This is a genomic window from Erysipelothrix tonsillarum DSM 14972 (genome assembly GCF_000373785.1).
In the GTDB taxonomy this organism is placed as follows: domain Bacteria; phylum Bacillota_I; class Bacilli_A; order Erysipelotrichales; family Erysipelotrichaceae; genus Erysipelothrix; species Erysipelothrix tonsillarum.
In genome coordinates this window covers 25,916-83,586 of record NZ_KB892379.1, presented here as the reverse complement: position 1 = coordinate 83,586, position 57,671 = coordinate 25,916, and the positions used below count along the sequence as shown (strand labels likewise).

Below are 57,671 nucleotides of genomic sequence, written 5' to 3'. Positions count from 1 at the left end.
CGGAATCTTACTCAATCCAACTTCCGTTAATGCAGCGGACATACCACAAACCCCAATCCACAGACGTGAGCACAATCAGGACTGCCCCAAGGATTGCCCTCACCTTGATCGTGAAACCACTGACCGATTCGACTGCGTGCAAAATCCCGAAGAATGTTCTCGTAGACACGAAGGAACATGCAATAACCAACCCAAGCATCAAAACAGTGACCATCGCGGACAAAAACATCAAAATCGCAAGCATCACTAAAAAAAACCTATCAAAGATAGGTTTTTCACTTCATTAAAAGGGCTTTTTTTCGTAAAAATCCGACTAATTCATTAATTAAACTTACCTTGCTGATCTCATCAAGTTCACGAACATTAAAGCCAAGTTCATGATGTGTACCACATAGGTTCAAGACATGATACAACGCTAGATGTAAACTCCATTCATCAAAGTCTTGCATATGATCTGGTTTACGACACAGAAGACATTCAATCGATATATTTAATTCTTCACATATCTTTACAAGGTTTGAAATATCTGGATTCGAAACCCCCACTTCCCACTTCGCCACAGCTTGTTGAGAATAATTTACACGTTCCGCTAGCTCTCGTTGTGTTAATTTTCGATTTAAACGAATCTTTTTTAAATTATAGTCTAACATTGAGATCACCCCTCATGTTGATTATAATCGACAAGAAATGAAAAAAATATATCATTAACCCTTTATATTCTTAAGTAATCTTAATCTTTACCTTTAATTCCATGAAGGGTCCTATTGCTCCCATTCATAATTTGGTATGATAATGCTACGAGGTACCTTATGAAAACAATAAACTATAAAGATAAAACACTCTTCTTTGTTTCCACTGCACATGTTTCTAAACAATCCGTCCTTGATGTCAAAGAAACAATTGAAAGGGTACAACCCGACGCGGTTTGTATTGAATTAGACGATAATCGCGCGCGTAACCTTATGGAATCGGATAAGTATAAAGAAGTGGATATCAAGCAAATAATTAAAAGTAAACGGGTGGGGGCATTCATTGCGACCCTCGTGCTCTCGTCCTACCAAAAAAAATTAGCGGATGACCTTGATACATCCGTAGGTCAAGAAATGAAACAAGCCATCGAAAGCGCGAGAGCAGTTGATGCTTCGGTTCATTACATTGATCGCGATGTTCAAATAACCTTCAAACGAATCTGGGGCAATCTTAGTTTCTTTAAAAAAATTTCATTGCTTACTACACTAATCTTTAGTGTCTTCGAAGATGATAATGTTTCTGCCGATGATGTGGAAAACTTAAAAGAAAGCGATTTATTATATGAGTCGGTACGTGAGTTGGATGAAAAACTGCCCGCTATTTCCAAAAGCCTTCTTCATGAGCGTAATTACTTTATGGCCGAAAAAATCAAGCATTTATCAGCACAACGGATTGTCATTGTAATTGGTGCCGCTCATACTGATGGTATTATCGACGCACTTGAAGAGGAACATTCCATTTATGAATTAAATCAACTACCACCAAAGAAGCGTTTCAATATTTCAGGATGGATTGTTCCTGGTATCTTGGTAGCCCTTCTGATTATTCTGACACTCAAAAGTCCTCAGATGGCTTTAAACGATTTAATAATTTGGTTTGGTTTAAGCGGCGGTCTCGCTACGCTTGGAGCGATCCTTTGTTTAGCACACCCCCTCACAATCCTTACCACCGCGCTAACGGCATGGATTGGTACATTATCTCCTGTATTAGGAGTTGGTATGTTTGCAGGCCTGATGGAGGCTTATCAACGCCCTCCGACCTTCGAAGACTTTGACGCGTTGTCCGAACATGCGACTAAGCCGAAAATGTGGTATAAAAATAAAGTGCTTCGCATTCTACTCATCTTTATTGCTACGTCTTTACTCAGCTCTATTGGTACATTTATCGCTGGCGGTAATATGATTGGTTCGCTCTTTAAATAAAGAAAAAGTGTGGCTTGGAATTAGCCACACTTTTTTATTGGATGTATTTTTATTATTGGATATATTGTTTGATCTGTTCAATATTCATATCTGTCAGACCCAAATCGTCCATATCAGGCCCAAGTAACCAACAATCTTTTTCCAAGATTGAAGTACCCAAGGTAACTAGACTCGACATCGTTGCCGTTTCTACTCCAATATGACGCGCTAATTTTGCCCATGTCGCAAGACCAAAGGGGATATCTTCCGCATAATATCGTCCCTTCACATCTGCGGGACCTTTAATGGATGCAAAACTTGGATTTCCAGATATAACTTGTTTTAAATCGTCGGATGCCTTTGGACCACCAACACCCTTATTTACAGATTCCGCATGATAACCAAACGCTTCCAAAACTTGAATTCGCTCTTGATCCAATGCTTCTGTTGTACGAACAACACTAGCCGTAAACCCTTCTGTATAGAAATAAAATTCCCCTTGTGCTACTTCAATACGGCCTGCATTAAGGACACAACCGGGTACGTGAATGACCGGGTTCAAACTATTGAGACCACACGCAATAACACTTTCCACCGAAACTAATCCTTCATACAAATGCGAGAGAAGTGTACACGTCTCATCTGTTTTTGAGGCAGGGAGTACACCAACCTTGAGAGGATTAAAACGACTCATAATCATGACATGACCTGGCTCGATAATCCGCGTTGCATACGGAAGTGTATGAGCTTCCGCAAAAACTACATGAGCCGTATTGCCTACATCTTGCATTGCTTTTTTGAAAATCAAACTGCCAAATGTTCCAGGAACAATAAAAACTACTTGCCCTTCCGTTAAACATGGTGCTAATCGATACGCATAATCTTTATGCGCAAAAGCCGGTACCGCCACAAGAATGACTTCCGCATCCGCAATGCCCGCTTGTAAGTCCGTTGTAATGGCAGTAAGATGTGCTTCACCCTCCACAACTCCGCTTACCTTGATGCACTGTGTATCAAAGACAGTTTGCATATTATGTTTAAACCGTATATCTTCAATCATCGTTACAGAAAATCCTTTAAGCGTTAAATCCGCTGCCGCTGCGTGGGCACCGTTACCTCCACCAATTACTGCAATATGTTTCATCATCAATCCCACCTTTCAATCCTATTATAAATCGATTCGCGGACCAAATGTATTTATGTAATAGGAAGCATCGTTTATGTAACGACGCTTCAAATTCTAAAGAATCTGACTCGTACATCGTGTGATTTGCCACCCAATAAAAGGGAGAGAAAACTAAATCTTTGGCCCGCATTATTTCTGATTCTACTGCAACCCTCATCAAATATAACAATATAATATGCGCTATTCACGAAATGTTCTGCGGCACTCTATAATAATTTCGCAATTCTCTCTATAACTTATTTACATCATTAAATGTTATACTTGCGTTAAAGCGAGGTGTCACAATGTCAACTTTATACGATGCATTAACACAAAAAGATACATTGACTGATTTAGAGAGCTCTATTGCGGATTATATTATGAATAATTCTGAACTCGTTCAATCCATTTCAATCCAACAACTCGCACTGAACACCCATACGTCTCCCGCTTCAATAACCCGATTTTGTAAGAAGCTCGGTGTATCCGGATTCAAAGAATTTCGATATCGATTCCAACAGACAATTAATATGCACTTGTTAACTGATAAAACTACGGACTCTAGTTTGTTTACAAATCAAAATTCCGAGTTAGACATGATTGATAAAATTGGGACGCTGCAGCGGAATGCAATTGCTATGACACAAATAAGTTTGCAACCTTCCACAATAAAAGAAGCCGTATCACTCATCATCAATGCCGATAATATTCTAGGGATTGGGATAAGTGATAGTTTTATTCGGCTCTCCGATTTCACAAATAATATGCTTAAAATTAATTATTATATCAAAACCGCCATGCTACAACCCGAGCAGACATTTTTATGTGCACAAGCGACAAAGAACGATGTCGTTATTGTGATTTCTTACAGCGGAACTACGGCCGAAGTATTGAATGATGCTCGGATTCTTATGACAAATCACGTGCCAATTATCGCTATCACCGCACATGAAAAAAGCCCCTTAGCACGGTACGCCCACGTTGTGATTAAAATCCCTGAATTTGAAAATGAGGATCTTATAATGCGATCTCTTTACTCCAAAGTTGTCATTGAATACACCCTTGACGTCATCTACTCAACCATTTATCAAAAAAATGCCGATAAAAACGGTAAACACATCAACAAGACCCGAAAACAATATTTAAATAAGTAATTGATACATTATTTCGTGATTTTAATTAATATAACAACATAACACGAAAATATATATCGCAATCCTTTAAAGCACTTTACCCAAGTGCTTTTTTTATTTACGATGGACACACGAAAGGGCTTACAACATACTATGAAAAAGAATCTAGAAGATATTTGTTTTGATATCGAGCCTAATACTATGAATTATCACGCAACCTCACCAGAGATTGTTATGACGTCATCGTTTTATTTCGATAGTTTTAAATCTTATTCCCGTGCGAGTCATGATGAACTCAATTCATTCATGTATACACGCGGAAGTAATCCGACCACCCTACAACTCGAGCACAAACTCGCTCAATTAGAAGGTGGCGAACGATGTAAAGTTTTTGCTTCCGGCATGGGGGCGATTAGCGCAACACTGTTTCATTTACTAAGTTCTAATGATCATGTTGTGATATTAAATACAATTTATTCGACAACCCTCTCTTTTCTTAAATTCTTAGAACAGTATGGTGTTTCTTATACGCTTGTGAATTCTTTAGATGCGCATGCCATTGAACGCGCTATACAAAAAAATACACGAGTAATTTATACAGAGAGTCCTTCGACGCAGAAATTTGAGATTGTGGATTTAGAGGTTATATCAAAAATCGCTAAAAATCATCATATTATTTCAGTCATCGATAACACTTGGGCTACGCCCCTATTTCAACGCCCTTTAGAATCAGGTTTTGATTTAGTGGTTGCATCTTGTTCGAAGTATATTGGAGGACACTCAGATATTGTTTGCGGAGCTTTAATTGGTAGTAAAGACCTCGTCGAAGCCATTGAAAAAAGTGGTTTTGTCTATCTCGGTGCTACTTGTAGTCCTTTTACGTCTTTTTTAGCACTAAGAGGACTTCGAACTTTACCACTAAGAATGAAGAAACACAGTGAGAATGTTGTTTATCTTATAGATGCTTTGAAAAAAGACCCAAGGATTCAGACAATATATCACCCTTATTCACAACAACATAAACTGGCAAAGCAAACTCTTGAGGGGTATGGGAGTTTACTTGCAATAACTTTAGTGGATAAAGACATTGAAAAACTTGAATGCTTTGTGAATGCTCTTAACGAGTATTTACTTGGTGTAAGCTGGGGAGGTTATGAAAGTATGGTTCTTCCAGTCTACAAAGGTGACAATCAAGATAGTATCGAAAAAAGAGGTTTAGATATTACACATACACGATTATTTATAGGATTGAAAAATCCACAAATTCTTGTGGATGATGTCATTCAAGCGCTTGATTGCGCCTATGGAAAATAGAATATTAAGGAGAATATTATGGATAAAATCAATGACTTTTTAGATAGAAAGATTATGCCCTATGCGGGTAAACTGTCGGGTCAAAAGCATTTTAATGCAGTCTTTTCCGGTATGTCGATGGCAATGCCACTGATCATTATCGGATCGATTTCACTTGTACTTGGTAACCTACCTTTCCCAAATTGGGGTGAAACCCTTCATAACTTTGGTCAAATTGATGAAGTACTTGGGAAAATTACCAAAGGTAGTTTTGGAATTATGGCCCTTATTGTATCATTTGGTGTCGCTTATAATCTTGCAAAGACCTATAAGTTACCTGATGTTTCCGTCGGCGTCTTATCGCTATCCTCATTTATTATCATTACGCCACATATTTTGGATATTGAAGGTGCTGCGGGTATCGATTATGGAAAACTCGGTAGTGGTGGTCTCTTTACAGCCATTGTTTTAGCCCTTGTTTCCGTCGAAATTTATCGAATTTTCGCCAAACGCGATTGGACTATTAAAATGCCGGAAACAGTTCCAACCGGCGTAAGCAACGCATTTTCGTCAATCCTTCCAGGGTTCGCAATTATTTTTGGTTGGGCACTGTTAGATCGTCTTGTTCAAGTAATTGGCTTTGGTGGACTTCACGATGTTGTGACCACCCTAATTGGTATTCCGCTTACCCGAATTGGTGGTGGACTCGGAGGTACAATTATTGCCGTAGCACTTACTTCGATTATTTGGTTCCTTGGAATTCATGGTACGGACCTTGTAGGTGCAGTAATGTATCCAATCTGGTATGCAATGATGGATGCTAATCGTGCTGCATTTGAAGCCGGACAAGCAATACCAAATATTGTTAGTTATCCATTCTTAACAAATTTTGTTTGGATTGGTGGCGGTGGTGCAACATTGGCCTTAGCGCTTCTATTAGTGTTTAGAGGGAAGAGTCAACAGTCAAAAGCAATTGGAAAGTTAAGCATCGTGCCTTCTCTCTTCAATATTAATGAACCACTGATGTTCGGTGTACCAATTGTATTAAACCCTATTATGATTTTCCCGTTTATCTTTGTTCCTATTATTAATATTTTAGTGGTATATGCAGTAATGAAAGCGGGTCTTGTAGGAATCCCTGTGGGAATCAATCCTTCATGGACAATGCCAATTGGATTCAGTGGTGCTATTGCGACAAACTGGGATTTACGTGCCGTTGTATTGCAATTCTTAGTTCTAGCGCTTGATATTGTTCTCTATTATCCTTTCTTTAAATCTTTAGACAATAAACAACTTAAAGAAGAGACAGCACTTGAAAACAGTAAGCAAGCTAGCATTTTATCCGATTAATCAATTTGTTTAAGCAAATAGTTTCGCAGTAACTGCTATTGTTGTAGTTTCTGTAAAGAATAAAAAACCTCCTGTACATGGATCATCAAACAATGATTCAAGATACAGGAGGTTTTTTTGTAACTTAATAAAATATAGAATTATGTACAAAAGAGAAGGATTTAAACCCTATTCTTTATCATATCTTTACACTGAGATATATTCCTTGTCCACTTATGATATACGATTCATTCGCATCAAAGAATACGCTATCCCCTTTACCAATATATTCATCCTTTTTATCATTAATTTGAAGCTTTCCTTCAAGTACAATGATAATTTCAAAACTATCACTTGACCCTCGGATTTTAAATGTGCCATCTTGAATGACTTTACACACCTTAAATTTTTCATGATTTTCAAGGGCAATGATGGTTTTACCATCTTTAATTTCGCTTGGATAACGTTTAAAATCAAGCGATAAATGCTTTGGAAAATGTGTAACGGCTATCGCTTGATCTAGGTGTAAATCACGTTCCTTCCCATTCTCCAATCGTTGATAATCATAGATGCGATACGTTACATTTGAATTTTGTTGAATCTCACAGACCACAATACCAGGCCCTAATGCATGAACCGTACCGGATTCTACCAATACTACATCACCTTTTTGAACCGATACTTTATTTAGATAAGAAAGAATGGTACCATCTTCAGCTATTGAACGATACATCTCATCTGAAACAGGTTCCTGAAACCCATAATATATATATGCTTGTGGTTCCGCTTCGAGAATATACCACATTTCCGTTTTACCATACTGTCCTTCATGCTCTAATGCATATTCATCATTGGGATGAACTTGAATCGACAACGGCTTCGCAGCATCAATAAATTTAATCAATAATGGAAATTCTTCATACGATTCGCCATGGGCACCCATGACATGGCGTCCGTTGACTTCAAGATACGATTTAAATGATTTGTGTGTACCTTTAATAAACGATAAGCCATCTGGATGGGTTGATACTTCCCAACTTTCCGCAATCGTATCAAATTCTGATACTTTACCATATTCTTTTAATTTTTCCCCACCCCAAAGATAATGTTTCAATGATGGTTCTAATTTAATCATCTTTTTACCTCAATTATTTCATTTGTTCTTTGATAAATGACTCAAACCAATAACTGCTTTCTTTTCGCGTACGTTCTTGGGTCTTGAGGTCCAAACTAATGAACCCGTATCGGTTTTTATATGCGTTCAGCCATGACCAACAATCAACAAAGGTCCAAGCATGATATCCAAAACAATTCGCACCTTCATCAATTGCTTTTTGAAGCCACTTAAGATGTTCTTGTATAAATTCAATACGGTATTGATCCTCAATCTTCCCATCAGCATTTTTGAAACGTTGTTCATCCTGAACACCGATTCCATTTTCAGATACATACCATGGAATCTCGTGATAATCTTCTTGAAGTCGCTTTGCAATATCATAAAGTGCTTCAGGGAAAATTTCCCATCCACGATAAGGATTAATCCGGCGCCCTTCCATTTCATATGGAATATAGAGGTCCTCCGGCGTTAGTGCTGGTTTATGAGTTTGAACCTTCGGTGCTTGTACACGCTTAGGTTGATAATAATTAACACCTAAAAACGAAGCTGTATAAGTTTTAATCATCGCTAACTCATCTTCCGTCGTTTCGCATAACAACTCATTTTCACGGAGCACTTCAACAAGTTCCTGTTTAAACGTACCCATAACCATCGCGTCCAAAAAACTATAGACGTTTAATAAATCTGCGATGCGAGCTGCTTCGAGATCTTCTGGAGCATTACTTTTAGCGTATATAGGCGTGATATTTAAAATCACCCCTACTTCGATATCTGCTTTCACGGCTTTCATCGCTTTAATCGCGGCTGAATGTGCAAGCATCGTATGATATGCAGCAAGTGTTGCTTTCTTAAAATCTACGATTGCAGGATAGTGAAAACCATACATATAACTGCATTCCACATGTACGATGGGTTCATTAAATGTAGTCCAACAATCTATAAGATCACCAAACTCTTGAACACATACGCGCGCATAATACTCAAAATGATCTACAATTTCTTTATTCGCCCACCCCCCTTTATTCATCATCCACCAAGGCATATCAAAGTGGAAAAGATTAATAATAGGTTTAATATCATGATCGATTAGGGTTTGGAAGTAATCACGATAGTATTCAACGGCTTGCATATTAAGATGTTTTCCATCTGGTAAAAGACGGGTCCATGAAATTGAAGTTCTGTAAGAATTTAAGCCCATATCTTTCATTAACTGAATATCTTCTTTGTAATGTTCGTACACTGAAGATGCTCTGTTTGGACCAACTTCATCATAAAAACGTTCGGGGTCTTGTTCATGCCATTGATCCCAGGTGCTTGGGGATTTTCCATCCCCTCGGTAAACACCTTCGGTTTGTGGTGCCGATGATGCGGCTCCCCACAAAAATGTTTTTGGAAAGTTATACTGTTTCATTGTTCCTTCCTTTCAAATTAAAGGGTAAAAATTTAAATTTTTACCCTTTTGTTATTATTTAGATATTTGCATGTTTGTCTGCAAGTTTAACGAATGGTAAATAGATTAAGACCGCAACCGCGACATTGACTGCAGCAAGAATTGCTCCAGCGACACTTTGCGTTGCAAGGAATCCACCAATTACAGGTGGGGTTACCCATGGTAAGACAAAGGTACATGCCGGTACGAGTCCAATGGATGTTGTCACATAAGCAATAATTGTGAGGACAACAGGTGCAAGGATATATGGAATGAACAGAATTGGATTTAAAACAATTGGTAATCCAAAGGTCATTGGCTCATTAATATTAAATAATCCTGGTGCCACACTGAACTCGGCAACTTTACGGAATTGTTGATTCTTACGAACCACTAAGAAGATTGCGATAATCAGTGCAATCGTGGCTCCTGTACCACCTAAGTTAACGAAAGCATCAAAGAATGGTTTGCTAACGATATAAGGTGCACTATTACCCGCTTGAATCGCTTTAATGTTTGCGTCAATAGCTGTGACATTAATCGATTGCATAAAGGGTTCAATCATATTCGCTCCATGCAATCCGAAGAACCAAAGGAGTGGTGGAATCACAGCGATAATAATTGCTGATGGTAATGAGTTTGTTAAGTTCATAAATGGTTCTTGGAATGCTTCATAGAATGCAAGAACAACATTTTCGATTCCTATACGAATGAGCAATGTATTTGCTAATGAGAAGATAAATACAGTGATCATCATTGGGAGCATATTTGTAAATGAATCTGCTACCCCTGGAGGAACACCTTCTGGCATCGTGATACGAAGCCATTTTTTCCCACTTAGAAAACGCAGTAATTCAACAGATAGAAGGGAAATAAGAAGCGCAAAGATTAAACCCATTGCATCTGCTCCTGTAAGTCCTCCGATAGCACAGAAGGATGCCATTGAAGTAGCACCTCCAATGAGTCCATTCATGTTGTATGCATTCGACAGATTGTATGCCACTAGGAATGACATAAATAGTGAAATGATAGCAAATGAACCCGACCAGATATTGCCACCCAAATTTTTCCAAATAGGTTGATCACCATTCATAAATGGGAACACTTTATCCATAAATGATTGGAATGCTGGGATTGGCATATTGTTAATTGCGACCGCAAATGCACCAATAATCATCAAAGGCATAATTACAATAAATGCATCACGTATTGCTAGAAGATGTTTTTGATTCCCTAATTTTGATGCGATGGGAACCAGTTTGGTCTCTAGTTTTTCAATAAATTTATCCATACTTCTTCTCCTTAATCTTTAGTTGTTATGTTTTTCTTTTTTTGTTTTGATGAGGTACATTGTTGTACCTACAAGAATCAAGATACCACCTACTAATGCAATATTATTCGGTGTTACACCCGTTCCTGGTAAGTCTTTACCATCTTTAGGTTGATCAACACCTGGGGTTTCTGACCCCGGTTTTGTTCCACCCGGTTTTGTTCCGCCTGGAGTTTCACCACCTGGGGTTTCGCCACCTGGAGTTTCGCCACCTGGAGTTTCACCACCTGGAGTTTCACCGCCTGGAGTTTCACCACCTGGAGTTTCACCACCTGGAGTTTCACCGCCTGGTTCTGTTGATTTTTTAAGCTTGTATGTAAATTTGATTTCATGACGTTCGTCATCGAAGAATCCACTAACAACATCATTTCCACGTGCAACGCTAACATATTCGTAACCATCGATTTCGATAGGTTCTACCGAATAGCGTGAGGTATCATCGCGATTCAATTCAAGTGGTTCATGAATTTCTTTACCCGATTCATCATGGTAGTGTACTGAAACACTTTCATATGTTGGGGTTTCTGCATTGAGGTTTTCAAATGCATGGATTAATTGATAGATTGAGCTTGAATAATTGCCTGGGTTTGCAGGTGCTGCAACGAGATCTTTTAAGGCATCAATCTTTTCACTGTTGTACACCGCTAAGTCCATTGTAGCGAGTTCATCACTGATTGCAGTTGCAACAAGATCGTAGTCATTTTCGTTGTAGATTAATTCAATTTGACTGAATCCTTCTTGTTTTACCGTACCAATTTGGTAACCTAGACGTTCGAATTCAGCATAATTTTTCGTATTGGTTGATGAACCCCACATCATATCTGCGAAGATGTTTAGACGTGGATAAAGTGTTTGTGTCAAGATATATTCTGGTACATATCCATGCGCATCATCCCAAATAGGGAACATTTGACCAAGTGATAAATTGGTTTCAGAAACTTGTTCTTGTCCATATCCTGTTGAATATGTGAAACGATTCCATTGGCTATAGAACCATTCCGGCAATGGTCGATCAAGCTTGTCATTTTCCGGCCATAGGTCGTGATAGAGGTTCGCTGCAGATCCCATTGTTTGATACCCTTTATTTAGGGTGTCTGAAGCCGAAATCGAGTTATAGAATGTCCCAGCCCAGAAGTCAATTACGATGCGATCATCAAGTGTAACTGCTGATGTGCCAACATCTTTAATGTTATCGTTCCACACAAGAACTCGTTTACCCTCTTCTAAGAATGGCGCTGCCATTTCATTAAAGTAAATTTTTAAAGCGTCGTATTCATTTGCAGAAGGATCGCCACTTTCAGCAACAGCCCATGCTGTGAGCTTGCCCTCTGGATCTTCATAACCTGCTGTTTGGAAATATTCATCACCACCGATGTGTACGGTGTCAGCTTCGAAGAGTTCGAATGCTTCTTTATAAAGTGAAAGCATGTATTCACGAACTTCAGGTAGTGCAAAGTTTAAAGTTCTTGAGCCCGATTTAAGTGCCCATGAATCATCAAAGTAAACACCATCTTGTTCGGAGTGACCTGGGAAGTCTACTTCTGGAATAATTTCAATATCAAATTGACGTGCATAATTAACTAAATGTTTAACTTCTTCACGTGTCCAGTAGCCACCCGCTGTATCAATAAATTGTGGTGCTACTTCAGATTCATAACGAAGTCCTTCATTATCTTTAAGTCGTAATTGAAGTTTATTTAGTTTTTGATACGCCATTTGTTCGATTTGATTTTCAAGCCATCCAATCGAATAGTAACGACGTCCCGTATCTACTTGTAACCCACGAATTTCTTGGTCGGTATAGTCGTTTACGGTACCGTTTGGTAGAAAGTCTTGTTGAGTAAATGCTTGGAGTAATGTCATAAGACCGTTTTGAATCCCGCTGGTCGACTCTGCATTTAAGGAAATCAATTGATTCTCGATGTCCATTTCATATGCTTCATGACGTGTTCCTTCATGGTCTGCTGGATAATTGAATTTCAAGTCTGAATTTTCGATTGCAATTCCTGATTTTCCTTTTTCCGATATATCAAAAATTTCATATTTTTCAACCAATCCTTTTTCAACAAGCTTTTCGCCGAAATATTCAGCTTTATCATAGTTTGCTTCATCAACAAAGATAGCTTGTAAGGTCTTATCAAGATTGAATTGACCTTGATCACTTGCTGTAAATTCTTGAATTGCTGGAATTGTTTGTGGGAATTCCGCAGTATCTTTTGGTGTATATTGAACAGTACTTGTTACAGATGATGGAACTTCCTCAAGTTTTTCAACTTTCACATCATCAATATAGAATACGCCTGCTCCTTGTTCTGTATTCGTCCAGTTTGTAAGCGCAAAGGCATACAGTTCTTTTGAACGTGGTCCAGTTACAATATCAATTTTAGCTTCTTGCCAGTTTGATGTTTGGAACCAATGGTTGCGTGATTCTGATTTGAGTTGTCCACGACGGAAAGGTACTCGTGACCCTTCAATGTCGAGAACACCAATACGCATATTAACGCCGGTCTCGTTATACAAACTCATGGATACACGATATTTTGTGTTTGGTTGTACATTACGAATAATTATATTCGCTGACCCTTTTCCTCCGTTAAAGAACCAAAGTGGGTAGTCTTTGTCTTCAGTTGGTTTTTCGCTACCAACTTTAATCGCATGACTTCCTGTTTTGACTTTTCCTGTCGTCGCATCTACGCGTTGTGCTTTGTAGAGTTGAATATCATCTGGATTGATTTCTTCCTCGAAATCTCCGTTGGTGAGTACAGGTTCTGTATCTGCCGCACTAATTGGCGTTGTATATGTACTGAAACTTGTAACCAGTACAGCCATAATGAGCAGTAAAGATATAAATCTTTTTTTGTTTTTCATCCAATAAATCTCCCTTCATACTCAAAGTTTACACCTGTATCTAAACAAAACCTTTGATTCAACCGCTTTTAAATGCAAGCGCTTTCTAAATTTGCGATATGTTGCATTGCGCGCAAAAAGACTGAAATTTTTGCTGAATATGAAAGCGCTATTTTGTGATTTGCATTTGTTGAAAATGTAATATATTATTTACCTATGTTCTAAGGAGGTATTTATGGCAGGTTTTATTTTTAAGTTACAAAATATTATGACTTCTCCGATGACTTCAAAATATACAGATGTTCAAATTGCTCAATGTTTATTGCAAAATATAAATAATGTATCTGATAATATTACAATCAACGAGCTTTCTACCATTTGTTATACTTCTGCAGCCAGTTTAAGCCGTTTTGCAAATCGATTGGGTTATAAGCATTTTAATGATATGAAACAAGACTACCTTGGCATTAAGAATGAATTTAATGATTTACAGATCGACAACGCTTTTCTCAATACCCATATGTTGGACAGTTATTCCGAAATAATTGCTAAATCAATTCGATCAATTGATGAATTTGAACTGAAGAATCACATTGACGTACTTTGTAAACTAATCTTCGAATACAAAAATGTCTATCTCTTCGCCACACACATCCTCGGCGAGATTGCATCGATCATTCAACGCGCAGTGCTCTCAAGCGGAAAATACATTCAATATATTTCTGACAAGCATCAACAAATTCAAGTTGCTCAGACTTTTAATGACAATGATTTGTGCATCCTCATTTCTATGGAAGGTACCCTTATCATGGAAAAAGACATTACCATTCCGATTCTCTCTTCCAATGCACGTTCTATTTTGATTACCCACAACAGTAATATGAAGTTCTCGTCCGCTTTTGATTATGTCATTCCTATTGGAAATCATGATCCGGATTTCACAGCGAAATATAAACTGCTTTTATTTGCCGATTTCTTTATTAATCGTTATTTCGTCTTGGTACGTGAAAAAAACGCCACTGTTTGAGGCGTTTTTGATTTATAAATTAAATTTTAAAAATAAGAAAAAAAAAAACACTTCTATACAAGCATCATTGTGAAATGAAACTTAGAATGGAGGTGTTTTTGTTTCTATTTAAATTGATGTTTTTGGTTTCAATAAGAATAAGAATGAGATTATGAAGATCACACCTGCTACTAAGAAAGTTGCGGCGGGTAAAAGTGTGTAAACAAGGCTTGTAAGCAATGCTCCAAAAATTTTACCTAACATCAACAGTGAATTATAAAGCCCCGCTAACTGGTTTCCTTCCTCAACACTTTTTTTATTGGAAATCACTGAATTCTGAAGAATCGGGATCATCACCGTGTACATCCCAAACCATGCGAGTGAGAAGCCAACAAAAGGCGTGGCACTTTGACTGAAGCTCACAATAATCGCTAACGTTCCCATAGCGATAAATACGGTTTTCAATAGACCAATTTCGATGCCTTGTTTTTTACGCGCACGACGTCGAATTAGAATCACATTAAGCACAACAGCAAACAACCCTGTCACAGCTTTAATCAAACCGTTTTGACTCGGCACAAAGTTAAAGATATCTTTAATGTAATAATTAAAACTTTGATCAAACAGTGTTGTTCCTACTGATGACGTAAACGTCACAATTAACAGAATGAGAACCATATCCTTCATTAAATAACGAGATGATTTCAAAACCTTTAATGGATTTGCCTCAGAAATCATGGACCACTCTAACTTTTCTTCAAGTGTTTCTTCACGCCCTAAGATAGCATAGAATAAGACCCCGAGCACGATTTGTAATACTGCTTGAATCACAAAGGTTAAACGAACCGAAACATCGCCTAAATAACCACCAATAAAGAACCCTAATGCAGCTCCAACGCTGACGATGATTGAAGAAATTGTAATGTAATGGGATTGTCGGTCTTCGGGTGCTTCATTAACCACATAACTCATAAGTCCCACTTGAAATCCCCCGGCAAAAATACCGCTGAGTAATCGCGCAAAATAAATACTATAGCGATTAAGTGCAAATCCAAATAATAACTGAGCAATTGCATAACCAATCGATGAGATCATAAGAATTCGCGATTTTTTCATGCCATTCGCGATATTAGACCAAACAAGGGCAAAAATGAAATTCGTTAAACACATTGCCGCAAATGAGAGACCAAAGACATGCGGTGGTAGGTCCAATGATTTCATAAGTGTCGGTGTAACAGGATGCCCCAAATTCATCCCAATCGTTAAGAGTAAGTTCAACACCACAAAAATACCCATTTTATGTTTTTGTATAAATAACTTCACAACAAACCTCCACTAAAGTTTCTCCGCTCATTATATCATAGCCATCTACCTTTGCGCATGATCTCACTTTTCAACACTGTCCTTATCCAACCGACTTTTAAAATTAAGCATGTCCGTTGACAAAGGACAAACACGAACTGCACACTATGTATAATAACGTAAACTATGATTGTGAGGTGATTTTGATGGATTTAACACAAAGACAGAATAATATTCTTTTGTTGATTATCAACGCCCATGAAGCGATCACTAGCGATGATATTGCTACCGAACTGAACATTTCAAGTAAAACAGTTCAACGGGAAGTTCAAGCAATTGATACCATCCTTCGTGAAAACAACATGGCAATCACCTCGTTACGCGGTAAAGGTTATCTTATCGAGGACTCATTAAAAAATGAAATGTGGAAAACTTATTTCTATAATGATGAGTTTGACAATAACGTATTGCCGAATGTAAGACAATCTAGAGTTGAATGGATTATTCGTAAGATTGCTAATGGAACCTTAAATGGAAACCATTTTACACTTGAAACCTTAGCGGATAATTTATTTGTAAGTTTATCAACCCTTAAACGAGATCTGGTCAGTGTCCGACGCATTCTTAGAGATTATCATATTAATCTTGAGAATGATTATAAACGCGGGCTTATTTTAGCCGGTGATGAAAACAGCATACGCCGTCTTATTAATGATTACCTCGTCTTGGAAAAGGCAACCATTGATATGAATCGTATCATCGGACAAAACAGCCCACGGATGGAAATTATTGAACGTGTTATCGTGACATGCATTCAAAAATACCAACTACATCTGACAGACATAGGTTTTAAAAATTTATCCATTCACATTGAGATTGCTTTGACACGTATTGAACAAGGTAAGCTTGGTTCCAGTAATAATATCAACACGATTAATACAAACTCTAAAGCTTATTTATGTGCTGAAGCGCTCGCATTAATGTTGGAAGAGGCCTTAATGATTAAAATTCCCTCAAGTGAAATTGTAAATATTTATATTCACCTCAGTTCTCAAAAGAAACTCCATACAGATGTTGATAATGTGAATTCTGATACACATCGCAACTTACAAATTTTAGATGAAGCTCTAGATGACATATATAGGATTTATGGTAGTGATTTCCGTCATGATGAAGTTTTAAAAGAAGGTTTGCTAACCCATTTGGAAAGTGCCTTGAAGCGTATCGAACTTAAACTTTCAATTCGTAATGAATTACTGGATGAAATTGAAAAAAATTATCCGTTTGAAATTCAAATAGCGAAAGTTCTTGCATTCCACTTTTTAAAGTCTTGCTCAGTGGAATTTAATTTAGATGAGATTGGTTTCCTCGCCTTACATTTCTGTGGTGCACGTGAACGTGCACGCCAAGATGAAAAGGGTGAAACAACACGCGCAATTGTTGTTTGCACTACGGGTGTTGGAACCGCTATGCTGCTGAAAGCAAAACTCGAAACTAAATTCGGCGACGCGCTTGAAATAAAAAAAGTAAGTGCACTTTATCAACTTGATAAACAGGATATGGATGATGTCGACCTTCTCATTTCTACAGTTCATATTGATCGTAACTTTGGGGTTCCGACCGTTGTCGTATCCGCTATCGTTACCGATCGAGATATTGCCCATATCCAACGCTATATCAAAGGGGTTCCAACCGATACCCATTCGGTCGCAGATTTATTCGACGAAAAATTATTTTTAGTGAATCCTGATACGCAAACGCCTCAAGCTTTGCTTGAGTTAATGAGCCAAAAAGCCCTCACACTTGGTTACATAGATAAAACGTGTCAAGAATCAATTATAGAGCGTGAAGCGCTTGGTTCAACTGAAGTTGGTAACCTCGTTTGTATCCCTCACAATATCGAAGGTTCTGTATACCAACCATCCATTGTGGTGTGCATCTTAGATGAGCCCATCCCTTGGCAGTATGATCGTGTTCAACTTATTCTCATGATTCTCATCGATCAAGACCATCGCATGCATTACTCCGATTTATTTGCTGAACTCTATACGGAAATTGACCATCAATATAAAGTGTCGAACATTATTAAAAATAAGAATATTTCTTATATAAAATCACTCTTTAATGAGTAGGAAAGGTATTTTATGAAAACAATTATTGTAGCATGTGGATCAGGAATCGCAACGAGTACTGTTGCAACATCAAAACTTAAGGCAGGTCTTGAAGCGAAAGGGCTTCTTGATCAAGTTAAATTTATTCAAACTTCACTTGCAGAACTCCCCTCAATCGTATCCAACCAAGATGTTATTGTAACAACTGCGCAAGGTGGCGACGGTTACGGCATCCCTGTAGTTTCAGGTTTATCCCTTTTAACGGGTATGGGTGCCCAAGCAACAATCGATAATGTAATCGAAATTCTTGGCTTATAGAAAACGTGGTGAAGACAGTGTTTAATGAAGATTTAATATTTTTAGATTTAAAAGTATCATCACAAGATGAACTCTTTAATGTAATGAATCATCATCTTTTAGAGCTTGGTTATGTTAATGAAGCATACTTAGACGCGCTAAAAGAACGAGAGGCAACCTATCCTACGGGGCTTGCAGCTCCTGTATGCAGTGTCGCAATTCCTCATGTTGATTCACGATATATCCATAAACCCGGTATTGCTTTTGTACGGGTTGCTCAACCCATTGCTTATAAAGAAATGGTGAGTGATAACGACCTTGAAGTTAAACTCTTTTTCTTCTTACTTGTTAAGAACAAAGATGAACAAGTTCAAATTTTGAGTAAACTCATGGGTACCTTTGCGGATGATGATTTTTTAAATCAATTATTACAAGGAAAAACAAACAAAGAAATCTTAGATATTTTAGCTAAAGGAGTAGCATAATTATGTCAATTTTAAATTTTATTGTTGACCTCGGTCCTGCTGTTATGATGCCAATCATCTTTACCCTTTTCGCCTTAGCTTTGGGTGTTAAGTTTGGTAAGGCGTTTAAATCAGGATTAATGGTCGGTATTGGTTTTATTGGGTTAAATATTGTTATTGAATTGTTAACAAAGAACTTGGAACCCGCTGCAAAGCAAATGGTTGCGAATTTCGGTCTTAATCTTACGGTTCTTGATGTGGGATGGCCCGCTGCCAGTGCGATTGCCTTTGGATCTGCTGTTGGAGTATTAATCATTCCTGTTGGAATCTTAGTTAACATTATTATGTTATCAACAAAGACAACAAAAACAGTCAACGTTGATATTTGGAACTTCTGGCACTTTGCCTTTACAGGTTCACTCGTATTTATGATTACAAACGATTTGCTTGTCAGTCTACTAATGGCTGCATTTAATATGGTTATTATTATGGTTATTGGAGACCGTACTGCACCGCTTGTTGAGAAACAACTCGGATTACCCGGTATTTCAATTCCCCATGCATTTACGGCATCATTCGCACCGATTGCTTATGTTTTAAATGCTATTATTGATAAAGTTCCAGGTGTTAATAAAATCAAACTTGATGAAAAGTCTTTCCAAAAGAAATTCGGAATGTTTGGTGACCCTGCTATTTTAGGAACATTGGTAGGGATTCTTTTAGGTCTTGTTGCCGGTTATGATTTCAAAGGCATTACAAACCTTGCAATCGTTATGGCTGCAGTTCTTGTCCTAACACCAAAAATGTCCGCAATTCTTATGGAAGGTCTTATGCCAATTAGTGAAGCCGTTCAAGCTAAAATTCAAAAGAAATATGGAGAAAATTCCAATCTTCTAATTGGACTTGACTCAGCTGTTGGGGTTGGTAACCCAGTTACCCTTACGATTTCTCTTGTAATGGTTCCGATTACAATCATCCTTGCATTTATTATTCCAGGTAACCAATTCTTGCCATTCGCAAGTCTTGCTGGTTTACCATTTATGTTTGTATTAATTGCACCACTATGTGGCGGAGACTTCTTCCGTACTCTAATCGTCGGAATCTTTACGGTATCAATCGGTCTTTTAATTGGTACAAATATTGCCCCAATCTTTACTGAAGCTGCGAAAGCCGCAAACTTTGCAATCCCTGGTGGTTCTGCATTGATTTCAAGTATTGATTATGGAAGTTCATGGTTACCCTTTATGATGGTTAAACTGGTTGAATACAAATGGGTCGGTGTTGCGATTGCAGGAGCAATCTCGGCTGTACTTATGGTATGGAACCGTAAACTCATCCTTAAAGAACAAGTAATTAAAGACCAAGCTTAAATAATTCTAAATCGTTTATCATTTTAAGCGGATTATGAAATAAAATTAAAAGGATACAATCTGTTGTTTACAGATTGTATCCTTTTTTATGCTTCTACGCGACATCCCCAACCGTCGAAATGCCCACCATATTGATTGGTTAATGTCACAATACTTTGCGAGATACCATTCATTACGGGTAACGTAGGAATCAGATTTGCGATCATATGGACTTGTACCATTTCATCTTCCCGCTGTTCAACCCGAATTGTATGTGCGAATTCGGTAAAATGTTGTGTAAATTGCTCTGCTTGGGTTTCTGTTTCGAAAACCATGTAGAAGTCAACGTCACGTTCTTTTTCAAAACGCTCACCTTCATGCTCCAAATTCATACATACATTTTGATTATAAATTACACTCACTTCAAATTCATCCGGGTACAACACGTTTTTATAGATTTCAAATGCATCATTTTCACGAACTATGACACCAAAGAGTTCATCTGGAAATTGTTCTCTCAATTGCTTTTCAAAGTCGAAAGGTGTTTTTGATACAAAGAAATAATCACAGACACCGTTTCCGGTAATAACACCAATTTGATAAATATCAAAATGACTTAAATAACTCACCACCGCATCTTCAAACTCATTGATGACACTGAATGATGTCTCCAAAGGAAAACCGTTGTCTCGCGCTGCGTATGGCTTTCTCAGGACGTATAAATGCGGGAATTCCGCTTCCAAATCGAGTGCGTTAAGATCAACCCGCACACTGTGTGGTTTTTCATCCATCGTAACGGGATAAAATTGAAAATTAGCTTCATATTGACTGTCCATAACTATAACCTACCTTTATGTATCTATAATACGACAGGATTTGCAATTTTACCACTTTATCACAATCTTTATCACACATAAAAAAAACTCTACGATTTCTCGTAGAGTAATAGAATTATTTTTTATCCCAAAGTTTCTCTGGATAGGTTCCATCTTCTTGGAATTTTGCGAATTGCGCAAGAACCATCGGTTTATCTTCCTGATATGTTACACCAAACCAACGATCAGGTGTGTCCAAGATTTTAACAGAGAGCTTCCCTTCATTAATAAGTGCTCCTACATCATTTGGTAAAAGCGCTTCTGATTTCATTGGGTTTTTTGCTACATCTTCTTTTAAGAATGTTTCAAATTTTGATTCCATTAAATTAAAGATAGCAGGTGTAAAGCCCCAAAAGTTCATCGAAACTTGAGTTCCATCTGCAATTAATGTTTCATCTGGTCCACCAACAACCCCTTTGTCGGTACGTTTGATACCATCTGTTTCAACAATATCTGTTAGGAATCCATTTACATTTTCGCAAACACCACGCGTAACCGTACCATTATCTGTAATCGTATTGTCCACAATGTATCCCATCATTGCAGCTTGATCATCTTTTACTTCTTCATTTAAGAAACGCGCCATCTCAATAAACGCTGCTTTCCCATAGTAGTCATCCGCATTAATAATCATAAAGGGTCCATCAACTTGGTGACGTGCAGCAAGAAGAGCGTGCGTTGTTCCCCATGGTTTTTCACGACCTTCAACACCTTCAAACCATTCTGGTACATCACTGGTACTTTGGAAAGCATACTCTACATTAATAAAGGGACGAATTTTCCCAACAAGTTCTTCCTCAAAAATCGCTTCGTGTTCCTCACGAATAATTAATACAAGTTTCTTGAATCCTGCTTGAATTGCATCATAAATTGAAAAATCAATGATTGCCTCTCCATTTTTACCAAATTTATCGATTTGTTTTAATCCACCGTAACGGCTCCCCATTCCAGCAGCTAATATTACTAAAGTTAAGTCCTTCATACTTACCTCCTATTTTTTAACATTGTACCACAGTTATACCGCTTTCATCAGTAAAAGTTACTTCTAAAAATTAGTAAACCATTACTAAATAAGCAAGAAACTTAACTAAATTTTACTTCTACTCGGTTTCTTTAAAATAGTATTTGATTTTTTGTTTAACATTGAGTATTATAGTAATGCAACGCCGCCATAGTTCAATGGTAAAATAGAGCAATGGTAATGCTCAGTTCCGAGTTCGATTCTCGGTGGCGGCACCATATAAAAATTATCCCACATCAATGTGGGTTTTTTTATGTCCAATTATAATTCGTTTGTTTTTAGACTATCTGAGTTGCTTTGGGGTTCACAAATCAGCGTAAAGTCAATACTTGCGTTAATTAACTGTCCGCAACTTTTAAATCTTGTTATGTTAATCTGTCTTTTCTTTGGATGATTATTTGCATGCAGACAGGTAAAAAAAACCATGTGTTAAAATAACGCATGGTTTTAGACAATCTATATTCAGTATTAAAAATAAGCAAGATATCCTAAGCTACGATTGTACTTTGGTGACAAAATAGGCACCGTTAAGCTTAAGATATTCCCCCTCTTTAACATGTATTGTGTATGTATCCGTGAAATTGTTGTTTTCAATAACGTCATCAATCGCATGTTCTGATGAACTACTGATTTCATAATAACCACTTAAATCGGTTTTAATTTTATAGGTACCGGCATCAAGATGCTCACCGATCTTATACATGCCGTCTGCATCCGTTTTAATTTCAGGAGCTTCCGCATACGGGTAAAGTATGGCTTTCGATAGATCAATTGTTTCATTTTCATGAACGGTTACGATTGAATTACCTCTAAAATTATCGTTGCTTCGAATTCGATTCGATTGCTCCGCACGAATTTCAAAATAACCTTCCGTATCTGTAAAAAGAATGTACTCTCCAGCTTCTAAGTCTTTTCCTACAATATAGCTCCCAGCCTCTAGTGGTTGGTCATCAGGTAGGGGTGCTTGTTCAAATGTTTTTAAGTAATATAGACATGCGCATGCAACAAGCAAGACAAAAAGACTGAGAATGATTCTTTTCTTTATTTTTTTATTCTCTTTCATGAACATCTCCTTCCAAACAGTTCTAAGCATACTTCTTTTCGTCTCTAAATTCTCCCCTTTTCTTGTCCATTTACTTGTAAATAAAAATGACTCACAATCAAGTGAGTCATTTCTATCTTTAATGTGAACCCCTTAAGGTAAATCCATCGAGATACCAATCGGCATATACTGTATTTCGATCATTCATTTTAAAAATCGCATAAGGTTGATGGCCAACCTCTATAAGGCGGTTTTTTGAATAAAGATATTCTGCTTCGTTATCACAGAACAGATATTCATAGTCGACATTTCGATCAATTGCATCAAAAATTTGAGTCATCAATTGTGTTGCGGCTTCCAAACTCTCGGTGTTTTTTTCCGTAATAAGGTGTTCTTCTACGATATCAAATTTTACAACAAGAGCATCCGTTTCATTCGTGATACTCATGCGTGCTTCAATCGTTTTTCCATCATGTGTAAATTCTAAATCTGCAAATGAGGTGCGATATGCAAGTTTTTCAATAGTATTATAAATGTTCCCATCAACTTCTTCTGTCACCCAATCATGGTAGTCACCATCTTTGGGATGTGTTATTTCCATTTTTGTTTTGTAGCTATCGACAAGATCCATGATGTTCTCAATTTGTTCAATTGTTTTATCTGAGGTTTCAAGTACAATACCAAGTCCTATCATCGTATTCATCGTATCCTCCTCCTTTAAAGTAAAACCAATATACAATAAGTATCAGTTGATGTAAAGAAGAGCACTATCTTAATTTTCTATAAACATTCACTGATACCGGTAAAGTCTCATGATAAACTTAGATAAAGGAGGGGAAATATGAATATAAAAAATCAACCAGCTTTTATACATTTAACGGAGACGTTACACCTGGTGAAATTTGATGTATTATCCGAAGACGCACGCTCATGGATGGAGAATGAAGATTTAATGTTCGCACTCCGCGGTGACCGCATGATTTTCTCGGACCAGGAGGTCGATGCTTACTATACTGATTTATCAGAAAACGGCGAACTTTATTATATTGAAATCCTTAATGGTGATGAGTTTAATCAGTGTGGCACAATTGCTCTGCTCAATAACCAGATTAAAATTATTGTTGATCCAAAATACCAGAATCAACATATTGGCACTCGATCCGTTGAAGGAATACTCTTTAGAGCAACAGTCTTAGGTATTGATAAAGTGTATGCTCAGGTACGAAATCATAATACGTATTCATTGCGGCTATTCCAAAATCTTGGATTTAAAGTTATCGATGAAGCCGACCAAATAATTACTTTATGCTGTGAAACTTAGCCATCTTAATGGCTTTTTTTTATTTTCTATTGACTTACTGACACCAGTGTCATAGAATACATTTAGAAAAATGACATGTATGTCATTAAGTGAGGTGAAATATGACTCGTGTAACCAATGAAGCTATGCGAAAAGCAAAGTATGAACTCATATTAGAGAAGGCACGCCTTGTGTTTTGTCGTAAAGGCTATGCCGGAGTTACAATGAAAGACATTATTGAGGAATGCGGAATTAGTCGAGGTGGCATTTACTTATACTTCAGCTCGGTGGAAGAAATATTTAAAGATGTCGTATTATCAAGAGAACGTCGTAAATTCGAAGGGATTCGCGATTCGGTTCATCAAAACATCGATTTTCTTGAACTCCTTGATGCATATTTTTTGACGCAAAAACAACGGCTGCTTAATATGAATGAAAGCTTGTTACGTGCTATGTATGAATATCATTTCACCCATAAATCAGAAGCAGACTTTGCTTTCCGTGAAGCACAAGTTGATAATATTCGCAAAACCCTAGAGGAAATGTTGACCTTGGGGGTAAAGCAAGAGTATGTTGTTAATCAAGATTTAGACATCTTGAGAGACCACATGATGTTTATGATTGAAGGACTGAGTGTTTATTCACTCTTGGGGGGACTTACCGAATCAAATGTAGATGATCAATTTCATCAATTACGTTCAATGATTCTAGCAAAGGATGTCTCAAATGAAAAAAATATTTAATGTCTGTATTACTTCTGGTGGAACTTCGGAACCCATTGATACAGTCCGGCGGATTACAAATACTTCTACGGGAAAACTCGGAAGTAAAATTGCGGATGCCTTTATCGAATCAGGCGCAACGGTTTATTATGTATATGCTCGTGGTGCGCAACTTCCTACTCATGCATGTCGTCAATTTGAAGTTGATACTGTTGCATCGGTATCAACCGTGTTAAATGAATTGTTTGATACGGTTCAATTTGATGTCATGATTCATGCTATGGCAATAAGTGATTATGAAGTTGATACCATTACATCGATTGACACTATGACAAAACACGTCTATGCCTTGATGCAAAAGCATCCCGATGCATCCCCTGAGATGATTCGCCAAGCATTGACCGCTTCAAATGAAGCCGTTAATGGTAAGTTAACCTCTTCAAATAAAAACTTAGTGTTGACCCTTAAACAAACACCCAAACTGATTAACCAACTAAAGGTAAAACAGCCACAGCTATACCTCGTTGGGTTTAAATTGTTATCGAATACAACATTAGAATCTTTAAAAGAAGCTGCATTTGCGCAAATAGATAAGGCAGGAAGTGATCTCGTTATTGCGAATCGCCTTGAAGATATTCACCACAACGAACACATTGCGTACTTTATTGATCGAACGGGCATGATTCATCAAGCTCATTCAAAAGAGGGAATTGCAACAGCCCTCGTGCAAACACTTTACAAAAACAGTAAGGAGTCCTTATGAAAACAATCCTATTAGGCGTTAGTGGAAGTATCTCTGCCTATAAATCAGCAGATCTTGCAAACGAACTCACGAAGCGAGGATATGATGTCCATGTTTTAATGACATCTGCTTCACAAGCGTTTATCACCCCTCTGACCTTACAATCACTGACTAAAAATGCTGTTCATACCGATATCCTCCAGGAAGAAAACCCACAAAAAATAATGCACATCGATTTAGTCAAGTCTGCAGATTTATTACTCATTGCACCTGCAACGGCAAATATTATTGCGAAAATTGCCCATGGCATTGCAGACGACATGGTATCAACCACAACACTAGCCGTCCATGACATTCCCCGCATTATCGCACCCGCTATGAATACATACATGTATGAGAATGAAGCAACGCAAGCAAATCTTGCTTGTTTGAAACAACGAGGATGGATGGAAATCGAACCTCGGAGTGCATTGCTCGCATGTGGTGATTTAGGTAAAGGCGCTTTGGCTCAAGTCGAAGATATTGTCGATTATGTTTCAAACCTGCTTGAAGGAGTCTCCGCATGATATGTGTAATCAATATAGGAAATACAAATACCGCTTTTGGTTTTGGAGGCCAACAATTGGAGGATCAATTCACCATTCCGACACATGCCTATTTAACAAGAGAGTCGTTTATTAGATTCTTTAAAGACCAAAATACACATTTGAAAATCGATCATTGTGTTATTGCATCTGTTAGGCCCGATAAAGTTGATCTGGTTAAGTCCGCGATGGACTCGATTTTCGGAATTAAATCCAAGATTTTAAATCATCACGATGATTTTTCATTAGATTTATCACTTTATCCGCTTGAGAAACTCGGTATGGACCGCATAATCGCATTATACGGGGCAAAAGAACTCTACGGACCCAATATTGCGGTATTCGACTTAGGGACCGCTACAACCGTTAATGTGCTCTCTAACAATCAATTCAAAGGTGGCGCAATTATGCCAGGAGTACGATTGGGTCTAAGTGTTCTCGGAGAGAAGACCGGACTCTTACCAACAATCAACCTTAATGACACACCACATTATTTAGGACTTAATACAGAGCAAAGTATTTTATCGGGTGCTTTATTTGGCACGGCTGCAATCTTGAAAAACTATCGCATCTTAATTGAACACGATTATCCCGAGTTAACTTATGTTGTTACAGGAGGAAATTCCAAAGCAATTCTTCCTTTATGTGATGGATATTGGAATTTTGAACCCGACTTATTACTACAAGGTCTTCTGACATGGTGGGACCAAAAAGGAAACCAATATGAAAACTAATAAAAAAACTTTAAATTATACATTATTTACGCTCTTTGCTTCTATTATTGTTCTACTGTCCATGACACCTTTAGGATTTATTCATTTAGGGTTCATTAAGGCAACAATTGTCCATATACCAGTTATTATCGGTTCGATTTTACTTGGACCGTTAGCGGGAGCTGGTTTGGGTTTAATCTTTGGCATCAATTCTATCATTAATAATACAATGAGTCCTTCATTGCTTTCTTTTGCTTTTTCACCTTTAGTACCAGTTATTGGAACGACATCGGGAAGCCCGCTCGCACTTGTTATTGCGTTGGTGCCCCGTATCATCGTGGGAATTGTTCCCTACTATATTGTCGAAAGTAAACTTATCAAAAATGACACGTTTCGTTTTGGCGTTGCAGGGTTTGTCGGATCAATGACCAATACCTTGCTCGTGATGGGGCTCATTACCCTCCTCTTCAAAGATGCCTATGGCGTTGCACGTGGAATTGAGAGCGTTGCAGTGACCAAAGCAATTCTGAGCGTCATTGTCGTCAACGGTATTCCCGAAGCAATTGTATCAACCATTATCACCGTTCCTTTGACAAGGGCGCTTCTTAAAGTAAAACGATCATAAAAAAAATCTCGTTTAAAACGAGATTTTTTAGTCAATGTAGAGTTTGGTATATTTGTCTAGGAGCATCTTCGGTAGTGTAAAACCATACATTTCTTTGATTTTAAATCCTACATCAACATGTTCGACATCTTTTCCGATTGGCAAATACAATAAGTTATAAATAACGCCATAGGCTTCCCATGTATAATCCGTTACAATCGAGTCATTTTGTTCGTAGAAACCGATACGCTTAGTACGTACAATCCGATCTTCTTCTGTTTCTGCTTTATCGGGTCTCTCACTTTCAATTAGCAAACCATCAACATCCAAGGTCTCTCTAATTTTTTGAAGAAACAACGTTCCAATCCCTTGTCCACGTCTGGCTTCAGTTACTGCATAATAATCCAGCAAGGCAACACGACCTTCTTCATCTGTAATAAAGTTAGCATATGCTAACAAGACGTCTTTTTCAACCATGACCAGAACAGAATATCGTCCATCACGAAACATACGTTTAATGCTATGTAACGATCTCAATTCATCGTCTGGAAAATCATTAATCATAAAATTGTTGTAGATGGGGATGAATGCCTCATAATCTATTTCTTTGATTTCGTAATCCACAATAACACCTTCTACTTTCATTTATTCGTATCTATATCATGCCACATTGGTTATATTTTGCAACACACCTAAAAAAAAATAACGCTTTCCCAACGTTAGTTTTTTTTAATAAAAGATGCCCCACGCACCTCTTATTACTTCAATTGAAAGGCATGATAGTCTCGCTATCAATAGTTATTACACCATTACAATACCTTAACTTGTTGAAATTTAGGTTAAATTTGGAATAAAACCTTTTATTATTGCTATAAAACAACAAAAAAAAACGAATTTCTTCGTTTTTTACCATTGATTATGAATCAATTCTTGATTTACTTGAGAAATTGGAAGTCCCATGACTGAGTAGAAATCTCCCACAATCCCCTTCACAAATACAGAACCGAAACCTTGAATACTATAACTTCCAGCTTTATCTAAAGGTTCTTTAGTTGCAACATAAGCATCGATTTCCGCTTCTGTTAGTTCAAAGAATTCAACTTCAGTTTTAACTGAAAATACACGTTTACATTCTGATGAAACAAGACATACACCAGTAATGACATCATGCTTAGATCCAGACAATTTCATTAATGTTTCTTTTGCTTCTTTTTCGTTTTTGGGTTTCCCGAGAACTTCACCGTTGAACACAACCACGGTATCCGAACCCAGTACAACACAATCTTGATAGTTGTCAAAAACACTTAATGCTTTTTCTTCAGATATTCTTTCAATTTGCTCTTCCACTGTTAGTGATGAATCAAGGGTCTCATCACTGTTTGGAGAAACAACATTAAAAGCCACGCCAAGTTTCGTTACTAATTCTCTTCTTCTTGGTGATTGACTCGCTAAAACTAATTTCTTATGCATACAAATCCTCTTTTCACTTATATTATAAACTATTTGTTTCGGATGTACACATGTTTAACATTACTATTTGGTATCCGTCGTTCATCAATATCAAAACTACCAAGTGCTTTAATGAGTGGTGTCAATTGATAATAGCCATAATTACGCGGATCAAAATCCGGTTGTTTTTTCATAATAAGGTTTCCTAAGTCTCCCATAAATACATACCCATTATCGTCTGCAAGATCATTAACGGATGCAGCAATGAGCTGATTCAGTTTATTTTTCTTGTCTGCAGAAAGTTTTGTTTTTGAATCAACACTTTCCGTTTCAACAAGATCGATAATTTCGATATAAATAAACTTATCACAGGATGCGATAAAGGCACTTGGTGTCTTTTGTTCACCAATACCGATGACATACTTGCCCGCTTCTCTTAAACGGACTGCAAGTCGTGTAAAATCGCTGTCCGATGACACTATACAGAATGATTCGACATTTCCTTCGTATAAAATATCCATTGCATCAATAATCATTGCGGAATCGGATGAATTTTTCCCTGTTGTATACGAATACTGTTGGATTGGAGTGATTGCATGTTCTAATAAATGACTCTTCCATCCTGATGCTGTTTGTTTTGTCCAGTCTCCATAGATACGTTTAACAGTCGGTGTTCCATATCGCGCTACTTCGCGTAATACACCTCCTATGTTCGCATAGGGTACATTCTCCGCATCAATTAATACTGCTATACGTGAATCCATTTTTTGTTTCATTTAATTTCCTACCTTTCTAATTTCAAAAATTACGCCTTCATTTACGTTTGAGGCACTTACGGTATAACCATAATTTGTTGCTACTTTATTTACAATGGATAATCCAAGGCCAAATTGACCGCCTTCACCCTTCTCATACGCATTAAAGATTTGTTCCGTTCGATCTTCATTTATCGTAGATCCATCGTTATAAACAGATAGATAATTATCTTTAAGCGTGATCACAATTTCGGTTTTAGCATACCTTAATGCATTATCCAAGAGGTTTTCCACAACAACACGCCATGGTTCCTCTGTTCCAAAGAAGATGTTTTGCTCATCAGCATTCAATACTAATTCTATTTCTGGTTTGATTTGGCTGGAAGACACAATAACGGCTTCAATGGTTTCTCTTAACTCAATCTTACTGTTCTTATCAATTTGTTCATGAGTCATGTAATCCATCCGGTTTAGCATTAATAAATTGTATACTTTTTTCTCAAGTCGATCAGCATGTTGGATAATCACATCCACCGATTTTTCAAGCGTTTCATACGGATAGACTCCATCTTTGATTGCTTCACTATACGATTTGATCGTCGCAATCGGAGTTTTAAGGTCGTGCGAAATATTTTGAATCATTTCTTCTTTGACAAGCTCTTGTCGTTTAAGTTCTTCATTCATTTCCACAAGAACGTCGGCCAATTCTCCAATTTCATCATGACGCTCAATATTCAGTTCTGCATCTTCGTTACGCTTAATTTTTTCAATATACGCTCTTATTTGATTCAAAGGATGGATAATGTAGCTGACCCAAACAAGCAATAGTAAGAAAACCACACCAATAATAATCAAAATCATATTGATGACATTATTTAATAATAATGATTTAAATTCATTTTGATAATTCCTTGAAATTAAGGTTGCGATGCTTGCTTGTTTATCCGGTATATTAGTAATCGTATAAAGACTACTATCTTTAAATCGGTAATTAATGCTTTGTTCGAGTTCTACTGCATCCATCTGGATTTTAACTTGTTTAAGTAAATCAACATTGATTAAACTTAAACCATTTGATTTGATGCTACCGTCCTTATTCCGAATAACATGGATAATATTCGGATCATTAGCCCCATAAAGGTCAACGTCATCTAAACCACGTTTATAGTTATAAATAACATTTTGTTGCGTACGATGAATCAAATCATACATTTGCTTGTCTACAAATTTATCAATGTTTAACGATAACGCTCCAAAAAAGAATACTAAAAAGAAAGCAAAGGTAAAAACAACAATTGCAATTAATTGTTGTGTTAACGATAGCTTTCTAATAAACTCCCGAATATTCTTCATCATCCAAGACGATATCCGAATCCGTATATTGTTTGTATATTAAGACCAGGCATTTTTTTTCGAAGACGTCTCAAGGTGTCATCTACGACACGATCAGACCCAAAATAATTTGTTTCCCAAACATGAACAAGTATTTGTTCGCGAGTGAAGGCTACGCCCCTATTTTTCACAAAAAGCATAAGTAAATCAAATTCTTTTGTTGTAAGTTCTAACTCATAACCATCTTTGCTTGCTTTACGCTGTTTTTCGTCAATCACATAGCCATCAACTTCTGTTTGAAGGTCTTGGTTATATGAACGCTTAATAATATTATTTACGCGTAATACAAGTTCTTTCGGTGAGAAAGGTTTTGTGATATAGTCATCACTCCCTTTTTCAAGCCCAATAATTCGATCAAACTCTTTATCACGAGCTGACATAAAGATTACAGGTGTCGATGGTGAGTGCATTTTTATTCGTTCTATCAAGTCAAAACCACTCTTATCATCAAGCATAATGTCCAAAATCCAAAGATGAACATCATCATCTTGGACATGGGCATTTGCTTCATCATATGTGTAATAAGAGCGGACTTCATAACCAGCGTTTTCTAAATAACTCTTAACAAGTTCATTTAAATCTTTTTCATCTTCTACAATACTGATCACATATTTCATATTATCACCCTTACTCAATGTTATTGATTACATTAATCATATCATTGACATAGCGTTCACACAAATCATCTGTTTGTGCTTCAACCATGACGCGGACAAGCGGTTCTGTTCCAGACGGTCTTAAAAGTAAGCGACCTTCTTCACCAAGTTCAAGATGAATGCGAGCCTCAGCTTCTTTTACAGACGCGTGATCCATAACAGCTTGCTTATCATTAACACGAACATTTTTAAGTAGTTGTGGGAAGCGTATGCATTCCGAACCAAGTTCTGCTAATGTTTTTCCAGCTTTTGAAGCAACTTCCGCAATTACAAGTGCAGTCAGAACACCATCACCTGTTGTTGCATAATCTTTAAGAATAATGTGGCCTGATTGTTCTCCACCTAGCTTGTAGTCATTATCATTCATTGAAGCGTAAACATGTTTATCTCCAACGTCTGTTGTAATAACATTTAGACCCGCTTTATGACAAGATTTAAGGAATCCTAAATTTGCCATTACGGTTGAGACGATTGTATCTTCTTTTAGTTCATTCTTAGCTTTTAAGAATCCACCTAAGATATACAAGATTTCATCCCCATCTACCATTTCGCCTTTATGGTTTACCGCTAGACAACGGTCAGCATCCCCATCGAATGCGAATCCCATATCCGCTTTGAGCTCCACAACTTTAGCTTGTAAGGCTTCTGGGTGTGTTGAGCCGCATTCAGTATTGATGTTAATACCATCAGGTTTATTATTCATTACAGTAACATTCGCGCCCAAATCCTTAAAGAGTCGCTCTGCAGAAGAAACAGCCGAGCCATTTGCCGTGTCGAGGACGATGTTCAATCCATCAAAGCGTACATCAATAAGGGATTCAAGGTATTGGATATATGTTTCTAATCCTTGTGGAAAAGCCACCACATTTCCAATTTCATTACTTGAAGCGACATCAATGGTAATTTCACCATCGATGTAGGCTTCAATTTTTTGTTCTAAATCTGCAGAAATTTTCATTCCTGTTGATGCAAAACATTTTAAACCATTGTCATAGTAAGGATTGTGGCTTGCAGAAATCATAACTCCTCCGCTGAAGCCTTCATTTTTCACTGCAAATGCAAGTGCCGGAGTGGCACAAACACCGAGGAGATACACATCAGCTCCCATAGATGTCGCACCTGCTGCTATCGCACTTGCAAACATCGAGGATGACAATCTTGTATCTTGCCCTACTACAAGCTTCTCACCTTTAAATGAGTAGCCTAAGTACTGTCCAACTTTGATTGCAATGTCTAAACTGAGTTCATCGTTCGCTTTGCCACGAAGGCCGTCTGTTCCAAAATACTTACCCATAAATACTTACCTCTTATTTTCTAAAACTAAATACTGCTGTTTCTTTCGAAGATTTAACTGTGTAAAGTGATGATGTTGGATCATTATACTCTACATATAATTTAACTTCTTGGTTGTCGCCTGGTTCAATATCTCGCATATCAATATATACTTTTACATTCTCAGGTTTGAATTTTTCAATATTTTCTTTAGTACCAAATACCTCTAATGACGTTGTTGTTGCTGTTTTTTGATCACCTGTAGTACCTGGTGAAATTTTTAATTGATTTACATTGTGAACAAAGAGAATTGGAATATCATCAAATTTCTTCGTTTCACCTTCCCCAAGTTTAATATCGAAATTAACTTTAGAAACAGTACCATGTCGGACTCCTGATGGGAGACTGATATTATGTACTAACTTCGTATCTTTTGTTAGGCCACTTGCTTGAATCGGCACTTTAATTTCTTCGATACTATCAAGAACAGATTGTTGAGCATAGATTGTCATCGCTTCATTATCCATCGATAGTGAAGCAATTGCCTTACCTTCTGGAATATCGCCTTGGAATACAGGTTTGATAGGTACCGTCTTATTTGGTGAGGTTACATCTACTTTTGCCTTAACAGTCTTCGGTAATACATCCACTGTAGTTAATCGTTCCCCTTGTTGGTTATAAGCTGCGATTTCAGCGTCAGTTGTAAACTGTTCAGTCTGTCCACTAACATCAATAAGCGCTTTAACAAAGGCAACTTGTGACATTGTTTCTTTAGATGCTTTAATTGTTACGTCTTGTGTTTCTAATTCTGGAGTACCCAATACATATTGACTACCTAATTTATTTTGGTTTACAAACTCTGTACTTAACGTCATACGTTTTGCTTCTTTAATTCGAATCGTTACATTTGCAGAAGCTGGTGTAATTGTCGTTCTTATACGAGCTGATGTAATATTTGTTTTGTAATTCACTTGGTGTGTACCTTCAGCAAGACCGCTAAGGTCTAATTCAACCTTTAAGTCGTTTTGTGGGTTAACCATCGAAATATCACTATAGTCACCAAATACGATCACATCAACTTTTTCATCAAAGTCCACGACTTCATACATTTCAGAGTTGTATTTAACAACTACCGGAACATCTGGAATCTGACGTGCTTGATTTACAGGTGATGGCGTAGAAGCCGACACATTAAATGCAAAATAGATTAAGAGTGCAACCGCAAAAGCAACTAATTTAGCATGACGCGGATTAAATAAAATACGATCAAACCATGCACTTAACCAACGTAAAACACGAAGGAACGCATCACCAATAGCTTCTGTGTGCTTTGTAATCTTTTCAGAACGCTCTGCGATAATCTGCGCGAGCTCAAGTTTATCCTCGGAATCAAATTTTTTATTTTTTTTATCTTTCTTTGGACTCATTTGGCTCACCTCCTTCATCGTTTACATCATTTGATGAAGTAGTATCATCCGCTTCAACTACTTCAGTGTCAGCTTTTGAATCAACATGTTCTTCCGCAACTGAACGCTCTTGATTTTCATTTCGTTCGGTCTTTGTTTCTTCTACAGAAGAAGAATCTGCATCGGTGTCTTTAGGTTTCTTCTTGAAAATACCCATAAGTTTCGAAAAATCACGTTTTTCTTCCTTTACATCCGCTGTCTCTGTTGATTTTAGATTTAAATCAGAGCTATCTACTTTTTCAATTTTGATTGGATCAACATTTAATTTCGATAAATTAAACTTCCGTTGTTTTCGATGAGCTCCAAGACTTTGACTCACTTCTTTTTCACTATTTTGAATGAGCAGATTTAAGTATTCACGCAAACTTGCTGCATCCATTTCACGAAGTTTTCCACCTTCAGCAATTGAGATTGTTCCTGTTTCTTCGGAAACAACAATCGTTACTGAATCAGTAACTTCACTCAAACCAATTGCTGCACGGTGTCGTGCACCGTATCGTGTTGGTAAATCTTGAGCGGTTGGTGGGAAATAAGCAGACGCACATGCAATGCGATCTCCTTGAATGATTACAGCCCCATCATGCAATGGTGTGGATGTAACGAATATGGAACATAATAGCTCTGATGTAACTGATGAGTTAATAGGCGTTCCAGTTTTGATATAATCTGCTAATGAATGACCTTGTTCTAATGTAATAAGAGCACCTGTCTTACGTTCCGCAAGGACTGTAGCTGCATCGACAAGTTCATCAACAAGTTTTTCCTTCTCATTTCCTGAGAGTGAATGGAGCGCAGAAAAAACAGAAGTTTTCCCAAGTCGTTCCAACATTGCGCGGATTTCCGGTACAAAAATAATTACAACGACCAAGAATCCATATTGAATCAATAAATCAAGTAGAGCCTTTAACGTAGTGAGACTTAGTTTATGTGCAACAAAACGCATCGCAATAATTAATACGATCCCTTTAAAAATTTGCACAGTTCGAGAGTTGTTTCTAACAATTCTCAAAATGTAATAAACCAAAATCCAAATAATTGAAAAGTCTACGATAGCCTTTAAACTATTGATAATTGATTGAAATGTTATTAAGGCAAATGGCATAAGAACCTCCTTATTCTCACTAATTATATCACGCTATCGGTGAATATTCATGACTGTCTATAAGAATATCATATTTTGTGTTTTTATTAAATATATTCATAAGATTGTCACATAACTTCACATCAGTATTGACTCGTAAACAGTTCATAATAGAAGCCTTTTTGATTCATAAGATCTTCATGTTTACCTTGTTCTACCAATTTACCCGCTTTCATCACGAGAATTACGTCTGAATCCGTAACCGTTGAAAGCCTGTGGGCTACGAAGAAGGTCGTATGAGAACGCATAATTTTAGTGAAAATGTTTTGAATGTGACGCTCTGTCACCACATCGACACTGCTTGTCGCTTCATCCAATATAATGATCGGTGAATCGACCAAGAGTGCACGGGCGATGGTAATGAGTTGCTTCTGCCCAAGAGACATATTTTTCGAACCTAATTCTACCCATGAATCGTATCCATGGTCAAGCGATGAAATATAGCGATGACAGCCTGCTTGCTTAGCAGCTTCGATGATTTGGTCTTCTGATGCACTAGGATTACCATAAGCGATATTGTCGCGAATGGTTCCTTCAAATAACCATGGGTCTTGAAGTACAATTGACATCGTTTGTCGAACGCTAGAACGGGATATATCATCAATGTCAATATTATCGATACGAATCGAGCCTTTATCTACATCATAATAACGCATCAGTAAATTCAATAACGTTGATTTACCCGCACCTGTTGGACCTACAATTGCAACCTTACTGAGAGGGTCTATTTCCAAATTGAGCCCTTCGATCACGGGATGAACACCATCATAGGAAAAACTAATCTCATTAAATGTAATGGTTTCCCCTGCGAGTTTCTTTTGAACTGCGCTATTTCGCTCATCTGGATTTTTAAGCAGGGATTGAATTCGAGTATAACTTGCCTTTGCGGCAATTACTTGGGAAATAATTGCACTGAATTCATTAAATGGTTTGGAAAACATCATCGAGTAACTTAAGAAACTCGTCATCAAGCCGATAGATAAATTCCCATTCAAAACACCATATGCTCCGGTTAAGCCCAGAAGCACATATGAAATATTATTCATCACGCGCGTCGTAGGGTTTGTTAATGCAGACATAAACTGGGCTTTTTCTCCCACCGTGTTTAAAGCCTCATTAATTTCCTTGAATTCTTGAATCGCTTTCTCACTATAATTGCTCGATAGTAATAGGTGATAATTATCTACATATTCTGCTGTCTTACCACTCAATTGTCCTGCAAGTTCTTGCTGACGCGTGAAATATACAAGTGATTTTCGAGATATTGTTTTTGACGTGAAATAAACAACTGGAACCATCACAAACACAACAAGACTCATTAGCACATTTATATTCAACATATAGACAGTTGCAATGAGCACCACAAAAACACCGCCAAGCAGTTGTGTTAGAAAGAGATATAATCCGTCTATAACCAATTCACTGTCCATCACAAATAAGTTTTGAATGTCACCATGAGCTTTGCTATCCATAAATGAAATTGGCAAGGTTGTTAGTTTAAGCATCATCTCATTTCTAAGTGAGGATACAAAGTTTACCGATATACGGTTTGCAATCCGATTCGTAATCCATCCAAGGATAAAATTTACACTATACGCAGTCGCCGCAAATACTAACATCTTTAATACCTGCTCGATATCTACATTCTGGTATCCCACCATGCTATCAATTGCTTTACCGAGAAAATATGGTGTGATGACGAGGGCAAGACTTGAGATAAATCCAGTAATCGTACAAAGTAAGAGCATTAGCTTAAATTTCCTCATAGTTTCCCTCCTCTTGCAGTGCGTAAATTTTTTGGTATAAATTGCATGTTTTTAATAGTTTCTCATGGGTACCTTTTGCAATGATTGTTCCTTCATCAATTACAATAATTTGATCCGCATGCATAACCGAACTTGTTCTCTGACTAATGATAATTTTAGTCGCGCTCGCATAATGCCTGTCAAGATTTTCTCGAAGACGTTTGTCAGTTAGATAATCAAGTGCACTGAACGAATCATCAAAAATTATGAGACCCGGATCTTTGGCTAAAGCTCGAGCAATACTTAATCGCTGCCTTTGCCCCCCTGAGAGATTCGTTCCCCCTTCTTGAATTTTCACATCAAGACCTTTGTCTAATAATTCCTGTCCTTGTGCATGATTCAAGGCTGTCAAAACATCTCTTTCTTGTTCCATTTGAATATTATCTTTCATCGAAACACTTAGGAACGATGCTGTTTGTGACACATAACCAATGTGATCTCGAAGGGAAGTGACAGAATATGTTTCAATCGCTTCGCCATTGATTTTCAAAGATCCAGAAGTTATGTCATAAAGACGCGGTAAGAGTTTAACGAGACTGCTTTTACCACTTCCCGTTAAACCGATCACCCCTATCGTTTCACAGGGATTTATCACAAGATTAATATTTTGAAGCACCTTCCGATTTGTATTAGGATATGCAAAATCTACATCGCTAAATTCAATTTTCAAAGGTCCATTCGCTACGATTTGAGACCCGGAGACATCCATGCTTGATTCTAAATATAAAATTTCGTTAACACGTTTTTTCGAAGTGTAACCACGGGCAAAAATCATGACTAAGTTCATAAATACAATCAGAGTCATAACGAGTTGGGTGCAATAATTAATAACGGCCACCATTTGGCCCTGTGACATAGCCCCTTGATTGATTTGTAATGCTCCTGAATAGACTAAAACAACCAATACTATATTCATCAAAAATGATGTTAATGGACTCGACAGGGTTGTAATGAAACCAACACGTAATTGTTTTGTTTCCAATTCTTGATTTCGTTTTGAAAAAATCTTTTTCTCTCGATTGGTCTGAGAAAAAGCCCTCACTATACGTACACCACTGAGATACTCTTTTACTTTAAGACCTACTTTATCAAGGGTTTTTTGAGCAGTTAAATGATATACCATCGAAAAGCGCATAAATAAGATCACGACTACCAAAAATAGAGGTAACGCCATCAAGAGTTGTTTACCAAGGACCGGACTAAGGCTATAAAGTGCATAAAGGCTTCCTAGCATTATCATCGGTGCCCGAACTGCTAATCGAATCGTCTTCGCAATCATTTCTTGAATTTGATTCACATCCGTTGTAACACGAGTGGTTAACATGGAACTGGAAAAACGATCTGTTTCGGCTAACGATAGTGTGTTAATTTTTTCAAAAAGCGCTACACGAATTCGTCCTGCCACTTGTTGCGAAATCTGAGAAGCCAAATATTGGCATACAATTGACGACATGTAGCCAAGCACCGAAAAAAGAAGCATAATGCCACTTATTTTATAGACATCGTTTAAGTTTTGGTTTGTAATACCTTGGTCGATTAATTGAACCATTAGTAATGGCAACAACAATTCAAAAACTGCTTCGATGAATTTGAAAACGATGGCTGTTATCGATTTAAATTTATAACCTTTGAAGAATTCCATCATAACCCCCTATATTCACTTCTAATATTATACCTTATTATTCATTATCCTGAATATATTAAAAAAACTGAACCGTTCTTGGTATCCAAGGTTTCGGGTTCAGTTTATTTAATTTGTTTTTTACCAGCTTCCGCCGCCAGTGCCGCCGAATCCTCCACCAGAGAATCCACCGCCACCTCCGCCGCCGCCAAATGAGCCGCCGCCACCCGAAGAGGACGATGGTGCTGGTACCGAGACCATTGAGGAGTGTAACGTACCCATTGAACGACTGAGTGAGCTCCACATGTAATATGAGTTTAGATTTGAATGTGTTGAAATATACCAATCTGGCTGTTGAATGGCAATTGATTCAAATTTCTTAGACCAAACATCCGTAACACCAAGGACATACGCATAAGGTAGTATGTCATAAAAAATTTCAGGTGTTTCTTCTGCAAGTGCTTCGAGTCGATCCTGTTCCGCTACTTCAATAAAGCGTTTCAGTCCAAGAATCTGACCGTACCACTCCGCTCCAATTTTTGTTCTTCGTCCCATATTGGCTACACTAATAACGCTGATCAGATAGAAAATATAGGCAAGAAGCATTGGTACTGGATGTTTAATACCCCATCCGGTCGCTGCACTCAATGCAAGAGCTGCTAACCCACTGACAATGATAAAGAGCACTGTCATACTTTTAGGTTTTCGAGTTCCTGCCACGCCATCAAATGATGTTGCATAATAACCCAACGCGCCTAAAACCATGAACACGCCGTAGCCCATTACTCCAAAAATTAGTGCGTCATCTTCAATACCTAAGCGTGCATACGCAACAGAACCAAGAACAATTGCAATCCCTAATGGCGCAATCAACATACAAATTGCTTTGACAATCGACGAAGATTTCGCAAAAACGCGTTCCTCGCGATTTTTTTTGAATCTCAACGCTAATGAAGCTGTTGCATTGCTAACGACGCTTCCAAATTTCGTATTTAATTCTTTGGTTGTCACTTCATCACGGCCTTTAAAAAGTGCATTAAACACCCGCAATTCTTCGCGATTATGGACCGGTTCTAACTCGGCTATTTTCGTTAATTTAATATTCTTGCCATCATCATCAAGTTCTTCAATTGTAAGAAAACCTTTTGATGCCCAATAGATGATAAGTGAAACAATATCATTTGATTTTGAATAACCTCGGTAAACATATCCCGTTTCAGCACTCGACAAACTGTAGGGCGCACTAAATTCTACCGTTTCTACGATAGGATGTTCTCGTCCAAACTTAAGGAAGAGCAAGACCATAATCCCTGCAATTGCTCCAGCGATGGTTATCGTGACTGGAGTTACATCGAACAACGGAAATACAAAATAATCATGAGGTAGATCCAACCATACCGTAAGTGCTTCTCGGTAGAGCGGTTGATCAAATGAACCGGTAATTGTGTTTCCATTAATCTTATAATCAACAGGTAAATTATCATTTGTTGCATAAAAATGAGGTGTTGCGTCGAATGGTTTTGGCATGTGTATTGCAAATGAAGTTTTCATCATTGGAAATGCCCAAAACTCCGTTATAAGATTTTGATAAAGGAGATCGCCATTCGCTAACTCTAAATCGCGTGTATTAATAACATAAGAAAATTCGTACCGCTCTGCACCTTGCAGGTATTCCCCAGGAGTTCCGATTTTTAAGACAACACCGTCGCGATCATGATCAATGTCCACTTCTCGGTCCTTTACACGAATATCCGATGTTGGAAATACATAATCTTTAGGACCATCTCCAAAATCGTAATCTTCAAAGCGATTAGAAATCGTTACAAAAATTCCTTGACGCGGCTGATGAAAATAAGCATCCAAAACAATCTTTACATTAATACGACCATCTTCATGGACATCTAAATCAATATCAAACGATTCCCCTACCACTGGAAAACCGTAATCTTGATAATGATTTTGTATATCGGTGATTGAAGGTTTGGGTAAACTATTTTTATTATTACGTGTTTCTTCTGCCGATAAAGGAGTCATGAAAAGTGTTAAGGTTAACACTAATGTAAATAATAACTGTCTTATACGTTTCATATTAATTCCTCCTTTTTGAAAAAAAGGGAGTAACCTCCCTTAATTAGAACTGAACTTTAACGTTTTGTCGTTCAGACTCATTATCTACTTCATAAAGAGGTTTGCGTCCAAATCCAAACATATTTGCGAAGATATTCGTTGGGAAGGTTTCGCGTTTTGTATTATATTGACGTGTTACTCCATTATAGTATTTTCGTGATTGTGCAATTTCAGTTTCAATTGTTTTTAACTGACCTTGTAAATCCATAAAGTTTGTATTTGCTTTTAAGTCTGGGTAACTTTCTGTTAATGCGAATAGACGACCCATTGTTTTACTCAAATCTCCTTCAGCAGCTAATTGCGCTTCCATACCCTGAGCGTTTACAGCTTTGTTTCGAGCAGCGATTACATTTTCCAATGTTTCTTTTTCATGTCCTGCATAACCTTTAACCGTTTCAACAAGATTAGGAATCAAGTCATAACGTTTTTTCAAATAAACGTCCATGGTTGAAAATGATTCCTCTACCATATTACGAAGCTTAACTAATCCATTGTAAGCAGAAATCGCAAACACCGCAATCAGTGCAACGATTATTAATATTATTATCCAAATATTCATAATAAACACCTCCATGTGTTATCTAGATAGTACAACTAAACGAATGATAAGTCAATAATTGTACTGTTTCCTTAACATAGTTTAAATATCCATCTATTTATAGAAAACCTAACAAAAAGAAGCATTGCTGCTCCTTATTGTTTCATAGCTTTTTCAATATCGCGTTTAATACTGCGCTCTTTTTCAACTTGACGCTTATCAAAAAGATGTTTTCCTTTTGCAGTTGCGATTTCAAGTTTAGCACGCCCACGGGTTAGATGGAGATCCAAGGGTACAATCGTATAACCTTGGAGTTGTTGTGCTTTGATTAATTTATCAATTTCATGTTGATGTAAGAGCAATTTTCGTTCTCGCGTTTCATCATGATTAAATCGATTACCCTGTTCAAATTGTGCAATATGCATCCCTTTGATAAAAGCTTCTCCATTTACAATTGAAATAAACGCATCCTTTAATTGAACTTTACCTTGTCTGACCGATTTTATTTCAGTACCTGTTAAAACAATTCCCGCTTCATAGCGGTCTTCGATAAAATATTCATGAAATGCTTTACGATTTTTTGCGACGACGGTCATTAATTCTTCGCCCCTTTCGCTTATCATTTTTTCTTAAATCATCTGAACGTTTTTGGGGTTTTGCACCTTCCTTACGCTCATTCGGTTTTCCTCTTCGACTGAGTTTCTTTTGTCCAATAATTTCAAAATTAATAACATGTTCTATTTGATCTACAGAAACAAGTTTAACCTTTAATTTTTGTCCGATAGAATAGGTTCGGCCTGTTCGTTCACCGATCATTTTTTGAGAAGGACCATCAAAGGTATAGAAATCATCATTTAGATTTCTTACATGAATCAAGCCTTCAACTGTGTTGGGTAATTCCACAAAGATACCAAAATTACTAATACCACTGATGTATCCAACATACTCTTCGCCGATTTTCGTCGACATAAATTGTGCTTTTTTAATTTTTTCAACTTGTCGTTCAGCATCTAAGATCGAGCGTTCTTTTTTCGAAACATGTAAACCCGCATCAATTGTGAATTGCTCATCTTTCTCTAAGTGTGAGAAATCGTGCTTCACAGCGTAACGTTTAAGGCGTTGGTGTAATAATAAATCTGGATAACGTCGAATCGGTGATGTAAAGTGTGCATAGTTTTCTAGCGCCAGTCCAAAGTGTCCCAACGGTTCTTGACTATATTTTGCTTTCGTCATCGAACGCAACATTAAGCGTGAGACTACAGGGTACTCAGGTTTCCCTTCAAAGAATTTAAGGGCCTTTTGAATTTCTTTAGGCCGAATTGCTTCGAGGTTCCCGTGTAATCGATACCCTAAAATACGAAGTGTGTGGCTTAGTTCCTGCATCTTCTCGCGATCTGGTGCTTCATGAACACGATACAGAATCGGAATCGATTGATAACGACAATGTTGTGCGACTACTTCGTTAGCAATAACCATAAACGATTCAATCATTTCTTCCGCTTCACCACGTTCTCTTAGGAATATATCTAAAACATTTCCTTCGTGATCAATAACAAATTGACTTTCTGCACTATCAAATCCGATTTGGCCTGCTTGCGAACGTTTATATTGAAGTCGACGTGCACACTCTAGCATCATGTTCACCATATCCTGAACTTCAGCGAGGTCATTGGAAGTATTTACTTCTTTATAACTCATACGGCGTTTCGAACAAATTACCGATTCATAAACGTTATAATCGATGATTTCTCCAGAATAACTAATATCCATTTGACATGTCATCGTTAAACGATCAACATTCGGATGAAGTGAACAAATTCCATTTGAAAGTTCTTTCGGTAACATTGGAACAACGCGGTCAACCATATATACTGAAGAACTCCGCTCATATGCACTACGATCTAAAGCGGTTTGTGGTTGAACATAATGGCCAACATCAGCAATATGAACATAAAGACGGTATCCACCGTTTAATGCTTCCATATAGATTGCATCATCAAGATCTTTTGCATCTTCACCATCAATCGTAATAACATATTGGTCGCGGTGATCAATACGATTCTTCGTTTCTTCTTGATCTATTTCATCAGGAACGGCTTTTACTTCTTCTAATACTTCTTCATTAAATTCATGATCAATCCCATAAACGAAGAGGACACTTAAAACGTCCATCCCAGGTTCATCGGCTTGACCTAATACTGAAATAATATCTACATGAACCCGTTCCCCTACAGAAGTAATCCGTCCAATTGCACGGTCATTTTCTTGAAGTTCGTGATTACAAGCATCATATTCCACCTTAAATGTAATTTTAGTATCATAAGGAATAAAAAATAATTTTTTCCCATCCTTTTTCATTGTACCTAAAATAACATCGCGGTTACGCTTTATTGATTTGATTACAACACCAAATCGTTTTTCATTACTCTTAATTTCAAATAAAACATCATCCATGTCTAAGGCACCATGAAAATCATCACGACCTATATAGAATGAATCGTTAATGGTCTCCGCAAATGCGAATGACTCACGAACAACACGGAATGATCCAATAGCGTATTTAACGTTATCGACATAATAAAGATCCTCACCGTCAACAACCACTTCTTTGCTTTCTATCATTTCTTCAAGCACTTCATGAATTGCATTAACGCTCAGCTTCTTCTTTTCAACTACGCTCTCTATAAACGTATTCAATAATTCTTTTTCTTTTAACGACTCCAATTGAGTCTTCACTGCTTCATAATTTTTATATTTACTCATAAAATAAAAACCGCTTTAAGCGGTTTCTCCTATCCTTGTGTTTTCAGGATTAACAAAACAAGCACGAAGAATATAACTCCAGCACCCATTGTGAGATTGGAAATGACTTTCTCTGCCCCACGTTCTTTTGTGTTCGAGAATAAGTCTAATCCTTTTCCTCCGGAAAAGGCACCCGTAAATCCTTCTGATTTCCCACTTTGTAATAGAGATAAAACAATTATAACCGCAGATATGATTAGCAATAAAACTTTTAACATACTATCCAACCTTTTCTATCTTTTCTAGTCTAATTTTAACAAATTTCAATGCAAAATACAATTCATTCTTGCATACACCAAAAATACCTTATGCTATTTGAGCTTATAAGTCAATAAATCTGTTCCATTAACGACCTGCTATCACTTAAATATCACAGCTATCCTTATATATAACAAAACCAAGAGTTGATTTCCCCTCTTGGTTTTTAAATAAGTATCACGAATCGATAACCCCCACCCATTCACCACTAAATATCGTAAACAAACTCCAAGATATCTCGTGGTTGACACTTTAATTCTGTACAAATTGCATTCAATGTTGAGAATCGAATTGCTTTCACACGAGAATTTTTTAATTTCGAAAGGTTCACTTCGGATAGCCCTGTACGCTCCGACAATTCTTTAAGCGTCATTTTGCGATCTGCCATGACCCGATCTAGTCTCACAATTATCACTTCGTCACCCCTATCTTTCTTTTTTCATTATATCACATAATGATAATCACTCTATAAAGGTAATCTTGCCTTTATATTCTTATGTATTGCATTATAACCCAAAAACCAAGTAAATACATGAATGTTTCTTGAATTCATAACGTTTACCGTTAAATATTGTACGTTTCTGCTTGTGAAGTTGTGTACTAATCGTTTGTACTCCCCTTTCGTCTTGGCAATCATTCTTTCAAAATGTATGATAGATGTACAAGAATATTACGGGTAAAAGTCCGTAATATTTTCATCGGAGGAGGAACATTATGGAAGGTTTAGAACACTTAGAGACAATCACAATTTTAAAACGTGATAACCAGAAAATGAAATTTAATGGCGAAAAAATTGCAGTTGCAATTAAAAAGGGGTTTGATTCACTCGAGTCAAACAAGTATACAAATGACGATGCAAACCACGTTTATATGGAAGTCTTAAAACAAATTGAAGAAATCGCAATCAACGAAGATTATATTTCCATTGAGCATATTCAAGATTTAATTGAACGTGAATTACTCCGTCAGAATTATACTGATGTTTACGAATCGTTTTCTCAATACCGTAACCGTCGCAATGAATCACGAAAAATTTTCATTTCAAAACAACATAAATTTCTTAAAGCAATTGAGAAATTAAATCAAAAAGAAGCAGTCGATGAAGATTCAAAACGCGAAAATGCGAATGTCGACGGTAATAGTCCCATGGGAATGATGCTTCAATTTGGATCAACCGTTTCCAAAGAGTTTGCGAAAGCATATCAAATGAGTGAAGATTTCTATGAAGCACATGATGCAGGACAAATTCACATCCATGACATGGACTTTTTACCGATGGGTACCACAACCTGTAATCAAATCAACCTCGAACAGTTGTTTGAAAATGGTTTTTCAACCGGACACGGTCACTTACGGAAACCTAAAGATATTATATCGTATGCTGCTCTTGCAGCAATTGCCATTCAATCCAATCAAAACGATCAACATGGTGGACAAAGTATCCCTGCTTTTGATTATTATATGGCACCTGGAGTTCTTGCTACATTTAAGAAACAGTTCAAACAAAAACTGTATGACTTTTTAGAAATCACTGAACATCTTGCCGAAGTTGATTTCAATAAAGTAATCAAACATATCGATCAACTTCCTTCAATCACCGTAGATATCCGATCATTTGAAACGATTATGAAGAAAGATCCTACGTTAATGGCACTCGTAGACAAAGCTTATGATAAAGCCTTGAGAACTACCGATCGCATCACATTCCAAGCAATGGAAGCATTCATTCATAATTTAAATACAATGCATTCACGTGCTGGAGCGCAAGTTCCTTTCAGTTCAATTAACTTTGGTACTGATATCTCTCCCGAAGGTCGAATGGTTATGGAAAATTACCTTAAGGCACTCGATAAAGGTCTTGGAAAAGGTGAAACACCTATTTTTCCGATTTCGATTTTCAAAATTAAAGAAGGTGTCAACTACTATCCGGAAGATCCAAACTACGATCTCTTCAAGTTATCCATCAAAACGTCAGCAAAACGCCTTTTCCCTAACTTTTCATTTATAGATTCACCTTTTAATAAACAATATTATAAAGATGGACGCTATGAAACTGAAATTACTTATATGGGATGTCGTACTCGTGTAATGGGCGATATTACAGATCCTGAACACGAAGAAGTTACAGGACGTGGTAACTTAAGCTTTACATCTATTAACCTCGTAAGACTTGGGATTAAACACGGAATTTTAAATCATGATAAACCAGATTTTGATGGTTTTTATAAAGAACTCGAACATTTGATGGAATTGGTTAAAGATCAATTACTCGAACGTTTTGAAATTCAATGCAGTAAATCTGTTTCTAACTTTAAATTCTTACTCGGCCAAGGCGTTTGGAAGAATTCAAAAGATCTAAAACCTAAGGATAACTTACGAAAAGTTCTGAAACATGGTTCTCTTGCATTTGGTTTTATCGGTCTCGCTGAATGCCTTAAAGCCTTAACTGGTGAACATCACGGTGAGAGTGCTGAAGCACAAAAAATCGGACTCGAAATAGTTGGATTTATGCGTGACCTCGCAGATCGTTACACAGAGGAAGAACAGTTAAACTTCTCTCTCATCGCAACTCCTGCAGAAGGTTTGTCAGGTCGATTTGTGGGTATTGATCGCTCAATTTTCGGTTCAATTCCGGAAGTTACCGATCGAGACTACTACACGAACTCTTTCCATATTCCTGTTTACTATGATATTTCTATAAAAGATAAACTTGCTCTTGAAGCACCTTACCACGCCTTAACAAATGGTGGACACATCACATATGTTGAGCTTGATGGGGATACGACTCAAAACTTAGAAGCATTTGAAGAAGTAGTTCGAATGATGCACGATAACGAAATCGGTTATGGCGCTATCAATCACCCTGTCGATCGTGATCCTTCATGTGGATTTACTGGAATTATCAATGAAGAATGTCCAAGTTGTGGCCGTTTGGAAACAGAAGGCGATTATGGCTTTGAACGAATTCGACGCATTACCGGATATCTTGTTGGAACACTTGACCGCTTTAATGATGCGAAACGTTCTGAAGAGCATGACCGTGTAAAACACCGCTATGAAGATTAGACTCGCATCATTCATCTCGGATTCAATTGTTGACGGTGAAGGCATCCGTTCTGTTGTCTTTACTCAAGGATGCCCTCATAACTGTCCCGGTTGCCACAACCAGCGCTCTATCCCCTTTGAGGGCGGCGAGCTCATTGATGTCGATGATGTCATTCATCAAATTCTTCAAGCTGATTTGAAACGGGTCACCTTCTCAGGAGGTGAACCCTTCGTTCAAGCTGAACAACTTTATATAATTGCAAAACGGTTAAAGCAAGAAGGTTATAACTTATGGTCATACAGCGGCTATACATTCGAAGCATTGTTACGCCACCGCGATCCTTTCGTTCAAAAATTACTTTCTCAACTTGATATCCTCATTGATGGACGGTTCTTGATAAAGAAAAAAAACCTTGCTGCCTTATTCCGAGGTTCAACCAACCAACGTATTATCGATGTTCCCCAATCCCTTAAAATGGGTGAAGCGGTCATCGCTGAGAAATACCGTGACGAGTTTACGAATCAACCGGAACGTGTTCACGATATCTTTATATAAAAAAAGCACCTTAGCGAACTAAGGTGTCTTTTTTTAATATTAAGGGGAAAGAATTCTGTATGAATATTATTGTTGTTATTCATAAGGGGATATGAATATTTTGGAGAAGAGGTTCATACAGGTAAGATTTCTTCTTACAACTAGAGTATACAAAATAATTGTGTTATAGATACTCTAAAACTATGTTAGATTATGTTATCGTTCTGTATAACGATAACGTAACGCGTTCAATTTTTCTTCATCCAATCCGTACTCAGCTTCAAAATACGCATCGTATGATCCATACTTTTCAATGATGGCTGCAAATGCACTTTTTAAATAACCAGGTTTTATAATTAAGCCAGGCACTTTATATAATAACATTTCCACTGTTCTACCAGCCTTGAGACGACGTACTTCGTTCTCAAAAATTGCATCATACGCTTCCATGGAGAGCATATAATCATAAACGATCGCATCTTCATGCATACCTAATGCTAATTGAATAAGCGCAGTGGCGACACCGGTTCGGTCTTTTCCAGCCGTACAATTATGCAAATAAGGAACAGCGTTATCTTCTTGGAGAACTTCAAATACATTACGATAGGCAGGGTTTTCAAAAGGTAATTTTTGATAAAAATCAATCATGCTCTCTGATGATAAAACAGTATAAGGCACACTTGGATCTTCCTCAAATCCGCCAAGATGTAATGATGCGGAAATATTATGAACATGCTTCGCAAGTCCTTCCTTACGCTCATCTTTATCCAGTTCAGTTGGTTCTCTAAAATCATGTAAGTTTTGGATGTTCAGAGATTGAATGTAAGCACGATCGGCTTCAGTTAAATCACGATACGATCCGGAACGATAAAAAATTCCTTTTTTTACTTTGCGTCCATCTTTTGTAGGATAGCCACCAAAATCTCTAAAATTTATTAATTCACTCATAATATTTCCTCCATTATTGCATTGTATCATAATCACGTTTTAACGTAAAATTAACAAATGCTTCATCGTATTATAACGATTATACACTATATTAAGTTCAAGAGCACATGCTCATAGGATAAGATTATCTCCATGATTTTATCCTATCCCAGCTTAGACCACTGGGTTAGAGGCACATCACTGTGCCTTTTACTTTAGATTTCCACCCATAGTATGATATCGTTAAGATACAGGAGGTGCTTTATGAGAAATCCAAATACCCGTGAATTTAGAACTATTTTTGTTGCAGGGGGATGCTTTTGGGGAGTAGAAGAATACTACAAACGCTTGAAAGGTATCACCGATACGGTAGTGGGTTACGCCAATAGCAATCAAGAAAACATAACCTATCATGATGTATGTTCTGGAGATACACAGGCTGTGGAAGCAGTGATGCTTCAGTATAACCACGCATCTATATCTCTAGCTGATATCGTGGATCATCTGTTTAGAATTATCGATCCGACTCTTTTAAACCAGCAAGGGAATGATGTAGGAACGCAATATCGTACTGGTATTTACTACACCCATCCTCAAGATCAAGAAGAGCTGGAAGCACTTATGAGTCATTACCAAACACAATATAATAAACCGATTCAAGTTGAACTCTTGCCTCTTGAAAACTTTACTCCCGCAGAGGATGAACATCAAGATTACCTTGAAATGAATCCAGGCGGTTATTGTCATATTGACTTTTCACAAGCCAGACCGGAAGAGTTAAAGTAAAAAGAACGTTTTATTAAACGTTCTTTTTATCTTAATTTGTGGATGTTTAAGATATTTTTCACATACTTCTCGGTTTCATGAAAAACAGTACTCGTTTCAAGTCATAATATGACGTTCTCATAACATTTAGTATCACACTGCCAGATAAGGTACTATATAATAGGTACGTGAATTAGATTTATGATTTAATTCAGAATTAAGATATCTTTGGTAGGATAATTAATTCTAATACTCATAATGTTTAATCTTATCTAAGTTATCGATTAAACACAATAATCCTTTTTCAACAGGGATCCTAATCGAGACAATTGTGCCTTGTTCTTGATTAGATAAAACATGACCCATTCCCTTCTCAATACAAATCGAATGGAATCATAATTGGAACACTCTAATGAGTGTTTTTTTGTATCCAAACATCAAAAAACCACCCGATTGGGTGGTTTTATATATTATTTTCCGAGTAACTTAAACATGTTTTTCTTGTAAACCTCAACACCTGGTTGGTCGAATGGATTCACATCCAACATGTAGACAGACATTGCAAGTGCTTTAAAGAAAAAGTACATTGCATAGCCTAAACTTTCTTCAGTTGCTTCATCGATATGGATTAGCACATTTGGAACTTTCCCTGTAACTTCATGAGCTTCTAAAGTTCCTTCAAACGCTTTTTCATTGATCCAGTGAAGACTCTTACCTGCGAGATAATTCATTTGGTCCAAATCATCCGCTTCAGTTGGTACAACCATATCCTCAATCGGTTTATCAACGAGCACTACTGTTTCAAAGAGAACTTTATTTCCATCTTGCACAAATTGCCCCATTGAATGAAGGTCGGTTGAGAAATTAACACTTGCTGGCAGTAAGCCTTTCCCATCTTTCCCTTCTGATTCACCAAAGAGTTGTTTCCACCATTCTGCTAAGAACACAAGGTGAGATTCATAACTCACAAACATTTCTACGGTCTTGCCTTGTTTTTCAAGCATGCGACGAACGACTGCATAAACATAAGCTGGATTTGATGATAAATCCGCATTGTTTAATTCAAACGTTGCTTTTTTTACACCCGCCATAAATTTATCAATATCAAGTCCCGCCGCAGCCATTGGCAACAGTCCTACAGGCGTGATGACTGAGAAACGTCCACCGATATCATCTGGAATTACGAAGGATTCATAACCTTTCGCATCTGCTTGTGGTTTTAATAATCCACGTTCTTTATCGGTTGTAGCATAAATTCGTTTTGCGGCTTCATCACCATATTTCTCTTCCATAAATTGGCGAATCATTCTAAACGCTAATGCTGTTTCTGTTGTAGTACCGGATTTTGAAATAACATTACATGCAACTTCTTTATCTTTAATATAGTCTAAAATTCGAACGACCGAAGTTGATGAGAATGTATTCCCCACATAAATAATCTCTAAATCATTTTTAGGGAAGGGCCCTTGAATCATTTCAATTGCGGCACGACTTCCTAAATAAGAACCACCAATTCCACAAACAAGTAAAACGTCAGCCTGATCTTGAATTCGTTTTGCACATTCCTTAATGCGTGCAAACTCTTCAACATCATAGCGTTCTGCCCAATCAAGCCAACCTAAGTAATCATTGCCTTTACCACTTTTTGAATGAATCATATCATGAATACGACTCACTTCGTCTTGATAGCTTAATACATCTTCTTCTAATAAAGCATGTTTTAAATCTACTCTAATCATTGGATTCTCCTTTTCCGATAACCACTGAGGCATCATATCCGCAAGGGTTTCAAAGCCAATATCATCATTTGGGACTAAAGGTCTCTTATGATCTTTTGACTGACGATCTTTACGTGATGAGTAATTCAATGCTTTCAACGAGAGTCGCAATTGATGCGGTCCTTCACTCACATCAATTATTTTCGCAATGATACGCTCGCCTTGACTTACAAATTGGCGAATATCACGCACAAAATCATCTGAAATCTCAGATATGTGAATTAATCCAGTTGTATTTTCATCGATTGAAACAAAGGCTCCATAAGGTTGAATTCCTGTAATGGTCCCCTCGACAATCTGTCCGTTCATATACATTCTTTTCATAAATCTCTACCTCAATAACACTGTTATTATAACACAGTATCTAATGTATGATATAATAACTTCCGAAGAGGTGAGCACATGAGCGATAATTTTTATCCCATTGTTTCTGCACTCGTTGCAAATATTTTAGCTCAAGTTCTTAAACCGTTTTTTTACTATTTAAAGACCGGTGAAAAGAATTTAGGCATGATTTTTGAGAGTGGTGGCTTTCCAAGTTCACATACAGCACTCGTTATTGGTTTAACGCTTGCGCTTGGCTACCAATCCGGCTTTTCTTCGCAATATTTCTTTATCTCACTGGTATTCTCTTTGACCGTGATTTATGATGCTGCGAATGTTCGTTACTATGCTGGACAGAATATAAAAATAACTAAACAATTAATTCAAGATATCGAAATTTTAACACAAACAACATTAGAAAATCCTATTTATCGACAAAAAATTAAAGAAGTGCTTGGACATAAATGGGTTGAAGTCATCGGTGGCTTCTTATTAGGCTTTATTACAGCCTCTTTACTTTACTTTATGAGGGTACCATCATGACACTTGAAGAACGCATTATACAATCACTCGATAAAATACGACCTTATATCCAACGCGACGGTGGTGATATGGAATTTGTCAGTGTTGATGACGAAGGTGTTGTAACCGTTAAACTCCTTGGTGCTTGCATTGGTTGTGGATTAATCGACTATACACTAAAGGGTGGCGTCGAGGCCTTACTCATGGATGAAATCCCTGAGGTAACAGGCGTTATTGCACAAGATTATTTTGAATGAGAACCTTGGTTCTCATTTTTTTTGCTCTTTTAATAACAATGCCCAATAAAATCACTTTGCAATCCTTTTCCTGAGACTATGCCCATCAAACTAAAAAAAGACTAGGGGTTCCCCTAGTCTTCTTCTGAAAATTGACTATTATATAATGTAGCATAGAAGCCATTTCGAGCTAATAATTCATCATGACTTCCTTTTTCCACAATATCACCTTTATCCATAACGAGAATTAAATCAGCATTTTTAATGGTTGATAGACGGTGTGCAATAATAAAACTTGTACGGCCTTCCATTAAAACGTCGAGTGCTTTTTGAATCAGTACTTCCGTACGTGTATCTACGGAACTCGTTGCTTCGTCAAGGATGAGTATTTTAGGATCTGCAAGGATTGCACGCGCAATCGTAAGAAGTTGTTTTTGTCCTTGAGAGATATTTGTTGTTTCTTCATTCAGAATCGTTTGATATCCTTCTGGAAGTGTTCGTACAAAATAATCCACTTGGGCTTTCATTGCAGCTTCATGAACTTCATCATCCGATGCGTCCAGTTTTCCGTACCGAATATTCTCTTGTATCGTATCACTATACAACCATGTATCTTGTAGAACCATACCAATCAAGTCACGTAAATCGTCTCGTTTCACATCACGAATATCATAATCATCGATCTTAATTGCTCCTGATGTAACATCGTAGAAACGCATTAACAACTTAACAATTGTGGTTTTTCCAGCACCGGTCGGACCTACGATTGCGATTTTTTGACCGGGTTTAACGTCAGCACTGAAGTTATTAATAATTGTCACATCGGGATCATATCCAAAATTAACGTTTTCAAAGGATACATGCCCTTCAATGGCTTCCACATCAATCACAGCATTAGAATCTTCTACTTCTTCAGGTTCTTCAAGATATTTAAAGACCCGTTCCGCAGCAGCGAGTGATTGTTGGAATGTTGACGATAAGTTACCTAATTGAGCAATTGGGTTCATAAAACTTCTCATATATTGAATGAACGATTGAATATCCCCAACACTAATGATACCGTTTGAGGCAAAGTAACCACCTAGAATACTTACAACCACATATCCAAAGTTTCCTACGAAGTTCATAATTGGATGAACCATTCCGGAAAAGAAATTACTCTTCCAAGCTGCATTATAGAGATTATCATTATGTGCATCAAATTCTTCAATTGAGCGTGCCTCACCATTGTAGGCCTTGACAACAACGTGACTGCCGTACATTTCTTCAATATGTCCATTAAGTGATCCTAGATATTTTTGTTGATTTCTAAAAAACACTTGTGACTTAGACATAATAAAGAAAATCATTCCAAAAGAAATTGGTAAGACAAGTAAGGCTGCTAAGGTCATTTGCCAGTTAATGGAGAACATCATATATAGAATCCCAATAATTGTTGTGATAGATGTAATGACTTGCGTAATGCTGCTTGTTAAGTTTTGGTCGATCACGTCAATGTCATTTGTTACAAGAGAAAGCACTTCTCCTGTTGTTGTCCCATCAAAATATTTTAGCGGTAGCCGTTCGATTTTCTCATGCATACGTTTTCGTAGGTTATATGTTAAATCTCGAGATACTTTGGCCATAATCCAACCTTGGATATAACTGAATACTAAACTTGCAACATAGATTCCAAGAAGCCATAAGACAATGCTTTTGATTTTGTCAAAATCAACCGAACCAATACCCTGTACTTTTGCGACCAACCCTTCAAATAGAACGGTAGTAGCTTGCCCCATGACCTTCGGACCGATGATGGTAAACACAGTTGATAGGAGTGCAAAGAGAATCACGACAATCATCTTCATACGGTAAGGCTTGATTAATGCTATCATTTTTTTAAGAACTTCTTTTGAGTTTTCTGGTTTCGAAGGTTTTACTGAAGCGTTATTTTGTTTCATAATTTAATTCCTCCTCCGATAATTGAGATGAAGCAATCTCGTAGTAAGTTGGACATGTCTTGAGTAACTCAGCATGGGTTCCTTTTCCTACAATACGTCCTTCATCAAGCACAATAATTTGTTCAGCATCAATAATTGTATTAACACGTTGAGCAACTATGAGTAATGTCGCATGACCTAAGTTGTCATGAATTGATTTACGAAGCAGTTGGTCAGTTTTAAAATCAAGAGCTGAAAAGCTATCATCGAAGATAAATATTGAAGCGTCTTTTACAAGTGCACGTGCGATGCTTAACCGTTGTTTTTGACCCCCGGAAACATTCGTACCACCTTGTGCAATTTCATAATTCAAGCCATCTTTTTTATCCAAGATAAAGTTAGCTTGTGATATTTCAAGTGCCTTAATGACTTCTTCATCGGTAGCATCTTCTTTACCATAAACAAGGTTCGACTTCGCTGTACCTGTGAGCAATACACCTTTTTGAGGTACATACCCAATATCTTCACGTAAATCATGGGTTGATACTGTCTTAACATCAACACCATTCACTTTAACAGTTCCTGAAGTTACATCATAAAAACGCGGTACTAAGTTAATCAACGTTGATTTTCCTGAACCCGTTGAACCAATAAAGGCTGTTGTTTCACCAGGTTTCGCTGTAAAGTTAATGTCTTGTAACACATACTCATCTGCATCACCATATTTAAAATTAACATGTTCAAATTCAACAAGACCACGTTTATCCGAAATAAAATGTTCAGGTTCTGTTGGTTCATGAATCGTGTTTTCTGTATTTAATAATTCATTGATACGGTTTAATGACACGACAGCACGTGGAATAAAAATAAACATCATCGCAATCATTAAGAATGACATAATAATTTGCATTGAGTACTGCATAAATGCCATCATATCTCCAATTTGGAGAATTCCTTCTGAAATTTGTTGTGAACCAAACCAAATAATTGCAAGCATGGTAGCATTCATAATAAAGTTCATGAGTGGCATCATCAACGACATCACTCGGTTAATAAAGAGCGCAAGATTTGCTCTTTCAGAGTTTGCTTTGTCAAATCGGTTATTTTCAAAATCTTTGTTTCCAAAAGCACGAATTACCATAACACCACTTAAATTTTCTCTGAATACGAGGTTTAAACGATCCACAAATTTTTGCATAATTTTAAACTTAGGAACAGCTACAAAATATATCACAACGAGAAGTGCAAGCAAAACCGCACAAGTTACAACGATGATCCACGTCATGGAAGTATCTCTTTGAGAAATCATAATAATTCCACCAATTGCCATAATCGGTGCATAAAAGAGCATTCGAATTCCCATCGTAATCATTTGTTGGACTTGACTTACGTCATTGACGGTTCGAACCACCATCGATGATGATGAGAATTTATCAAATTCCTCTGCAGAAAAGCTTTGTACTTTTTCAAATATTTCTTTTCGTAAGTTCTTGGAGAAGCCAGAACCAATTTTTGCGGATACGTAGGCAACTGCTATCGTTGCAATCATACCGATTACGGTGATACCAATCATACCACCACCTTTTTTGAGGATATATTGGTTTTGCATACTTGGCATATCTTTTCCAAGTTCTTCATAAAACATCTTAGCGAAAACAACACCCGTTTGGAGTTTAAGACTATCTTCCATTTCTGCCGCTTTGTTATATGCGGTAGCCTTGATGGTTGGATCCATATATTCAAACATTGGTGTGAGTGCGTACATCTGTTTAATATCAAAATCTTCAGTTATTTTCCCACTCATTGCAGGCATTCCAGAATCTGTACTTTCTCCCAAATTCATTAAAGTCCAAACACTCTCACCAACAAGAATGTCGGCAGCTTCTCGATCAATACCTTTTTTGATTACGTAATGATCACCACTTAGTTCATAAGCAGATGCAAATGATTGACCTTGTTCTTGTGGCAAAATCGCTACAATTAGGTCATGCCCGTCTTTACTTATTTCATCAGGACTTGCATGCTCCACACCACTTTGTTGGATACCAACATTAACAATATGTGACATATAATTTGGCAACTTCAAATCCGCGAAAGCTTGGACAAACAAGAACGCAATTGAAATGAGTATTGCACCTAAGAACGGTTTTAAACTTTTTAGGACTCGTTTCATATACTAACCTCTTTCTTATCTATGCATATCTTAGCACATCGATGTTTAGGTAATTATTTTTAGCCCTAACATCATAGATGTTTCAAAAATATTACATACTAATTATTCATTAATTAAGATAATGAACAACGTTCATTTATTAGTATAAGCCTATTTATTTTAATGTGCAATACATTCACCTAAAAAATGTACAAAAATTATTACAATTATTTTTTAGTGCTGTGAGTATAAAAAAATAGGCGGTAATTCCGCCTATTTTAAACTTCCATTTTTATTAAATGTGTATTTTTTTCCATCAATGGTTTTACTTCCGGTGATCATCGATCCGGACTTTTCAAGGTAGTACCACTTACCCGATACTTTCTTCCAGCCTGTTGCCATTGCACCCGATGGTTCAAGGTAGTACCATTTACCCGATACTTTCTTCCAACCTGTTGCCATTGCTCCGGATTGTTCGAG

Annotated in this window: 52 protein-coding genes, 1 tRNA gene and 2 pseudogenes (1 of these 55 cut by a window edge); 22 read left to right on the top strand and 33 right to left on the bottom strand. The window is 37.2% G+C overall.

Annotation, left to right across the window (positions count from 1 at the left end):
- Window positions 1-250, top strand: the 3' portion of a protein-coding gene (locus tag B096_RS0106090) for a hypothetical protein (RefSeq protein WP_018579870.1). The gene continues 56 nt to the left of window position 1, outside the view; 250 of the gene's 306 nt are visible here — the last part of the coding sequence; the start codon falls outside the window, past its left edge; the stop codon is at window positions 248-250.
- Window positions 251-275: 25 nt separating this feature from the next.
- Here B096_RS0106090 and B096_RS09630 read toward each other — a convergent pair whose 3' ends face one another.
- Window positions 276-650 carry a helix-turn-helix domain-containing protein gene (locus B096_RS09630; RefSeq protein ID WP_018579869.1) on the bottom strand — a complete coding sequence of 125 codons (375 nt, stop codon included), beginning with the start codon at window positions 648-650 and terminating at the stop codon, window positions 276-278.
- A 159-nt stretch (window positions 651-809) separates the two neighbouring features.
- Between B096_RS09630 and B096_RS0106080 the strand changes: the two genes are divergently transcribed.
- Complete coding sequence (locus B096_RS0106080) at window positions 810-1,952, top strand: TraB/GumN family protein (protein WP_018579868.1); 1,143 nt, start codon at window positions 810-812, stop codon at window positions 1,950-1,952.
- 52 nt (window positions 1,953-2,004) lie between these two features.
- Here the strand turns inward: B096_RS0106080 and B096_RS0106075 are convergent, their stop codons facing one another.
- Window positions 2,005-3,078: an NAD/NADP octopine/nopaline dehydrogenase family protein gene (locus B096_RS0106075; protein WP_018579867.1), complete on the bottom strand. Its 1,074-nt coding sequence runs from the start codon at window positions 3,076-3,078 to the stop codon at window positions 2,005-2,007.
- A 323-nt stretch (window positions 3,079-3,401) separates the two neighbouring features.
- Between B096_RS0106075 and B096_RS0106070 the strand changes: the two genes are divergently transcribed.
- The 3 genes from B096_RS0106070 (at window position 3,402) to B096_RS0106060 (ending at window position 6,872) form a co-directional block, all read left to right on the top strand.
- Window positions 3,402-4,250, top strand: a complete 849-nt coding sequence (locus tag B096_RS0106070; RefSeq protein ID WP_018579866.1) for a MurR/RpiR family transcriptional regulator — start codon at window positions 3,402-3,404, stop codon at window positions 4,248-4,250.
- A 132-nt stretch (window positions 4,251-4,382) separates the two neighbouring features.
- Window positions 4,383-5,543, top strand: coding sequence for a trans-sulfuration enzyme family protein (locus B096_RS0106065; protein ID WP_018579865.1), 1,161 nt, complete (start codon window positions 4,383-4,385; stop codon window positions 5,541-5,543).
- A gap of 18 nt (window positions 5,544-5,561) precedes the next feature.
- Window positions 5,562-6,872, top strand: a complete 1,311-nt coding sequence (locus B096_RS0106060) for a PTS sugar transporter subunit IIC (protein WP_018579864.1) — start codon at window positions 5,562-5,564, stop codon at window positions 6,870-6,872.
- Window positions 6,873-7,050: 178 nt separating this feature from the next.
- Here the strand turns inward: B096_RS0106060 and B096_RS0106055 are convergent, their stop codons facing one another.
- Genes B096_RS0106055 through B096_RS0106040 form a run of 4 tightly spaced genes read right to left on the bottom strand, consistent with a single transcriptional unit; the run spans window position 7,051 to window position 13,595 of the window.
- Entirely contained in the window at window positions 7,051-7,986 is a 936-nt protein-coding gene (locus B096_RS0106055) for a type I phosphomannose isomerase catalytic subunit (RefSeq protein ID WP_018579863.1), read from the bottom strand.
- Window positions 7,987-7,999: 13 nt separating this feature from the next.
- Complete coding sequence (locus B096_RS0106050) at window positions 8,000-9,379, bottom strand: glycoside hydrolase family 1 protein (protein ID WP_018579862.1); 1,380 nt, start codon at window positions 9,377-9,379, stop codon at window positions 8,000-8,002.
- Window positions 9,380-9,437: 58 nt separating this feature from the next.
- Window positions 9,438-10,688, bottom strand: a complete 1,251-nt coding sequence (locus B096_RS0106045; protein WP_018579861.1) for a PTS sugar transporter subunit IIC — start codon at window positions 10,686-10,688, stop codon at window positions 9,438-9,440.
- A gap of 18 nt (window positions 10,689-10,706) precedes the next feature.
- Complete coding sequence (locus tag B096_RS0106040; protein WP_026254132.1) at window positions 10,707-13,595, bottom strand: family 20 glycosylhydrolase; 2,889 nt, start codon at window positions 13,593-13,595, stop codon at window positions 10,707-10,709.
- Window positions 13,596-13,809: 214 nt separating this feature from the next.
- Between B096_RS0106040 and B096_RS0106035 the strand changes: the two genes are divergently transcribed.
- Window positions 13,810-14,601, top strand: a complete 792-nt coding sequence (locus tag B096_RS0106035) for a MurR/RpiR family transcriptional regulator (RefSeq protein ID WP_018579860.1) — start codon at window positions 13,810-13,812, stop codon at window positions 14,599-14,601.
- A gap of 108 nt (window positions 14,602-14,709) precedes the next feature.
- On the opposite strand, the gene B096_RS0106030 is transcribed toward B096_RS0106035, so the two are convergent.
- Complete coding sequence (locus B096_RS0106030) at window positions 14,710-15,903, bottom strand: MFS transporter (protein ID WP_018579859.1); 1,194 nt, start codon at window positions 15,901-15,903, stop codon at window positions 14,710-14,712.
- A gap of 146 nt (window positions 15,904-16,049) precedes the next feature.
- Here B096_RS0106030 and B096_RS0106025 point away from each other — a divergent pair, with 146 nt between their 5' ends.
- Genes B096_RS0106025 through B096_RS0106010 form a run of 4 tightly spaced genes read left to right on the top strand, consistent with a single transcriptional unit; the run spans window position 16,050 to window position 20,124 of the window.
- Window positions 16,050-18,014 (top strand): BglG family transcription antiterminator, encoded by a 1,965-nt coding sequence (locus B096_RS0106025; RefSeq protein WP_244264576.1) that lies wholly within the window; start codon window positions 16,050-16,052, stop codon window positions 18,012-18,014.
- Between the two features lie 12 nt (window positions 18,015-18,026).
- The gene (locus B096_RS0106020) at window positions 18,027-18,311 is read left to right on the top strand and encodes a PTS sugar transporter subunit IIB (protein WP_018579857.1); all 285 of its coding nucleotides are present in this window, start codon (window positions 18,027-18,029) and stop codon (window positions 18,309-18,311) included.
- A 17-nt stretch (window positions 18,312-18,328) separates the two neighbouring features.
- Window positions 18,329-18,775: a PTS sugar transporter subunit IIA gene (locus B096_RS0106015; protein ID WP_018579856.1), complete on the top strand. Its 447-nt coding sequence runs from the start codon at window positions 18,329-18,331 to the stop codon at window positions 18,773-18,775.
- A gap of 2 nt (window positions 18,776-18,777) precedes the next feature.
- Complete coding sequence (locus B096_RS0106010) at window positions 18,778-20,124, top strand: PTS galactitol transporter subunit IIC (RefSeq protein ID WP_018579855.1); 1,347 nt, start codon at window positions 18,778-18,780, stop codon at window positions 20,122-20,124.
- A gap of 86 nt (window positions 20,125-20,210) precedes the next feature.
- On the opposite strand, the gene B096_RS0106005 is transcribed toward B096_RS0106010, so the two are convergent.
- Together B096_RS0106005 and B096_RS0106000 are read right to left on the bottom strand one after the other, a co-directional pair.
- Complete coding sequence (locus B096_RS0106005) at window positions 20,211-20,939, bottom strand: DUF695 domain-containing protein (RefSeq protein WP_018579854.1); 729 nt, start codon at window positions 20,937-20,939, stop codon at window positions 20,211-20,213.
- Window positions 20,940-21,054: 115 nt separating this feature from the next.
- Window positions 21,055-21,960, bottom strand: a complete 906-nt coding sequence (locus tag B096_RS0106000) for a nucleotidyltransferase family protein (RefSeq protein WP_018579853.1) — start codon at window positions 21,958-21,960, stop codon at window positions 21,055-21,057.
- 183 nt (window positions 21,961-22,143) lie between these two features.
- Here B096_RS0106000 and B096_RS0105995 point away from each other — a divergent pair.
- A tRNA-Thr gene (locus B096_RS0105995) sits at window positions 22,144-22,217 on the top strand.
- 275 nt (window positions 22,218-22,492) lie between these two features.
- On the opposite strand, the gene B096_RS0105990 is transcribed toward B096_RS0105995, so the two are convergent.
- Both B096_RS0105990 and B096_RS0105985 read right to left on the bottom strand, forming a co-directional pair.
- Window positions 22,493-23,062, bottom strand: coding sequence for an Rv1352/Rv1906c domain-containing protein (locus B096_RS0105990; protein ID WP_018579852.1), 570 nt, complete (start codon window positions 23,060-23,062; stop codon window positions 22,493-22,495).
- A 118-nt stretch (window positions 23,063-23,180) separates the two neighbouring features.
- Complete coding sequence (locus B096_RS0105985; RefSeq protein WP_018579851.1) at window positions 23,181-23,744, bottom strand: Imm64 family immunity protein; 564 nt, start codon at window positions 23,742-23,744, stop codon at window positions 23,181-23,183.
- Window positions 23,745-23,882: 138 nt separating this feature from the next.
- Between B096_RS0105985 and B096_RS0105980 the strand changes: the two genes are divergently transcribed.
- The 6 genes from B096_RS0105980 to B096_RS0105955 all read left to right on the top strand — a co-directional run bounded on the left by B096_RS0105980 (window position 23,883) and on the right by B096_RS0105955 (window position 27,727).
- Window positions 23,883-24,362, top strand: coding sequence for a GNAT family N-acetyltransferase (locus B096_RS0105980; protein WP_018579850.1), 480 nt, complete (start codon window positions 23,883-23,885; stop codon window positions 24,360-24,362).
- 101 nt (window positions 24,363-24,463) lie between these two features.
- Complete coding sequence (locus B096_RS0105975) at window positions 24,464-25,084, top strand: TetR/AcrR family transcriptional regulator (RefSeq protein ID WP_018579849.1); 621 nt, start codon at window positions 24,464-24,466, stop codon at window positions 25,082-25,084.
- Window positions 25,068-25,826, top strand: coding sequence for a phosphopantothenoylcysteine decarboxylase domain-containing protein (locus tag B096_RS0105970; RefSeq protein ID WP_018579848.1), 759 nt, complete (start codon window positions 25,068-25,070; stop codon window positions 25,824-25,826). The genes B096_RS0105975 and B096_RS0105970 overlap by 17 nt, the downstream gene beginning before the upstream one ends.
- Window positions 25,823-26,371 (top strand): phosphopantothenoylcysteine decarboxylase, encoded by a 549-nt coding sequence (locus B096_RS0105965; RefSeq protein WP_018579847.1) that lies wholly within the window; start codon window positions 25,823-25,825, stop codon window positions 26,369-26,371. Before B096_RS0105970 ends, B096_RS0105965 begins: the two co-directional genes overlap by 4 nt.
- A complete protein-coding gene (locus tag B096_RS0105960) occupies window positions 26,368-27,123 on the top strand; it encodes a type III pantothenate kinase (RefSeq protein WP_018579846.1) in 756 nt (251 codons plus the stop codon). Before B096_RS0105965 ends, B096_RS0105960 begins: the two co-directional genes overlap by 4 nt.
- Window positions 27,113-27,727, top strand: coding sequence for an ECF transporter S component (locus tag B096_RS0105955; RefSeq protein ID WP_018579845.1), 615 nt, complete (start codon window positions 27,113-27,115; stop codon window positions 27,725-27,727). Before B096_RS0105960 ends, B096_RS0105955 begins: the two co-directional genes overlap by 11 nt.
- Before the next feature lie 27 nt (window positions 27,728-27,754).
- Here B096_RS0105955 and B096_RS0105950 read toward each other — a convergent pair whose 3' ends face one another.
- The 16 genes from B096_RS0105950 to B096_RS0105875 all read right to left on the bottom strand — a co-directional run bounded on the left by B096_RS0105950 (window position 27,755) and on the right by B096_RS0105875 (window position 45,403).
- Window positions 27,755-28,351, bottom strand: coding sequence for a GNAT family N-acetyltransferase (locus tag B096_RS0105950; protein ID WP_018579844.1), 597 nt, complete (start codon window positions 28,349-28,351; stop codon window positions 27,755-27,757).
- A gap of 261 nt (window positions 28,352-28,612) precedes the next feature.
- Complete coding sequence (locus B096_RS0105945) at window positions 28,613-29,176, bottom strand: Maf family protein (RefSeq protein WP_018579843.1); 564 nt, start codon at window positions 29,174-29,176, stop codon at window positions 28,613-28,615.
- Window positions 29,177-29,205: 29 nt separating this feature from the next.
- Window positions 29,206-29,931, bottom strand: a complete 726-nt coding sequence (locus tag B096_RS0105940) for an NYN domain-containing protein (RefSeq protein WP_018579842.1) — start codon at window positions 29,929-29,931, stop codon at window positions 29,206-29,208.
- Window positions 29,932-31,266, bottom strand: a complete 1,335-nt coding sequence (locus tag B096_RS0105935; protein WP_018579841.1) for a sensor histidine kinase — start codon at window positions 31,264-31,266, stop codon at window positions 29,932-29,934.
- On the bottom strand, window positions 31,263-31,919 hold the full coding sequence (locus B096_RS0105930) for a response regulator transcription factor (protein ID WP_018579840.1): 657 nt from the start codon (window positions 31,917-31,919) through the stop codon (window positions 31,263-31,265). Before B096_RS0105930 ends, B096_RS0105935 begins: the two co-directional genes overlap by 4 nt.
- A gap of 10 nt (window positions 31,920-31,929) precedes the next feature.
- Window positions 31,930-33,252 carry a phosphoglucosamine mutase gene (gene glmM, locus B096_RS0105925; protein ID WP_018579839.1) on the bottom strand — a complete coding sequence of 441 codons (1,323 nt, stop codon included), beginning with the start codon at window positions 33,250-33,252 and terminating at the stop codon, window positions 31,930-31,932.
- A 13-nt stretch (window positions 33,253-33,265) separates the two neighbouring features.
- Complete coding sequence (locus B096_RS0105920) at window positions 33,266-34,657, bottom strand: CdaR family protein (protein ID WP_018579838.1); 1,392 nt, start codon at window positions 34,655-34,657, stop codon at window positions 33,266-33,268.
- Window positions 34,638-35,798 carry a diadenylate cyclase CdaA gene (cdaA, locus tag B096_RS0105915; protein WP_018579837.1) on the bottom strand — a complete coding sequence of 387 codons (1,161 nt, stop codon included), beginning with the start codon at window positions 35,796-35,798 and terminating at the stop codon, window positions 34,638-34,640. Before cdaA ends, B096_RS0105920 begins: the two co-directional genes overlap by 20 nt.
- Before the next feature lie 122 nt (window positions 35,799-35,920).
- The gene (locus B096_RS0105910) at window positions 35,921-37,603 is read right to left on the bottom strand and encodes an ABC transporter ATP-binding protein (protein WP_018579836.1); all 1,683 of its coding nucleotides are present in this window, start codon (window positions 37,601-37,603) and stop codon (window positions 35,921-35,923) included.
- A complete protein-coding gene (locus B096_RS0105905) occupies window positions 37,590-39,284 on the bottom strand; it encodes an ABC transporter ATP-binding protein (protein ID WP_018579835.1) in 1,695 nt (564 codons plus the stop codon). Before B096_RS0105905 ends, B096_RS0105910 begins: the two co-directional genes overlap by 14 nt.
- A gap of 120 nt (window positions 39,285-39,404) precedes the next feature.
- Window positions 39,405-41,351, bottom strand: a complete 1,947-nt coding sequence (locus B096_RS0105900; RefSeq protein ID WP_018579834.1) for a DUF2207 domain-containing protein — start codon at window positions 41,349-41,351, stop codon at window positions 39,405-39,407.
- A gap of 43 nt (window positions 41,352-41,394) precedes the next feature.
- Entirely contained in the window at window positions 41,395-41,949 is a 555-nt protein-coding gene (locus B096_RS0105895) for a LemA family protein (RefSeq protein WP_018579833.1), read from the bottom strand.
- A gap of 134 nt (window positions 41,950-42,083) precedes the next feature.
- Window positions 42,084-42,524 (bottom strand): SsrA-binding protein SmpB, encoded by a 441-nt coding sequence (gene smpB / locus B096_RS0105890; protein WP_018579832.1) that lies wholly within the window; start codon window positions 42,522-42,524, stop codon window positions 42,084-42,086.
- Complete coding sequence (rnr, locus tag B096_RS0105885) at window positions 42,499-44,691, bottom strand: ribonuclease R (RefSeq protein WP_018579831.1); 2,193 nt, start codon at window positions 44,689-44,691, stop codon at window positions 42,499-42,501. Before rnr ends, smpB begins: the two co-directional genes overlap by 26 nt.
- 29 nt (window positions 44,692-44,720) lie before the next feature.
- Window positions 44,721-44,948: a preprotein translocase subunit SecG gene (gene secG, locus B096_RS0105880; protein ID WP_018579830.1), complete on the bottom strand. Its 228-nt coding sequence runs from the start codon at window positions 44,946-44,948 to the stop codon at window positions 44,721-44,723.
- A gap of 248 nt (window positions 44,949-45,196) precedes the next feature.
- Entirely contained in the window at window positions 45,197-45,403 is a 207-nt protein-coding gene (locus B096_RS0105875; protein WP_013852454.1) for a helix-turn-helix domain-containing protein, read from the bottom strand.
- Between the two features lie 299 nt (window positions 45,404-45,702).
- On the opposite strand from B096_RS0105875, the gene B096_RS0105870 reads away from it, so the two are divergent.
- Complete coding sequence (locus tag B096_RS0105870) at window positions 45,703-48,054, top strand: anaerobic ribonucleoside triphosphate reductase (RefSeq protein WP_018579829.1); 2,352 nt, start codon at window positions 45,703-45,705, stop codon at window positions 48,052-48,054.
- Entirely contained in the window at window positions 48,044-48,589 is a 546-nt protein-coding gene (gene nrdG, locus B096_RS0105865) for an anaerobic ribonucleoside-triphosphate reductase activating protein (protein WP_018579828.1), read from the top strand. The genes B096_RS0105870 and nrdG overlap by 11 nt, the downstream gene beginning before the upstream one ends.
- Window positions 48,590-48,784: 195 nt before the next feature.
- On the opposite strand, the gene B096_RS0105860 is transcribed toward nrdG, so the two are convergent.
- On the bottom strand, window positions 48,785-49,516 hold the full coding sequence (locus B096_RS0105860; RefSeq protein ID WP_018579827.1) for a tyrosine-protein phosphatase: 732 nt from the start codon (window positions 49,514-49,516) through the stop codon (window positions 48,785-48,787).
- A gap of 243 nt (window positions 49,517-49,759) precedes the next feature.
- Between B096_RS0105860 and msrA the strand changes: the two genes are divergently transcribed.
- Window positions 49,760-50,281 (top strand): peptide-methionine (S)-S-oxide reductase MsrA, encoded by a 522-nt coding sequence (gene msrA, locus B096_RS0105855; RefSeq protein WP_018579826.1) that lies wholly within the window; start codon window positions 49,760-49,762, stop codon window positions 50,279-50,281.
- 449 nt (window positions 50,282-50,730) lie between these two features.
- On the opposite strand, the gene B096_RS0105845 is transcribed toward msrA, so the two are convergent.
- Window positions 50,731-51,999: a glucose-6-phosphate isomerase gene (locus B096_RS0105845; RefSeq protein ID WP_026254128.1), complete on the bottom strand. Its 1,269-nt coding sequence runs from the start codon at window positions 51,997-51,999 to the stop codon at window positions 50,731-50,733.
- Window positions 52,000-52,023: 24 nt separating this feature from the next.
- Window positions 52,024-52,347 (bottom strand): annotated as a pseudogene (locus tag B096_RS10185) (S1 RNA-binding domain-containing protein); the annotation flags it as partial.
- A 93-nt stretch (window positions 52,348-52,440) separates the two neighbouring features.
- Between B096_RS10185 and B096_RS0105840 the strand changes: the two are divergent.
- A complete protein-coding gene (locus tag B096_RS0105840) occupies window positions 52,441-52,905 on the top strand; it encodes a divergent PAP2 family protein (protein ID WP_018579823.1) in 465 nt (154 codons plus the stop codon).
- The gene (locus tag B096_RS0105835; RefSeq protein WP_018579822.1) at window positions 52,902-53,141 is read left to right on the top strand and encodes a NifU family protein; all 240 of its coding nucleotides are present in this window, start codon (window positions 52,902-52,904) and stop codon (window positions 53,139-53,141) included. The genes B096_RS0105840 and B096_RS0105835 overlap by 4 nt, the downstream gene beginning before the upstream one ends.
- A gap of 113 nt (window positions 53,142-53,254) precedes the next feature.
- Here B096_RS0105835 and B096_RS0105830 read toward each other — a convergent pair whose 3' ends face one another.
- The 3 genes and pseudogenes from B096_RS0105830 to B096_RS0105820 form a co-directional block, all read right to left on the bottom strand.
- Complete coding sequence (locus B096_RS0105830; RefSeq protein ID WP_018579821.1) at window positions 53,255-55,060, bottom strand: ABC transporter ATP-binding protein; 1,806 nt, start codon at window positions 55,058-55,060, stop codon at window positions 53,255-53,257.
- Window positions 55,047-57,212, bottom strand: coding sequence for an ABC transporter ATP-binding protein (locus B096_RS0105825; RefSeq protein ID WP_018579820.1), 2,166 nt, complete (start codon window positions 57,210-57,212; stop codon window positions 55,047-55,049). Before B096_RS0105825 ends, B096_RS0105830 begins: the two co-directional genes overlap by 14 nt.
- Window positions 57,213-57,464: 252 nt before the next feature.
- Window positions 57,465-57,671 (bottom strand): annotated as a pseudogene (locus B096_RS0105820) (surface protective antigen adhesin SpaA); the annotation flags it as partial.

Excerpts from the sequence above, each read along its gene's own strand:
- B096_RS09630 (WP_018579869.1), bottom strand. The coding sequence starts at position 650 with ATGTTAGACTATAATTTAAAAAAGATTCGTTTAAATCGAAAATTAACA.
- B096_RS0106080 (WP_018579868.1), top strand. The coding sequence starts at position 810 with ATGAAAACAATAAACTATAAAGATAAAACACTCTTCTTTGTTTCCACT.
- B096_RS0106075 (WP_018579867.1), bottom strand. The coding sequence starts at position 3,078 with ATGATGAAACATATTGCAGTAATTGGTGGAGGTAACGGTGCCCACGCA.
- B096_RS0106070 (WP_018579866.1), top strand. The coding sequence starts at position 3,402 with ATGTCAACTTTATACGATGCATTAACACAAAAAGATACATTGACTGAT.
- B096_RS0106065 (WP_018579865.1), top strand. The coding sequence starts at position 4,383 with ATGAAAAAGAATCTAGAAGATATTTGTTTTGATATCGAGCCTAATACT.
- B096_RS0106060 (WP_018579864.1), top strand. The coding sequence starts at position 5,562 with ATGGATAAAATCAATGACTTTTTAGATAGAAAGATTATGCCCTATGCG.
- B096_RS0106055 (WP_018579863.1), bottom strand. The coding sequence starts at position 7,986 with ATGATTAAATTAGAACCATCATTGAAACATTATCTTTGGGGTGGGGAA.
- B096_RS0106050 (WP_018579862.1), bottom strand. The coding sequence starts at position 9,379 with ATGAAACAGTATAACTTTCCAAAAACATTTTTGTGGGGAGCCGCATCA.
- B096_RS0106045 (WP_018579861.1), bottom strand. The coding sequence starts at position 10,688 with ATGGATAAATTTATTGAAAAACTAGAGACCAAACTGGTTCCCATCGCA.
- B096_RS0106040 (WP_026254132.1), bottom strand. The coding sequence starts at position 13,595 with ATGAAAAACAAAAAAAGATTTATATCTTTACTGCTCATTATGGCTGTA.
- B096_RS0106035 (WP_018579860.1), top strand. The coding sequence starts at position 13,810 with ATGGCAGGTTTTATTTTTAAGTTACAAAATATTATGACTTCTCCGATG.
- B096_RS0106025 (WP_244264576.1), top strand. The coding sequence starts at position 16,050 with ATGTATAATAACGTAAACTATGATTGTGAGGTGATTTTGATGGATTTA.
- B096_RS0106020 (WP_018579857.1), top strand. The coding sequence starts at position 18,027 with ATGAAAACAATTATTGTAGCATGTGGATCAGGAATCGCAACGAGTACT.
- B096_RS0106010 (WP_018579855.1), top strand. The coding sequence starts at position 18,778 with ATGTCAATTTTAAATTTTATTGTTGACCTCGGTCCTGCTGTTATGATG.
- B096_RS0106005 (WP_018579854.1), bottom strand. The coding sequence starts at position 20,939 with ATGGACAGTCAATATGAAGCTAATTTTCAATTTTATCCCGTTACGATG.
- B096_RS0106000 (WP_018579853.1), bottom strand. The coding sequence starts at position 21,960 with ATGAAGGACTTAACTTTAGTAATATTAGCTGCTGGAATGGGGAGCCGT.
- B096_RS0105990 (WP_018579852.1), bottom strand. The coding sequence starts at position 23,062 with ATGAAAGAGAATAAAAAAATAAAGAAAAGAATCATTCTCAGTCTTTTT.
- B096_RS0105985 (WP_018579851.1), bottom strand. The coding sequence starts at position 23,744 with ATGAATACGATGATAGGACTTGGTATTGTACTTGAAACCTCAGATAAA.
- B096_RS0105980 (WP_018579850.1), top strand. The coding sequence starts at position 23,883 with ATGAATATAAAAAATCAACCAGCTTTTATACATTTAACGGAGACGTTA.
- B096_RS0105975 (WP_018579849.1), top strand. The coding sequence starts at position 24,464 with ATGACTCGTGTAACCAATGAAGCTATGCGAAAAGCAAAGTATGAACTC.
- B096_RS0105970 (WP_018579848.1), top strand. The coding sequence starts at position 25,068 with ATGAAAAAAATATTTAATGTCTGTATTACTTCTGGTGGAACTTCGGAA.
- B096_RS0105965 (WP_018579847.1), top strand. The coding sequence starts at position 25,823 with ATGAAAACAATCCTATTAGGCGTTAGTGGAAGTATCTCTGCCTATAAA.
- B096_RS0105960 (WP_018579846.1), top strand. The coding sequence starts at position 26,368 with ATGATATGTGTAATCAATATAGGAAATACAAATACCGCTTTTGGTTTT.
- B096_RS0105955 (WP_018579845.1), top strand. The coding sequence starts at position 27,113 with ATGAAAACTAATAAAAAAACTTTAAATTATACATTATTTACGCTCTTT.
- B096_RS0105950 (WP_018579844.1), bottom strand. The coding sequence starts at position 28,351 with ATGAAAGTAGAAGGTGTTATTGTGGATTACGAAATCAAAGAAATAGAT.
- B096_RS0105945 (WP_018579843.1), bottom strand. The coding sequence starts at position 29,176 with ATGCATAAGAAATTAGTTTTAGCGAGTCAATCACCAAGAAGAAGAGAA.
- B096_RS0105940 (WP_018579842.1), bottom strand. The coding sequence starts at position 29,931 with ATGAAACAAAAAATGGATTCACGTATAGCAGTATTAATTGATGCGGAG.
- B096_RS0105935 (WP_018579841.1), bottom strand. The coding sequence starts at position 31,266 with ATGATGAAGAATATTCGGGAGTTTATTAGAAAGCTATCGTTAACACAA.
- B096_RS0105930 (WP_018579840.1), bottom strand. The coding sequence starts at position 31,919 with ATGAAATATGTGATCAGTATTGTAGAAGATGAAAAAGATTTAAATGAA.
- glmM (WP_018579839.1), bottom strand. The coding sequence starts at position 33,252 with ATGGGTAAGTATTTTGGAACAGACGGCCTTCGTGGCAAAGCGAACGAT.
- B096_RS0105920 (WP_018579838.1), bottom strand. The coding sequence starts at position 34,657 with ATGAGTCCAAAGAAAGATAAAAAAAATAAAAAATTTGATTCCGAGGAT.
- cdaA (WP_018579837.1), bottom strand. The coding sequence starts at position 35,798 with ATGCCATTTGCCTTAATAACATTTCAATCAATTATCAATAGTTTAAAG.
- B096_RS0105910 (WP_018579836.1), bottom strand. The coding sequence starts at position 37,603 with ATGAGGAAATTTAAGCTAATGCTCTTACTTTGTACGATTACTGGATTT.
- B096_RS0105905 (WP_018579835.1), bottom strand. The coding sequence starts at position 39,284 with ATGGAATTCTTCAAAGGTTATAAATTTAAATCGATAACAGCCATCGTT.
- B096_RS0105900 (WP_018579834.1), bottom strand. The coding sequence starts at position 41,351 with ATGAAACGTATAAGACAGTTATTATTTACATTAGTGTTAACCTTAACA.
- B096_RS0105895 (WP_018579833.1), bottom strand. The coding sequence starts at position 41,949 with ATGAATATTTGGATAATAATATTAATAATCGTTGCACTGATTGCGGTG.
- smpB (WP_018579832.1), bottom strand. The coding sequence starts at position 42,524 with ATGACCGTCGTCGCAAAAAATCGTAAAGCATTTCATGAATATTTTATC.
- rnr (WP_018579831.1), bottom strand. The coding sequence starts at position 44,691 with ATGAGTAAATATAAAAATTATGAAGCAGTGAAGACTCAATTGGAGTCG.
- secG (WP_018579830.1), bottom strand. The coding sequence starts at position 44,948 with ATGTTAAAAGTTTTATTGCTAATCATATCTGCGGTTATAATTGTTTTA.
- B096_RS0105870 (WP_018579829.1), top strand. The coding sequence starts at position 45,703 with ATGGAAGGTTTAGAACACTTAGAGACAATCACAATTTTAAAACGTGAT.
- nrdG (WP_018579828.1), top strand. The coding sequence starts at position 48,044 with ATGAAGATTAGACTCGCATCATTCATCTCGGATTCAATTGTTGACGGT.
- B096_RS0105860 (WP_018579827.1), bottom strand. The coding sequence starts at position 49,516 with ATGAGTGAATTAATAAATTTTAGAGATTTTGGTGGCTATCCTACAAAA.
- msrA (WP_018579826.1), top strand. The coding sequence starts at position 49,760 with ATGAGAAATCCAAATACCCGTGAATTTAGAACTATTTTTGTTGCAGGG.
- B096_RS0105845 (WP_026254128.1), bottom strand. The coding sequence starts at position 51,999 with ATGATTAGAGTAGATTTAAAACATGCTTTATTAGAAGAAGATGTATTA.
- B096_RS0105840 (WP_018579823.1), top strand. The coding sequence starts at position 52,441 with ATGAGCGATAATTTTTATCCCATTGTTTCTGCACTCGTTGCAAATATT.
- B096_RS0105835 (WP_018579822.1), top strand. The coding sequence starts at position 52,902 with ATGACACTTGAAGAACGCATTATACAATCACTCGATAAAATACGACCT.
- B096_RS0105830 (WP_018579821.1), bottom strand. The coding sequence starts at position 55,060 with ATGAAACAAAATAACGCTTCAGTAAAACCTTCGAAACCAGAAAACTCA.
- B096_RS0105825 (WP_018579820.1), bottom strand. The coding sequence starts at position 57,212 with ATGAAACGAGTCCTAAAAAGTTTAAAACCGTTCTTAGGTGCAATACTC.